The organism is Phytobacter sp. V91, from assembly GCF_965644225.1.
Classification (GTDB): domain Bacteria; phylum Pseudomonadota; class Gammaproteobacteria; order Enterobacterales; family Enterobacteriaceae; genus CBFFRJ01.
This window is the reverse complement of sequence record NZ_CBFFRJ010000026.1, coordinates 1-46,332: the sequence shown is the minus strand read 5'-3', so window position 1 is coordinate 46,332 and position 46,332 is coordinate 1. Positions and strand designations below refer to the sequence as shown.

The following is a 46,332-nucleotide window of genomic DNA, read 5'->3' as shown; positions in this document are numbered from 1 at the left end:
TCGTAGCGAGCCATAGTTCAATATGTTGTGGAAACAGACAGTTACTATAACTCAGGTGATTAAGGGACACAGCCTAGTGTCATTAGCCAGAACAGCAGTTATCGCACGGGTAGAGCAAGCATGAATACTATAATTAAATTATATTTTATAAATTCAATGAATGATTCATGAAATCAAGCGAACAGTTTTTTGCACCGCTAATTGAAATCCAGCCATGGTTATCATGGCAATATATATTTGACGCAATGTCCATCATTAAAGAACAATTCCCTCGGCACATTCAACAAATCCTAAACAGCTTATTTCGCCCTTTGGCACAAAGACAGCATAACCAACTAAAATGAGACGCCGTTTTCAACCTGTTTTTTGCGGCTTTTATTGACCTAAGGGTTGACTTTGAATTCCTTATCCAGTACCACTAAAGGCATATCGCATTCATCTGGAGCATGGTCATGATTCGCAATGTTCGCTTCCTCGGTCTACTACTACTAAACGCATCCCATGTGCGCGGTAGACCGGTGGACGACGCTCAGCGTTAATCATCCTCCAGTTAACACTAAGAACCCGCGCCCTGGCGCGGGTTTTTTTATGCTCGTAGCAAGGCGCCCTGAAAAAGATAAGGACCAATCCATGAGCCAGCAACAACAAGTCATTATTTTCGATACAACCTTACGTGATGGTGAGCAGGCGTTACAGGCAAGCCTGAGCGTCAAAGAGAAATTGCAGATCGCGTTAGCGCTGGAACGTATGGGCGTTGACGTTATGGAGGTCGGTTTTCCGGTATCCTCTCCGGGCGATTTCGAATCCGTGCAGACCATTGCTCGTCAGGTGAAAAACAGCCGTGTTTGCGCACTGGCACGCTGCGTAGAGAAAGATATTGATGTCGCTGCCGAGTCACTGAAAATCGCCGAAGCATTCCGTATTCATACCTTTATTGCCACCTCGCCGATGCATATCGCCACCAAGTTGCGTAGCACCCTGGATGAAGTGATCGAGCGCGCTATCTATATGATTAAGCGCGCACGCAATTACACCGATGACGTTGAGTTTTCCTGTGAGGATGCCGGGCGAACTCCTATTGCTGACCTGGCACGCGTGGTTGAAGCGGCCATCAACGCAGGCGCGAAAACCATCAATATTCCGGATACCGTCGGTTACACCATGCCCTTCGAGTTCGCGAATATTATTTCCGGCTTGTATGAGCGCGTACCCAATATTGATAAAGCGATTATCTCCGTCCACACCCACGATGACTTAGGTCTGGCCGTCGGCAACGCCATTGCCGCAGTGCATGCCGGAGCACGCCAGGTTGAAGGCGCGATGAACGGTATCGGCGAACGTGCCGGTAACTGTTCACTGGAAGAGGTCATCATGGCCATCAAGGTGCGCAAAGACATCATGGACGTGCACACCCGCATTAATCACAACGAAATCTGGCGTACCAGCCAGACGGTCAGCCAGATCTGCAACATGCCGGTACCGGCGAATAAAGCGATTGTCGGCACTGGCGCTTTTGCCCACTCCTCCGGTATTCACCAGGACGGCGTGCTGAAAAACCGCGAAAACTACGAAATCATGACCCCTGAATCTATCGGCCTGAACCAGGTTCAGTTGAATCTGACCTCCCGTTCCGGTCGCGCAGCGGTGAAACACCGTATGGAAGAGATGGGTTATCAGGAAACAGACTACAGCCTGGATAATCTGTACGACGCCTTCCTGAAGCTGGCGGACAAAAAAGGTCAGGTATTCGATTACGACCTGGAAGCGCTGGCATTCATCAATAAACAGCAGGAAGAGCCAGAGCATTTCCGCCTGGATTACTTCAGCGTGCAGTCCGGCTCTAACGATATCGCCACCGCGTCAGTCAAACTGGCTGCCGGTGACGAAGTGAAGGCGGAAGCGGCGAACGGCAACGGTCCGGTTGATGCGATTTATCAGGCAATCAACCGCATCACTGAATACAACATTGAACTGGTCAAATATGACCTGACCGCCAAAGGCCACGGCAAAGATGCGCTGGGCCAGGTGGATATTGTGGTCAACTATAATGGTCGCCGTTTCCATGGCGTCGGGCTGGCAACGGATATCGTTGAATCCTCAGCTAAAGCGATGGTGCACGTCCTGAATAACATCTGGCGCGCCGCGGAAGTCGAAAAAGAATTGCAACGCAAAGCTCAAAATAAAGAAAACAATAAGGAAACCGTGTGATGTCGAAGAACCACCATATTGCCGTTTTGCCGGGGGACGGTATTGGCCCGGAAGTGATGGCGCAAGCACTGAAAGTACTGGAAGCCGTTCGTAACCGTTTCGCCATGCGTATCACCACCAGCCACTATGACGTGGGTGGTATCGCCATCGATCATCATGGCAATCCGCTGCCGCAGGCAACGGTTGAAGGATGTGAGCAGGCCGATGCCATCCTGTTTGGCTCCGTCGGCGGCCCAAAATGGGAAAACCTGCCTCCCGCTCAGCAGCCTGAGCGTGGCGCCCTGCTGCCGCTGCGTAAACATTTTAAACTGTTCAGCAACCTGCGTCCGGCGAAGCTGTACCAGGGGCTGGAAGAGTTCTGCCCATTGCGTGCCGACATCGCCGCAAACGGTTTTGACATTCTCTGTGTGCGTGAGTTGACCGGCGGCATTTACTTTGGTCAACCGAAAGGTCGTGAAGGCAGTGGTCAGCATGAGAAAGCGTTTGATACCGAGGTGTATCAACGTTTTGAGATCGAACGTATTGCCCGTATTGCCTTTGAATCCGCACGTAAGCGCCGTAAAAAAGTGCACTCCATTGATAAAGCTAACGTATTGCAGACCTCCCTGCTGTGGCGTGAAATCGTCAATGAAGTGGCACAGGAATATCCGGATGTTGAACTGGCGCATATGTATATCGACAACGCCACCATGCAGTTGATTAAAGACCCGTCCCAGTTTGACGTGCTGCTCTGCTCCAACCTGTTTGGCGATATTCTCTCTGATGAGTGCGCGATGATTACCGGCTCGATGGGTATGCTGCCGTCTGCCAGCCTGAATGAGCAAGGTTTTGGTCTGTACGAACCAGCAGGCGGCTCAGCACCGGATATCGCAGGTAAAAACATCGCCAACCCGATAGCGCAAATCCTCTCCCTGGCGTTGCTGCTGCGCTACAGCCTCGACGCAGATGACGCGGCAACCGCCATTGAAAGCGCCATTAACCGTGCATTAGAAGAAGGCGTGCGTACCGGCGATTTGTCCCGAGGCGCTGCCGCAGTCAGTACCGATGAGATGGGCGATATCATTGCCCGTTATGTCGCCGAAGGGGTGTGATCATGGCTAAGACCTTGTACGAAAAGTTGTTTGATGCGCACGTAGTCTACGAAGCGGCAAACGAAACCCCGTTGTTGTATATCGACCGCCATCTGGTGCATGAAGTGACATCACCTCAGGCGTTCGATGGCCTGCGTGCGCACAAACGCCCGGTGCGCCAGCCAAGCAAGACCTTTGCCACCATGGATCACAACGTCTCAACCCAGACCAAGGATATCAATGCCTCCGGTGAGATGGCGCGTATCCAGATGCAGGAACTGATTAAAAACTGCAAAGAGTTCGGCGTGGAGCTGTATGACCTGAACCACCCGTATCAGGGCATCGTGCACGTGATGGGACCGGAACAGGGCGTGACCCTGCCTGGCATGACCATCGTCTGTGGCGACTCCCATACTGCGACACACGGCGCATTTGGGGCATTAGCCTTCGGTATCGGCACATCCGAAGTTGAACATGTTCTGGCGACCCAGACCCTGAAGCAGGGCCGCGCCAGGACCATGAAGATTGAAGTCAAAGGCAAAGCTGCGGCGGGCATCACCGCTAAAGACATCGTGCTGGCCATTATCGGCACCACCGGCAGCGCGGGCGGTACCGGCCATGTTGTGGAGTTCTGCGGCGAAGCCATTCAGGCGCTGAGCATGGAGGGTCGTATGACCCTGTGCAATATGGCCATTGAAATGGGGGCTAAAGCGGGTCTGGTCGCACCGGATGAAACCACCTTCAACTACGTTAAAGGTCGTCTGCATGCGCCGAAAGGCAAAGATTTTGACGATGCCGTGGAATACTGGAAAACCCTGAAAACCGACGATGGCGCTCAGTTCGATACCGTCGTGACCTTGCAGGCAGAAGAGATTGCTCCGCAGGTCACCTGGGGCACTAACCCAGGCCAGGTCATTTCCGTGAATGACAATATTCCCGATCCCGCTTCCTTTGCCGATCCCGTTGAACGTGCATCAGCAGAAAAAGCGCTGGCCTATATGGGTCTGCAACCTGGCGTACCGCTGACCTCTGTTGCTATCGATAAAGTCTTTATTGGTTCCTGCACCAACTCACGCATTGAAGATTTGCGCGCGGCGGCTGAAGTCGCTAAAGGGCGTAAAGTGGCTCCGGGCGTACAGGCGCTGGTCGTCCCTGGCTCCGGCCCGGTAAAAGCTCAGGCTGAAGCTGAAGGACTGGATAAAATCTTCATCGAAGCCGGTTTTGAATGGCGCCTGCCAGGCTGCTCAATGTGCCTGGCAATGAACAACGATCGCCTGAACCCGGGTGAGCGCTGCGCATCGACCAGTAACCGTAACTTTGAAGGCCGTCAGGGCCGTGGTGGTCGCACACATTTGGTTAGCCCGGCAATGGCCGCCGCTGCCGCGGTGAGTGGCCATTTCGCTGACGTTCGCAGCCTGTAAGGAGATAATCATGGCAGAGAAATATACCCAACATACTGGCCTGGTTGTCCCGCTGGATGCCGCCAACGTCGATACCGACGCCATTATTCCAAAACAGTTTTTGCAGAAGGTCACGCGCACCGGCTTTGGCGCACATCTGTTTAATGACTGGCGCTTCCTTGATGATAAGGGAGAAGTACCGAACCCGGAGTTTGTGCTGAACTTCCCGGTATATAAAGGCGCTTCCATTTTGCTGGCCCGGGAGAACTTTGGTTGCGGTTCATCACGTGAGCACGCGCCCTGGGCGCTGACAGACTACGGCTTCAAAACCGTGATTGCGCCGAGCTTCGCAGACATCTTCTATGGCAACAGTTTTAACAACCAACTGCTGCCGGTGAAGTTGAGCGATGAAGAGATCGATGAGCTGTTTACCCTGGTCCACGCCAGGCCGGGTATCTCGTTTGAAGTAGATCTGGAAGCCCAGGTGGTGAAAGCCGGAGACAAATCCTACAGCTTTACCATTGATGCCTTCCGTCGCCACTGCATGATCAACGGCCTGGACAGCATCGGACTGACCTTGCAGCATGAAGAGGCCATTGCAGCCTACGAGAACAATCAGCCTGCGTTTATGAACTGATTGCGCGCCTGATAATCTCTGCCCGGCCAAAGCGCCGGGCATTTTTGTTTAATTTTCGCCCGGCATAATAGTGATCTACATCACAATTATCGACATTAATCCATACCATAAGAAAGGATATTTGATTTTCTAAAAATAAGTTATCGCCGTTTTGCCATTCATTCCCGCCTGACCGCTGACATTTTTGTATCAACTCGCCAGCACAAGTAAAAATACGGATTAATTATTTAATATATAAATACCAGCATGTGAAAAAACGGTTAATTGCATAGAAAGACCCTATGGTTTCATGCAAAAAAAAGCATTATTTTTCCCTCTTCCCCCTCGTTATCTTTCCCGCAGAAACATATTAATTTTGGATATATCAGAAGTACCGCATGTCGGCCTTCGGGATATCCTGTGGAGAGGAACAATGAGCCACTATCAACACCTTTTTAGCCCGCTTACCATCAACGGTATGACGCTGAAAAACCGCATCATCATGCCGCCGATGGGCACCAACATGGCGACCCTGAACGGTGAAGTCTCCGGCGAACAGCTTGAGTACTACGAGCTGCGGGCAAAAGGGGGTACTGGCTTAATTACAATTGAGAATATTTGCATCGATTTTCCTTTTGCCTCTAATGGCACCACACAGTTACGTATCGATAACGATCAATATATTCCCGGCTTATTTAAATTAACGGAAACATTACATAAACATGGCGCCTGTGTCTCTATTCAACTTAACCATGCAGGTGCTTCCGCTTATCCTTATCGCCTGAATGGCGAACAGCCGCTCTCTTCCTCAACAACCCCGTCGAAAAAGAACGGTAATATTCCACGGGCAATGACCCGGGAAGAAATTTATCATGCGGTGGATAAATTTGGCGAAGCGGCTGAACGCGTCAAACGAGCCGGTTTTGACTGCGTGGAAATTCATGCCGGTCACTCATATTTAATCAGCCAGTTTTTGTCCCCGCTGTTCAATAAGCGAACCGACGAATTTGGCGGCGACGTCGAAAATCGCGCCAGAATGCTCTGCCTGGTGGTGGACAAAGTGCGCGCCAGCGTCGGCCCCCGCTTCCCCATCAGCCTGCGTTTTAGCGCTGATGATTTCCTCAAAGGCGGGAATACGCTGGATGATACCTTGCGCATGCTTGCGCTCTGCCAGGATAAGGTCGACATCCTCAACGTTTCCGCCGCGCAAAACGACAGCCTCAATCTGCAAATTGACCAGATGTCTCTCGAGGATGGCTGGAAAAGGTACCTCTCCCGCGCCGTGCGCGAGAAGTTTAATAAACCCACCGTGATCGCGGGCAACATCCGCACCCCAAAAGTCGCCGAAGATATTATTGCCAGCGGTGATGCCGACCTTATCGCCATTGGTCGCGGGCTGATTGCCGAGCCGGAATGGGTACAGAAAGTGCAGCAGGGCAACGAGCGTCTGATGCGTAAATGCATCTCCTGCAATATTGGCTGCGCCGATCACCGTATTGCCCGCTCTCGCCCCCTGCGTTGCTCAATCAACCCGGACATTATTCATGGCGATGCCTACAAACAGCGCAAAGTTAACCGTGATACCCGTGTCGTGGTGATTGGAGCCGGAACCGCAGGGATGGAAGCGGCCTGCACCGCTGCGGAAGTGGGTTGCCATACCTGGTTGCTGGAGAAAAGAAACAGCCTTGGCGGCCTGGCCAGCGAAATATCGCTGCTGCCGGAGAAAAAGCGCATCGCTGACTTCCCGCAGTTTATGAAAAACCGTATCTCAGGCCTCAATAACCTGCTCCTTCAGGTAGGCCAGGAAGCCAGTGTTGAAACGATCGCAGAACTGCATCCTGACCTGATCATTAATGCCACCGGTTCCACTCCCCTGTTACCACCGATTAGCGGCCTGCTGGAGTGCATTGATGTCGAAGGCGGCAATGTCTTCTCCATTACCGGCATGATCCATCATCTTGCGCGGTTTGCCGATGCCGAAGGTAAGCGCATCGCCGTGGTGGGCGGCGGCGCAGTAGGCCTGGACGTTATCGAATATTTCTCCGGCCGCGGGGCCCGAACCACCCTGATTGAGATGCAGGATGCCCCGGGACGCGATCTGGATATCATCACCAAAAACGCCATGTTGGCCATGCTGGATGAACACCAGGTGGAACAGCATATGCAAACACAACTCGTCAGCGTCCATCCGGACCATTTCAGCGTCAAAAAAGCCGACCGCGCTTATGACATTCCCTTTGATTACGGCTTTGTATGCCTGGGAATGCGCGCCAACAGAAACGGCCTTGATGAAGTCCAGCACTGGGCCAGCACCCGGCAGATCCCGGTAATGAATATCGGCGATAGCGTGATGGCGCGCCGCATTATCGATGGCGTGCGCGAAGGGCGCAACGTGCTGGAATCCCTGCAGGACATGGGTGTCCTGGGCTGACGGCAACGAAAAATAATTCCATTTCCAATAATTGAGGACTTTATCATGGCAGAACGTATTACTGGTCACACTGAGCTGATTGGACTGATTGCTACTCCGATTCGTCACAGCATGTCGCCGACCATGCACAATGAAGCTTTCGCCCATCTGGGCCTGGATTATGTCTACCTGGCGTTTGAAGTGGACAACCAGGAGCTGAAAGACGTTGTCCAGGGCTTCCGCGCGCTGAAACTACGGGGTTTTAACGTCTCCATGCCGAACAAAACCGCGATTTGCCAGTATCTGGACAAACTGTCCCCGGCGGCGGAACTGGTTGGCGCGGTCAATACCGTTGTTAACGATAACGGCGTGTTAACCGGCCACATTACCGATGGCACCGGCTACATGCGCGCACTTGCTGAAGACGGCATTGATATCATCGGCAAAAAAATGACCGTACTGGGCGCAGGCGGCGCAGCAACAGCCCTTTGTGTGCAGGCTGCGCTGGATGGTGTGAAAGAGATCTCTATCTTCAACCAGAAAGATAAATTCTTCGCTAACGCAGAGCAAACCGTCGCCAAGATCCGCAATAACACGAACTGCGAAATCCACCTGTTTGATATTGCCGACCACGACAAACTGCGCCAGGAAATCGACAGCAGCGTGATCCTCACCAATGCCACCGGTGTCGGCATGAAACCCTTTGAAGGCCAGATGCTGCTGCCGAATGACAGCTTCCTGCGCCCGGACCTGATCGTCTCTGACGTGATTTACAACCCGCGCAAAACCCACCTGCTGCAAGTGGCTGAGAAGAAAGGCTGCCGCACGCTGAACGGCCTGGGAATGATGCTCTGGCAGGGCGCAAAAGCATTCGAAATCTGGACAGGCAAAGAGATGCCGGTGGATTACGTCAAGAATGTCCTTTTTTAAGGGGCGAAATGATGAAAAATAAATATATCCCGACCGCGGCCGGGCTGTATCTCAACTACCTGATCCACGGCATGGGGGTACTGCTGATTACCCTCAATATGGCGAATTTGCAGGAGCAGTGGGGAACGGACAGGGCCGGTGTGTCGATTGTTATTTCGTCTTTGGGTATCGGTAAACTCGCCACCATCGTGACGGGTTTTCTCTCCGATCGTTACGGACGTAAGCCCTTTATCTATCTGGGTATCCTGAGTTATTTGCTCTTTTTCTTCGGTATCCTGCTGACCAAAAATATCTATATCGCCTACTTCTTTGGCATCCTCGGTGGGATGGCGAACAGCTTCCTCGACTCCGGCACCTATCCGGCGTTAATGGAAGCATTCCCCAATTCGGCAAGCCGGGCCAATGTACTTATCAAGGCCTTTGTCTCTGCCGGGCAATTCCTGCTGCCCTTTATCATCGGTCTGTTACTTTGGGCCGATATGTGGTTTGGCTGGTCATTTATTATTGCGGCAATACTGATCGTAATCAGCGCTGTCTATCTGATAAAAATGCCCTTCCCCGATCACCGGGCAGCAAAGCAGAGCGTCGAAAAATCCACCGTCAGCGCCGGGCAGAAGTCTGATGCCAGTAGCCTGGATATGCTGATCTTCACGCTGTATGGTTATATTGGCATGGCGACCTTTTATCTGGTCAGCCAGTGGCTGGCGCAGTACGGTCAGTATGTTGCCGGGATCCCCTACGAATCAGCCATAAAATTGCTGAGTATCTACACCGCGGGTTCACTGACCTGTGTGTTCTTCACTGCAACCTTTGTGAAAAACGTCATCAATTCTGCCGTGGCGATGGTTATCTATACCGGTATTTCAATGGTTTCATTACTGGTGGTTTGCCTGTATCCCACTGCATTTATTGTGACCGGTTTCGCATTTGTCATTGGTTTCTCGGCGGCGGGAGGCGTGCTGCAACTGGGGGCAACCATTATGGCAATGAGCTTCCCGAACGGGAAAGGCAAAGCCACAGGGATCTTCTACACCGCCGGTAGCATTGCCAGCTTCACCATCCCATTGATTACCGCAAAACTGTCGAAAATTAGCATCGCCAGCATCATGTGGTTTGATTTAATTATCGCCATCATCGGCTTTGTGATCGCCCTGTACATCGGGTATCGTCAGTTTCAGGTTTATGCTGCCAGCAAAACTGCGCGCGTCACGGCGACCGTCTGAAAGCTCAGCGAAAAAGAATTATGGATACCAAAATGATAAATACAGTAACGGTTAAAAATATTACCTTCCAGGAGGGGAAAACCCTGATCTGCGTACCGCTGATCGGTAAAACCCTCGACGATTTGCAAACCAATGCCCGTTCGCTGACCAGCGCCGGGGCCGATCTGATTGAGTGGCGCGTTGACCATTTTACTCAGGTGAGAGACGCAGGGCAGGTTCAGCAGGCACTGGCTGCAATTCGCCAGTTGCTGGCAGATATCCCGCTGTTGTTTACCTTCCGCAGCAAACGTGAAGGCGGCGAAACGGAAATCAGTGACGAGGCCTACTTTGCACTCAATCGTCAGGCCGCCCAGAGTGGGCTGGTCGATCTGATTGATATTGAGCTGTTCAACGATGAAGCGCAGATCCGCACGGTGATCGATACAGCTCATGCAAACGGGGTGAAAGTTATCATGAGTAACCATGATTTCTACAAAACCCCTGCCGAGGAAGATATTGTCTATCGCCTTCGCCGTATGCAGGATCTCGGTGCCGATCTGCCGAAAATTGCAGTCATGCCGCAGTCGCCGCGTGATGTGCTGACGCTACTGTCCGCCACTCTGAAAATGAAAGAGCACTATGCAACACGCCCTGTCATCACCATGTCGATGGCAAAACTGGGCGGCGTCAGCCGTGTGACGGGGCGAATTTTTGGTTCAGCCATGACATTCGGTACTGCAGGTCAGGCCTCGGCGCCGGGTCAGATAGCCATTACTCAGTTGCGTGAAATGATGGATATCCTGTCCTGATAACCCGTGAAACAGTTGCCCGGAGCCAGGCTCCGGGCAACTGATTTAACGCTTCTTCTGGCTGTCATCAATGACAAAATTTTTAAACGACTGAATTGCAGGAGAAAGCACCCTGTCTTTCATGGTCGCCAGATAGATAAACCGGGGGGGTATTTTGTTTTTGATCGCCAGGATATGCACATTGTAGTTCGCGAGTGCAGAAATTCGCGGCATGATGGCAATCCCGTAATCAATGCTCACCAGTCCCGCCATCGCCGTATCCTCTTCAACATAGCAGGCAATATCCGGCACCAGCTTCTGCTGAATAAATACGTTATCGATAAAAGGCCGTAAGCCACTATTTTCGGAAAAGTAGATATAGGGGTAATGAATAGTTTCAACAAGGTCGACATCATCTTTGTATAATTTTGCGAGCGGATGTTCCTTCGCCGTGACGACAACCAACTCCTGCTGAATGATGGGGATAAAATCGATATCCGGCTCATCGGCAATATAAGAGCAAATAGCCAGATCGGTACGCCCTGACTTTAACTCCTGTAAAAGCGTCAGTGACGTTCCCTGAGTAAAAGAAAAGGTTACATTATGGCGGGAAGGCGTTACAGAATATTGATGAATTAGCTGCGGAACAACATATTCACCCATGGTATAGATAAAAGCAATGCGAATATTTTCTTTGCTATCCATTCCACTTTTTTGCAACGTCATACGCCCGTTCTCTAACGACGTCAGGGCATCTTCAACATAGGGAAGAAAGCGTTTCCCATTTTGCGTGATCTCGACATTGCGACCCTTTCTGGCAAACAACGATACGCCAAGCTCTTTCTCCAGCTCAGAGATAGCATGACTTAGCGAAGGTTGGGTGATGAAAAGGCTGGAGGCGGCTTCAGTGTAATGCTCGGTTTCTGAGAGTCGCTTAAAATAATAAAGTTGCTTTAGGTTCATTATTTTTGACCGTATAATATAAGATAAAATCGCTGCATTAAATATAGCATAAAGGAAATATCCAACGGTTATAAAAGCGAAAATAACCGTGTAACATCAAAATATTACCGGGCACTGTGATCAGTATGTAACAAAACGGTTCATAATATGAGAAGCAGCGGATCCAGAAAGTATTTTTGCATATACAGATATATGCAAAAATATTTTAAACTTTAAAGGATGTGCACATGAGGACAATTGCGAATCAGGAAAGCACCGTGCCGTTAACCGCGACGAGGAAAAGAAGCCGGGCGAGAATTGTAATTTTATTGTTATTATCTGTTGGCACAATGATTAATTATCTCGACCGCACCATTTTGGGTATTGTCGCGCCAGCATTGACCAGCGAACTGCATATTGATCCGGCAATGATGGGGATCGTCTTCTCTGCTTTTGCCTGGACCTATGCTCTGGCGCAAATCCCCGGAGGCATGTTTTTAGACAGGTTCGGCAACAAAATAACCTATGCCCTTGCCATCTTTTTCTGGTCAACCTTCACCCTTATGCAGAGCTTTGCCCTGGGTTTAAAATCCTTACTGCTCTTTCGCTTAGGGCTGGGCATCAGTGAAGCGCCCTGTTTTCCGGTCAACAGCCGGGTGGTCGGGACATGGTTTCCCCAGCATGAGCGAGCCCGTGCAACCGCCACCTACACCGTTGGGGAATATATCGGCCTTGCTGCATTTTCCCCACTGTTATTTTTAATTCTCGAACATCATGGCTGGAGAACGCTCTTTTTCATTACCGGCGGGTTAGGTATCGCATTCACCTTCGTGTGGTGGAAATATTACCGTGAGCCACATGAATCTACGACCGTAAATAAAGAAGAGCTGGATTACATTGGCATTGGAAATAAAGAGAGCGCGAATCAAAATATTCCCTTTAACTGGTCCGATGCCAAACGTCTGCTCTGTTGTCGGCAGGTCATCGGCGCAAGTTTAGGGCAGTATGCTGGCAATACCACACTGGTTTTCTTTCTGACCTGGTTCCCCACGTATCTGGCTCAGGAGCGCCAGTTACCCTGGCTTCATGTGGGTTTGTTCGCCACCTGGCCGTTTCTCGCCGCCGCGATTGGCATCATTTTCGGCGGCTGGGTATCCGATAAACTGCTGAAAAAAACCGCCTCGGTAAACATCAGCAGAAAACTGCCGATCATTAGCGGATTGCTCCTCTCAAGCTTTATTATAAGCGCTAACTGGGTGTCCAATAATACGCTGGTCATCGTCATTATGTCGGTTGCTTTCTTTGGTCAGGGAATGGTCGGGCTGGGCTGGACATTAATTTCTGACATCGCGCCAAAAAATATGGCGGGGCTGACCGGCGGAATATTTAATTTCTGTGCCAATATGGCGTCGATCATTACACCATTAATTATTGGCTTTATTATTGCCGGAACCGGTAACTTCTTTTACGCGCTCATCTACATAGGCTTAACGGCGTTGATTGGTCTGGTGGCCTACATATTTATCATCGGCGATATCAAGCGGATCGAGCTCAATTGACTGGAGGCTCCCGGCATCTGCCCCGCCGGGAGTTCTATAGATTAGGCGCTTTCTTTGACCCGCACGGTCAGGAGCAACGTCAGCAACGAAAACGCGACTATCACCCAGTATACCGAGGCATGGCCATAGCTTTGCGCCAGCGCGCCCTGAATCACCCCGGCCATAATAACCCCGGTAGAAATACTGTTGGTGAACAGCGTTGTCGCAGAGCCGGCACGCCCCGGCATCAAATCCTGGAACCACAACATGCCGATCCCGGCGATAATGCCAATAAAAATGGCATTGAAAATTTGCAGCCCCAGCAAGGCTTCGCGGCTATGGAACACCAGCAGACCCGCATAGAACAACACGCCAGCCATGACTGCACCAATCATCATCTTACGTTTACCAAAGCGCTTAACGTAGTAGCCCGCAAGGATCATGGCCGGTATTTCCAGCCCTGCCGCTGTCCCCATTAACACGCCAGCCAGACTGTCAGGCAGCCCCAGCACCGAGCTAATCCATAGCGGCATATCAATGATGTACATGGTGTTGCAGGTCCACATCAGCGTGGAGGCGATAAACAACATGCGCACATTGCTGTTATTCCAGCCGCGCACCTGGGTAACGGCAATATCAGCAGGTTGTTCCACCCGTTTCACGGAAGGCAGCCATAAAGCAATCAACACGAGGCTAATCACAAAAATCCCGGCGGCAATCACGTACATGGCGGTGAAGCCATAATTGAGCGCCAGCATAAATGCCAGCGGCGGGCCAATGACCCAGGCAACGGAAATCTGGGCACGCATAATGGAGCTGAACATCACCACTTCCCGCGCCGAACTGTCTGCGTATTCCCGGGCCAGAGCAAAAAGCTGCGGCATCGCGGTACTCGCCAGTGAAGCAAGAAACACACCGCAGGTAATGAGCGTCAGGTAGTGGCGGTTAAAAGCGAAGAGGAGTGCGTTACCCGCCGCCATCAGGCAGCAGAACATGATCAGCTTGCGCCTGTCGCCACGACTATCTGAACGCTTCGCAAGCCCGAGGCTCACCACGATACCGGCCACGGCGTTTACCGTATAAAACAGCCCCACCCAGAAGGGCTCAACACCCACTTCGCGGCTGAGAAAAAGGCTCAGTGTCGGGGCCTGTAGCGCGCCAGCGACGCCGATCATAAACGCGACCATCATAAAAGCGAGGTATATGCCGTTCAGGCGGCGTCCCATCGTCATCAACCAGAGCATAAAAATCCTTTGCATGCGTAGAAGCGAAAAAAGCCAGCAGATAATACCTGCTGGCGTGGTGATTCGCACCAATACTCAGTCACACATGATGGCTGCAATTCAGGGTTTAAACCCGTCATACTTCACGTTGCCTCTTTGTTGGCTTCGCTCACCCACCCCAGTCGCATAGTTGTCTATGCTCATGGGGATGACTTCGCTTGCCGTCGCGATGCAACCCGAATTATTTAGGGTTTAGAGACCGGGGATGTCACATTCCACTGCATTAATTCTTCGAGCATTCTCAGTCGCTGTTCAGCATTCGGGCATTGAAGCCAGGATGCTCTCTGCGACGCGCGAAAATACGCTAAGTAAAATTGCCGGGTAAATGATCTCTTCATACTCCCCTCCTCGCTTTCATCGAAGAGAATTATTGGCTTAATATAGGGATTAATAAATTGATGACTTTTCCTCAGGAGTTCCCCTTTTATGTCTTCTGGCCGCCTGCAACAACAGTTCATCCGCCTGTGGCAATGCTGTGACGGAAAATCACAGGAAACCACGCTCAATGAGCTGGCAGAGTTACTGAGCTGTTCGCGCCGTCATATGCGTACCCTGCTCAATACCATGCAGGCTCGCGGGTGGTTGACCTGGGATGCGGAAGCCGGGCGTGGCAAGCGTTCGCGGCTGACCTTCCTCTATACCGGACTGGCGCTCCAGCAGCAGCGCGCAGAAGACCTGCTGGAGCAGGATCGTATTGATCAACTGGTGCAACTGGTCGGCGATAAGAGCGCCGTCCGCCAGATGCTGGTGTCCCACCTTGGCCGCAGTTTTCGTCAGGGGCGACATATCCTGCGGGTGCTCTACTACCGGCCGCTACGCAATTTACTGCCCGGTACCGCCCTGCGCCGCTCGGAAACCCATATGGCCCGGCAAATCTTCAACGCCCTGACCCGTATAAATGAGGCAAATGGGGAACTGGAAGCGGATATTGCCCACCACTGGAAGCAAATTACCCCCTTGCACTGGCGTTTTTATTTGCGCCCCGGCATTCATTTTCATCATGGTCGCGAGCTGGAAATGAGCGATGTTATCGCCTCTCTCCAGCGAGTAAGCGAGCTGCCGCTCTACTCACATATCACCCAGGTGCTCTCTCCGACGCCCTGGACACTGGATATCCATCTGAATCAAGCGGATAACTGGCTGCCCTGGCTGGTAGGCCATATTCCGGCAATGATCCTGCCGCAGGAATGGAGCACGATGCCCCATTTCTCCAGCCATCCGGTCGGCACCGGTCCCTACGCAGTAACGCGTAACAATAACAACCAGCTTAAAATTCACGCTTTTGACGACTACTTTGGTTTTCGCGCCCTGATTGATGAAGTTAACGTCTGGGTATTACCCGAAATAGGCGATGAACCTAATGGCGGCCTGACGATTGACGGCCCCACCGACAGTGAAAAAGCGGTTGAAAGTCGTCTTGAGGAAGGCTGCTATTACCTGCTTTTCGATGCCCGCTCAAAGCGCGGCGCCAACCAGGCTGTACGCGACTGGATAAGTCAGGTGCTGTCTCCGAGCAATCTGCTGTACCACGCCGACGTTCACTATCAACGCTACTGGTTCCCTGCCTACGGCCTGCTGCCACGCTGGCATCATGCACGCCCTGCCAACGGTGAAAAACCCGCCGGGCTGGAGTCGCTGACCCTGACTTTTTACCGCGACCATAACGAACACCGGGCCATTGCCAGTATTATGAGCGCGCTGCTCGCCAGCCATGGCGTACGCCTTGATATTCAGGAGGTCGAGTACGCGCAGTGGCACGCCGGAGAAATGGTCAGTGATATCTGGCTTAACAGCGCAAACTTTACGCTGCCGCTCGATTTTTCACTCTTCGCGCACCTCTATGAAGTGCCGCTGATTCAGCACTGCGTACCGCTCGACTGGCAGGCCGATGCCGCTCGCTGGCGGGCTGGCGAAATGAATCTTGCGACCTGGTGCCAGCAACTGCTGGCGAGTAAAGCGATGATGCCGCTTATCCATCACTGGCTGATAATCCAGGGCCAGCGAAGCATGCGTGGGCTACGGATGAACACGCTCGGCTGGTTTGACTTTAAATCCGCATGGTTTGCCCCGCCGGATCCATAACGCTTTGTGAAAACGTACAAAATCATTACAATGTTGCGGTGCTCAACGGGGTGCTGCGCGTAAGCGTGTGCTGAGAAAATACCCGTCGAACCTGATCCGGATAACGCCGGCGAAGGGATTTGAGGCTCTCGCTCAAAATCCTTTGCCACCTACATTTTTTGAGGTGCAAAGTGCTTAAAAAAGTTCTGCCCGTCATGCTGCTCGTCGCAGCCCCTGTTTTTGCCAAACCGACGCTCACCGTTTATACCTACGACTCCTTTGCTGCCGACTGGGGTCCGGGTCCGGTGGTAAAAAAAGCCTTCGAAGCTGACTGCAATTGCGAGCTGAAATTCGTGGCGCTGGAAGATGGCGTATCCCTGCTCAATCGTCTGCGTATGGAAGGCAAAAACAGCAAAGCTGACGTGGTGCTGGGGCTGGATAACAACCTGCTTGAAGCCGCATCACAGACCAACCTGTTTGCTAAAAGCGGTGTGGCCGTCGATGCTCTCAGCGTTCCGGGCGGCTGGAAAAACGACACCTTCGTCCCCTTCGATTACGGCTGGTTCGCCTTTGTCTACGACAAAACCAAACTGCAAAACCCGCCGAAAAGCCTGAAAGAGCTGGTCGAAAGCGAACAGAAATGGCGGGTGATTTATGAAGATCCCCGCACCAGCACGCCGGGTCTCGGCCTGCTGCTGTGGATGCAAAAAGTCTATGGCGACAAATCCCCGGAAGCCTGGAAAAAGCTGGCGGCCAAAACCGTCACAGTCACCAAAGGGTGGAGCGAGGCTTACGGTCTGTTCCTCAAAGGTGAAGGCGATCTGGTGCTGAGCTACACCACCTCTCCGGCGTACCACATTATCGAAGAGAAAAAAGAGCAGTATGCGGCGGCTAACTTCAGCGAAGGTCACTATTTACAGGTTGAGGTCGCAGCCCGCACCGCAGCAAGTAAACAACCTGAACTGGCGGAAAAATTCCTCAACTTTATGATTTCTCCTGCATTCCAGAATGCGATCCCGACCGGTAACTGGATGTATCCGGTAACCAGCGTGACGCTGCCGGACGGCTTTAACAGCCTGGTAAAACCGCAGACCTCTCTGGAATACACCCCACAGCAGGTTTCCTCCCAACGCGCCGACTGGATCAGTGCATGGCAACGCGCCGTCAGCCGTTAATTGCCGGCTGGCTTGCTCCCGGTTTGATCGCCGCCACCCTCATGGTGGCGGTGGCCTTAGCCGCGTTTTTTGCCCTCCAGAAACATGCGCCTGCCACCGATCTTCTGGCCCTGACTCAGGACAGCTATCTGTGGTATGTGGTGCGTTTTTCTTTCTGGCAGGCTTTTCTTTCCGCTTTGCTCTCCGTCGTTCCGGCGATATTTCTCGCCCGCGCCTTGTACCGTCGACGTTTCCCCGGGCGCCTCGCTCTACTGCGCTTATGCGCCATGACGCTGATCCTCCCGGTGCTGGTCGCCGTTTTCGGTATCCTCAGTGTCTATGGCCGCCAGGGCTGGCTGGCCTCGGCATCGTCTGCGATAGGTCTGGAGTGGACCTTCTCGCCCTACGGGTTACAGGGCATTCTGCTGGCGCACGTCTTCTTTAACCTTCCCATGGCCTCACGCTTACTGCTCCAGACGCTGGAACAGATCCCCGGTGAGCAGCGCCAGCTGGCGGCCCAGTTAGGCATGCGCGGCTGGTCATTCTTCCGTTACGTCGAATGGCCATGGCTGCGGCGACAGATCCCACCCATTGCGGCCCTGATTTTTATGCTCTGTTTCGCCAGCTTTGCCACCGTACTGTCGCTGGGCGGCGGGCCGCAGGCCACCACCATTGAGCTGGCGATTTACCAGGCGCTTAGTTACGACTTCGACCCAGGCAGAGCAGCATTGCTGGCGCTGATTCAAATGCTCTGCTGTCTCGGCCTGGTGCTGCTCAGCCAACGGTTAAGTAAAGCCTTTGCCGTCGGCAGTCATCAGATTCAGGGCTGGCGCGATCCGCAGGACAGAACGTTCAGCCGCATCTGTGATTACACATTGATTACCCTGGCGCTGATGCTGCTTTTACCGCCGCTGCTGGCGGTGATCCTCGATGGGTTGAATCTTAGTCTGCTGCATGTCCTTGCCCAGCCAGTGCTCTGGCAGGCGCTGTGGACGTCGCTGCGCATTGCGCTCTCGGCAGGCCTGCTGTGCGTCATCCTCACCATGATGTTGCTGTGGAGCAGTCGCGAACTGCGTATCCGCCAATATACCCTTGCCGGGCAGGCGCTGGAGATGAGCGGAATGCTGATTCTGGCGATGCCTGGAATTGTGCTGGCTACCGGTTTTTTCCTGCTGCTCAATGACAGTATTGGTTTGCCCGCCAGCGCCGATGGCATTGTTATCTTCACCAATGCTCTGATGGCGATCCCCTACGCCTTAAAAGTGCTGGAAACACCCATGCGCGATCTGACGGCGCGATACAGCCTGCTCTGTCAGTCGCTGGGAATGTCTGGCTTTAGTCGCCTGCGGGTCGTGGAGCTGCGGGCGCTAAGAGGGCCGCTGGCCCAGGCGCTGGCCTTTGCCTGCGTGCTTTCGATCGGTGATTTTGGCGTCGTTGCGCTGTTTGGTAATGACGACTTTCGCACGCTTCCCTTCTATCTTTATCAGCAGATAGGCTCTTATCGCACCCAGGATGGGGCGGTGACCGCGCTTATTCTGCTGGTGCTGTGTTTCTCACTGTTCACTCTTATCGAAAAACTTCCGGGCCGCCATGCTAAGACTGATTGATGTAACCTGGCTGTACCAGCATTTACCCATGCGCTTCACCCTGTCAGTAAAACAGGGGGAGCTGGTGGCGGTCCTTGGGCCAAGCGGCGCCGGGAAAAGCACCCTGCTGAATCTGGTGGCCGGCTTTCTGACGCCAGCAAGCGGCACCCTGATGATTGAAAATAGCGAGCACACCCATACCGCACCCGCAAAGCGGCCGGTGTCGATGCTGTTTCAGGAAAACAACCTCTTCGCCCATCTGACGGTCCGGCAGAATATCGGCCTGGGGCTGGATCCAGGCCTGAAACTGTCCAGCGCCCAGAGCAGTAAGCTGGACACCATCGCCGCCACCATGGGGCTGGAAACGCTATTGGATCGTCTGCCTGCTGCGCTTTCAGGCGGTCAACGCCAGCGCGTCGCCCTGGCCCGTTGCCTGGTGCGCGAGCAGCCGGTGCTGCTGCTGGATGAGCCGTTCTCGGCTCTCGATCCGGCGTTACGCCAGGAGATGCTGACCCTGGTTCAGGACGTGTGCCGCCGCCAGCAACTCACGCTGCTGATGGTGTCGCATAGTGTCGAAGATGCGGCAAGGATCGCCCCCCGCTCACTGGTGATTGCCGACGGGCGCATTGCCTGGGACGGAAAAACCGATGACCTGCTGAGCGGCAAAGCCCCGGTTTCTGCCCTGCTGGGGATCACATAACGACTTTGGTGAGTATCTCAAAGTAGACTGGCATCAGCGGATGGCGTACCAGCACCGTTACCGCGATAACTGCGGCGCAAATCAACAAAGGCGCCAGCCAGAACAGGCGACGGCGCGGCAGGTATGTGGAGAGCTTATCAAGCCCAGCTTTCTTGCTGCGCCACAGCCGCCAGCACATCCAGCATGCCAGCCAGAGCAATACCGCGGCCAGTACCAACAGCCATTTAAATCCGCCGCTTTGTTCACCCGCCGGAATATCTATCGCCGCCCCCGCCAGGATCCCCGGCAGGAAATAAAACGGCGGCCATAACAAGCAGCCAATGATATTCGGCGTGACAAATTTCGCCACCGGCAGATCAAGCATGCCCGCCACCATCGGGATCAATGGTCGCGTCGGGCCAACAAAGCGCCCGACCAGAATGGTAAACATGCTGTGTTGATGCAGCGCATGTTCGGTTTTATCCAGCAAGGCTTTGTTCTTTTGCAGAAGCGACAACCGGTGCAGCGGCTGCTTAAAACGCCAGCCGAGCCAGAAGGAGATCCAGTCCCCCAAAAGACATCCGACGATCCCCGCAAGCCAGGCATGCCAGAAATTCACCTCGCCACTGCCAATCAGCGCGCCGAGGGCGGCCATCATTACCGTGCCAGGCAAAATTAATCCCACCAGCGCAAGGGATTCGAAAAAGGCGACCAGCGCAATCGCAATCAGCGAGTAAGTGGCTGATTGTGTAATAAAATGTTCCAGCAATGCTTGCATAAACTATCCGGTTGAGTAACGATGGCGGAATTCTCCGGGGACGGAGCGCCAGGGTCAATCTTAAATTATCCGAATAGTTTAGCGATCCCGCGATCCCCTCGCGAAATTCCTTGCGCTTCTTTACCCTTTATTCACATCCTGCACGAAATTCACTGGGGCTGGCGCCGGTGCATTTTTTAAATACCCGCGAGAAGTAGAGCTGATCCTCAAACCCGACGTTGCGTCCGACGCTGGCAATGGGCATCCGGGTGGTGCTCAGCAGCAGCTTGGCCTGGCTGATACGCTGGTCCTCGCGCCAGCTCAGAACACTGACCCCCAGTTGCTGGCGAAACAGGTGTGACAGGCGCGACGGTGACAGGCAGACATGTTGCGCTACTCCCGCAATATCAAAATGGCTGTCCGCCAGATGATCGCTGATGTACTGACAGGCATCGCGTACACGGTTATCCAGCGGAGGATGCAAAGACTCATTGATGGCGTCCATCCGCCTTAGCAGCAACTGCTCCAGCAGGTTGATTGCCAGCAGTTCGGCATAACGCCCGCCGCTCTGTCCGGCATCAATAATTTGCCCGAACAGTTCGCTAAACTGCGCCAGATGCCGATCGTCAGGACGATAAAATCCGGTCTGGGCGAAAATCGTTGGCCAGCTTAACCACTCATGCCAGTACGCCCGGGGACGAAAATAGACCCACTGGTGATACCACTCGCTGGCATCAGGATGGCGGCCATAGTGGTGAATTTCCCCCGGCGGAAACAACAGCATATCCCCTGGACGACAGACGTATTGCTTGCCGTTATTATCGACAACCCCTTCGCCGCGCACAGTAAAGTTCAGAATATAGCCCTTCATGCCGAGAGGTCTGTCGATAAAAAAATCGAGATAACCTTCCGACTCAATGGGCGTCAATCCCGCCACAAGGTGCGCATTAAACGAGTAACCCGGCAGCAGCGGATCGTTTTGAGACTCAGCCATAAACGCAATACTCCGATTGTCATTCAGGAAACCAATTGTCCATATTGATACGCGTTTCATTCTGCACGCATTTTGACCGGGCACAAAGAAATCGCCGTCACTTTCAACCCCGCCAGATAAAAGAATTTATGCCACTTTTACTCAACTGAAAGGGATCAAAAGGGTCAACCAAAGTGTCTATAAAGGTGGCAGAAATGTCCACATCGAATTTTTGCACGGCGTCACACTTTGCACTTACATAGCATTATTGTCCATAAGATTAGCGAATACTGCCTGACGCTTTTTTCAGTCGATCTCTATGTTTCTCCATAAGGTTATTCTTCATGGAGCAACAGGATGGCAATTACAATTGGCCTCGATTTCGGCAGCGATTCAGTACGAGCACTGGCAGTAGACTGTGCCTCTGGCGAAGAGCTCGCCGAAAGCGTCGAGTGGTATCCCCGCTGGCAGGAAGGACGCTATTGCGACGCGGCGCACAACCGGTTCCGTCACCATCCCCGGGACTATATTGAGTCGATGGAAGCGGCGGTCAAAACCGTCCTGGCGGAGCTTACCGACGCCCAGCGTCAGAGCGTGAAAGGGATTGGCGTTGACAGCACGGGCTCAACCCCCGCCCCCATTGATGCCGAAGGACGCGTTCTTGCTTTACGTCCGGAATTCGCCGACAACCCCAACGCCATGTTCGTGTTGTGGAAAGACCATACCGCAGTGGAAGAAGCAGAAGCCATCACTGCGCTGTGCCACAAACCCGGCAGGACCGACTACTCCCGTTATATCGGCGGCATTTACTCCAGCGAATGGTTCTGGGCGAAAATCCTGCATGTGACCCGTGCAGACCGGGACGTCGCCCAGGCTGCGGCGTCATGGATTGAGCTGTGCGACTGGGTACCGGCCCTGCTTTCCGGCACCACCCGCCCGCAGGACATTCGCCGGGGACGTTGCAGCGCCGGGCACAAATCCTTATGGCACGAAAGCTGGGGCGGTCTGCCTCCAGCCAGTTTCTTCGACGAGCTGGATCCGCTGCTTAACAAACACCTTCCGACGCCGCTCTTTACCGAGACCTTTACCGCCGATCTACCGGTCGGCACCTTAACGTCTGAATGGGTGCAGCGCCTGGGCTTGTCCGAATCGGTGGTGATTTCCGGCGGCGCATTTGACTGCCATATGGGGGCCGTCGGCGCCGGGGCGCAGCCCAACACGCTGGTTAAGGTGATTGGCACCTCCACCTGCGACATTCTGATTGCGGATAAGCCGAGCGTAGGCGACCGCGCGGTCAAGGGTATCTGCGGGCAGGTGGATGGCAGCGTGGTGCCGGACTTTATTGGCCTTGAGGCCGGGCAATCCGCTTTCGGCGATATCTACGCCTGGTTTGGCCGCATTCTTGGCTGGCCGCTGGAGCAGCTTTCGCTGGCGCATCCTGAGCTGAAAACCCAGATTAAAGAGAGCCAGAAACAACTGCTGCCGGCCCTGACCGCCGCCTGGGCGAAAAATCCCTCACTTGAACATCTGCCGGTGGTTCTGGACTGGTTTAACGGCCGCCGTACCCCGAACGCCAACCAGCGCCTGAAAGGGGTGATTACCGATCTCAACCTCGCCACCGACGCGCCAGCCCTTTTTGGCGGGCTGATTGCCGCCACCGCCTTTGGCGCACGCGCCATTATGGAATGTTTTACCGAACAGGGTATCGCCGTGGATAACGTGATGGCCCTTGGCGGTATCGCCCGTAAAAACCCGGTCATCATGCAGGCCTGCTGCGATGTGCTCAATCGGCCGCTGCAAATCGTCGCCTCCGATCAGTGCTGTGCGCTCGGCGCGGCCATTTTTGCCGCCGTCGCTGCAGGCGTGCACAGCAACATTCCAGCCGCACAACAGCAGATGGCAAGCCAGATCGAAAATACGCTGCAACCCGTGGCCGCGCAGGCCGAGCGCTTTGAACAACTCTATCGCCGCTACCAGCAATGGGCGAAAAGCGCCGAGCTTCACTATCTCCCCGTAGTCGCGCCGGCAACCCAGGCAGCGCTCACACACTAAGGACACAATAATGACCATTTTTGATAATTATGAAGTTTGGTTTGTGATTGGCAGCCAACACCTGTACGGACCCGAAGCCCTGCGTCAGGTGACGCAGCATGGCGAACAAGTCGTGAACGCCCTGAATGCAGAAGCCAAATTGCCCTGTAAGCTGGTCCTGAAACCACTCGGCACCTCGCCGGATGAAATTACCGCCATCTGCCGCGATGCCAACTACGATGACAAATGCGCCGGTATGGTGGTGTGGCTGCATACCTTCTCACCGGCCAAAATGTGGATTAACGGCCTGACTATCCTCAATAAACCGTTGCTGCAGTTCCATACCCAGTTCAACGCCGCCCTGCCATGGGACAGCATTGATATGGACTTTATGAACCTTAATCAGACTGCCCACGGCGGCCGTGAATTCGGCTTTATCGGCGCCCGTATGCGCCAGCAGCATGGGGTGGTAACCGGCCACTGGCAGGATAAAAAAGCCCACCAGCGCATTGGCGCCTGGATGCGCCAGGCGGTCTCTAAACAGGATACCCGTCACCTGAAAGTGTGCCGTTTTGGCGACAATATGCGTGAAGTAGCGGTGACCGACGGCGATAAAGTGGCGGCGCAAATCAAATTCGGCTTCTCAGTGAATACCTGGCCGGTGGGCGATCTGGTGCAGGTGGTCAACAGCATCAGCGAAGGTGATATCAGTGCGCTGGTTGATGAGTATGAGAGCAGCTATCGTCTGACCGCCGCCGCTCAGGTAAACGGCGACAAACGGCAGAATGTGATTGATGCCGCCCGTATTGAACTGGGGATGAAACGCTTCCTCGAACAGGGTGGCTTCCATGCGTTCACCACCACCTTTGAAGATTTACACGGCCTGAAACAGCTTCCGGGCCTGGCGGTTCAACGCCTGATGCAGCAAGGCTATGGCTTTGCCGGGGAAGGCGACTGGAAAACTGCCGCTCTGCTTCGCATCATGAAGGTGATGTCGACCGGTCTGCAGGGCGGCACCTCCTTTATGGAAGACTATACCTACCACTTCGAAGAGAACAACGATCTGGCGCTCGGCTCTCATATGCTGGAAGTGTGCCCGACCATTGCGCTGGATGAAAAACCGATCCTCGACGTGCAGTATCTCGGCATTGGCGGCAAAGCGGATCCGGCGCGTCTGATCTTCTCCACCAAAACCGGCCCGGTCATTAATGCCAGCCTGATTGATCTTGGCGATCGCTTCCGTCTGCTGGTCAACTGCGTCGATGCCGTTAAAACGCCGCACGCGCTGCCGAAACTGCCGGTTGCCAACGCTCTGTGGAAAGCCCAGCCGGATCTGCAAACCGCATCCGAAGCCTGGATCCTTGCCGGCGGCGCGCACCACACCGTATTTAGCCACTCTCTGACCCTCGACGATATGCGTCAGTTCACTGAACTGCACGGTATCGAACTTGCTGTTATCGACAACGACACCCGCCTGCCCGCCTTTAAAGACGCGCTGCGCTGGAACGAAGTGTATTACGGCTCCAAACGTTAACAGGGGAACATTTGGCCTGCTCCGGCAGGCCGCTTTTTCCTGGAGGAAAGTATGTTAGAGAATCTTAAGCAGCAGGTGCAGGAAGCCAATCTTGCCCTGCCAAAGCACAATCTGGTGACCCTGACCTGGGGTAACGTGAGCGCGGTGGATCGCGAACGCGGCGTGCTGGTGATCAAGCCTTCCGGGGTCGATTACAGCGTGATGACCGCTGAAGATATGGTCGTCGTCAGTCTGGAAACGGGCGAAGTCGTGGAGGGGAAAAAGAAACCCTCTTCGGATACGCCAACCCACCGCCTGCTCTATCAGGCCTTCCCGACCATTGGCGGTATCGTCCACACCCACTCCCGCCACGCCACCATCTGGGCGCAGGCCGGGCAGTCCATCCCTGCAACAGGCACCACCCATGCGGACTATTTCTACGGCCCGGTGCCCTGTACCCGTAAAATGACCGATGCGGAAATTAACGGCGAGTACGAGTGGGAAACCGGCAATGTGATTGTCGAAGCCTTTAAAACCCAGGGCATCGACCCGGCGCAAATGCCCGGCGTGCTGGTTCATTCCCACGGCCCTTTCGCCTGGGGAAAAAACGCGGACGACGCGGTGCATAACGCCATCGTGCTGGAGGAAGTGGCCTATATGGGCATTTTCTGCCGCCAGCTCACCCCGGATCTTCCGCCAATGCAGCAAACCCTGCTCGATAAACACTACCTGCGTAAGCATGGCGCTAAAGCCTATTACGGGCAGTAAGCCTCTTTTGCGCTAAGCGGAGCAGTTGGCTGCTTCGCTTATCCTGCTGCATAAACTGCATATTCTCCTGACAACATCGGCGCTAAAATGGTCATTTTCATGCCGGACATGCGCTGAAGAAGCCGGAGAATAAAGTTGGTGAAAATAAAGAAAGCAGGAAAATGGCTGCTGCTGTGTGCGTTCACCGCATTCATCATCTTCATGTTTAACGCCGTTGCGATTTACCGATTTGCTTTGCACGATGAAACACGCAAAGCGGATTGCGCGATTGTGGCAGGGGCAGGGATCCGTGGGGATCTCCCCGGCCCGGTCTTTGCTGCCCGCCTGGATCATGCCATTGCGCTGTATATGGATGGTAAGGTTAATACGCTAATTCTGACCGGCGGTTATAGCCCTGATGCCAGTCAGTCGGATGCTGCTATCGCCCGCCAGTATGTGTTAAATCACGGTATTCCAGCCTCGCGAATTTTTATCGATGAGCAGTCCCGCGTGACGCGTGAAAATATCCGCAATGCAAAACAAATTATGACGCGCCAGCAGCTGAAAACGGCCCTGTTGGTCAGCGATCCCCTTCATATGCTCCGTATGCGCCTTATCGCCAGAGATAATGACATCGCTGGCTGGTCATCGCCCACCTCCACCAGCAGATACCATTCATGGTCAACGCAATTACCGTTTTTGCTTCGTGAATCCTTCTACTATACGGGCTACCGCCTGTTACGGTTGATGCCGGAGATACCTGTACAAAAAATCAGTACCTGAGCGCAATCCAGGCTATAATCGCGCTGATACTGACTGAATGAGAGAATGGCGTGGCGCAAGCAGGCTTTTTACTGACCCGGCACTGGCGAGACACGCCGCAGGGGACTGAGGTGGTCTTCTGGCTGGCCACGGACAACGGGCCATTACAGGTCGTCTTACCGCCGCAGGAGTCGGTGGCCTTTATCCCATCTACCCAGGTCTCTCAGGCCCGACGACTTCTCGCCGCAGAGCAGCATGTGCGCTTCGAGCCGTTGCAATTGCTGGATTTCCATCGTCAGCCGGTCCACGGCCTATACTGCCAGGCTCACCGCCAGTTGATGCGATGCGAGAAACTGCTGCGCGATGGCGGGGTGACGGTCTATGAAGCCGACGTGCGCCCGCCCGAGCGTTTTTTGATGGAGCGTTTTATCACCGCTCCGGTGTGGGTCGACGGCACACAACAGGGCGAGCGGCTGATCAATGCCCGCCTGAAGCCCAATCCGCACTATCGCCCCTCCCTCAAATGGGTCTCGCTGGATATCGAAACCACCCGCAATGGCGAGCTGTATTGCATTGGGCTTGAAGGTTGCGGCCAGCGCAGGGTCTATATGCTGGGTCCGGCCAATGGCGACGCATCCGGGGTCGATTTTCAGCTGGAGTACGTCAACAGTCGCCCGCAACTGCTGGAGAAGCTCAACGCCTGGTTTGCCGGGCACGATCCGGATGTCATCATCGGCTGGAATCTGGTGCAGTTCGATCTGCGGGTGTTGCAGAAAAGCGCCGAGCGTTATCGTATTCCCCTTCTCCTCGGGCGCGGCAATACCCCGCTGGAGTGGCGCGAGCACGGTTTTAAAAACGGCGTATTTTTCGCCCAAGCCGCTGGCCGGGTCATTATCGATGGCATTGAAGCGCTGAAATCCGCCTTCTGGAGCTTCTCCTCCTTTTCGCTGGAAGCGGTGTCGCAGGAGCTGCTGGGGGAAGGCAAAGCCATGGATAACCCCTGGGATCGGATGGACGAGATCGACCGCCGGTTTGCCGAAGATAAACCGGCCCTCGCCACCTATAACCTTAAAGACTGTGAACTGGTGACGCGCATTTTCCACAAAACGGAAATCATGCCGTTTTTACTCGAACGCGCGACGGTCAACGGCCTGGCCATCGATCGCCATGGTGGTTCGGTCGCAGCCTTTGGTCATCTCTATTTTCCCCGGATGCACCGCGCCGGTTATGTGGCCCCAAATCTCGGCGACGTGCCGCCGCAGGCCAGCCCAGGCGGTTATGTTATGGACTCGCGCCCCGGCCTGTATGACTCGGTGCTGGTGCTTGATTACAAGAGCCTGTACCCGTCGATCATTCGCACCTTCCTGATTGATCCGGTAGGGCTGGTGGAAGGCATGGCGCAGCCCAATGCCGGGCACAGTACCGAAGGTTTTCTCGGGGCCTGGTTCTCCCGCCAGACTCACTGCCTGCCGGAAATTGTCGGGCAGATCTGGCACGGACGCGATGAGGCCAAGCGCACCGGCAATAAGCCGCTCTCCCAGGCGCTGAAGATCATCATGAATGCTTTTTATGGCGTACTCGGCACCAGCGCCTGTCGCTTCTTCGATCCTCGCCTCGCCTCATCGATCACCATGCGGGGCCATGAGATCATGCGTCAGACCAGGGCGCTAATTGAAGAGCAGGGCTATGACGTTATTTATGGCGACACCGACTCAACCTTTGTCTGGCTGAAAAAGGCCCATAGTGAGGACGAGGCGGCGCGCATCGGTCGTGAGCTGATAACCCACGTGAACGCCTGGTGGGCGGCGCATTTGCAGGCGCAAAACCTGACCAGTGCGCTGGAGCTGGAGTTTGAAACCCATTTTTGCCGTTTCCTGATGCCCACCATTCGCGGTACCGAGCAGGGCAGCAAGAAGCGTTACGCTGGCTTAATTCAGGAAGGTGAGAGCCAGCGTATGGTCTTTAAGGGGCTGGAGACGGTGCGTACCGACTGGACGCCGCTGGCCCAGGCGTTTCAGCAAACGCTCTACCTGCGCATCTTCCGCAATGAGCCCTGGCAGGATTATGTCCGCGAGACCATCAATAGCCTGATGGCCGGAGAGCTGGACGATCAGTTGATCTACCGTAAGCGCCTGCGCCGACCGCTGGCCGAATATGAACGCAATATACCGCCTCACGTGCGCGCCGCCCGTCTTGCCGATGAAAAGAATATGAAACGAGGACGTCCGGCGCAGTATCAAAACCGGGGAACGATCAAATACGTCTGGACGACGCAGGGCCCTGAGCCGATCGATTATCAACAGTCGCCGCTGGATTACGATCATTATTTAACCAAACAACTTATGCCGGTTGCCGAAGGAATCTTACCCTTCACCAACGTCGATTTTGCTACACTACTGACAGGGCAACTGGGACTGTTTTGATAGTGACGAAATCATTGTCATCCAGTACCATAGCGCCCTTTCTATTCCAGGCCCCAACATTAGACGCCCGCCCAACCCATGGACGGTGACGAACTATTGCCCGCAATTTGAGATATAGAGTTCATTTTATGCCCTTTAAACTTGGTCAACGCTGGATAAGTGACACGGAAAGCGAACTCGGACTTGGTACCGTCGTTGCGATGGATGCGCGAACAGTCACCCTCCTTTTTCCCGCGACGGGAGAAAACCGTCTTTACGCACGTAGCGACTCCCCCGTCACACGCGTCATGTTTAATCCTGGTGATACGGTAACCAGCCATGAAGGCTGGCAGATGAGCATCGAAGAAGTATTAGAAGAAAACGGCCTGCTCGCCTATATCGGAACCCGTCTGGACACTGAGGAAGCGAACATCATGCTGCGCGAGGTGATGCTCGACAGCAAACTGGTGTTCAGCAAACCGCAGGACCGACTGTTCGCCGGGCAAATCGACCGTATGGATCGTTTCGCGCTGCGCTATCGCGCACGTAAATACCAGAGCGAGCAATACCGCATGCCGTGGAGCGGTCTGCGTGGTCAGCGTACCAGCCTGATCCCCCACCAGTTGCATATCGCCCATGATGTCGGTCGTCGTCACGCGCCGCGCGTCCTGCTGGCAGATGAAGTGGGACTGGGTAAAACCATTGAAGCCGGGATGATCCTGCACCAGCAACTGCTGTCTGGCGCTGCGGAACGCGTGCTGATCGTCCTGCCAGAGACTCTCCAGCATCAGTGGCTGGTGGAGATGCTGCGCCGTTTCAACCTGCGCTTTGCGCTGTTTGATGATGAGCGCTATGCCGAAGCGCAGCACGATGCCGATAACCCCTTCGAAACCGAGCAACTGGTCATTTGCTCCCTGGATTTCGTGCGCCGCAGCAAGCAGCGTCTTGAGCATTTATGCGATGCAGAGTGGGATCTGATGGTGGTGGATGAAGCCCATCACCTCGTCTGGAGCGAAGAAGCCCCGAGCCGCGAATATATGGCGATTGAACAGCTGGCCGAACGCGTGCCGGGTATTTTGTTGCTGACCGCAACGCCGGAACAGCTGGGACTGGAGAGTCACTTCGCCCGTCTGCGTCTGTTGGATCCAAACCGTTTCCACGACTTTGCCCAGTTTGTCGATGAGCAACAGAACTACCGCCCGGTCGCCGATGCCGTCTCACTGCTGCTCGAAGGCGAGCGCCTGAGCGATGCCGACCTGAATATGCTGAGCGACCTGATTGGCGAGCAGGACATTGAACCCCTGCTGCAAACCGCCAACAGCGACAGAGAAGGCGCTGAGGCCGCGCGTCAGGAACTGATCGCCATGCTGATGGACAGGCACGGCACCAGCCGCGTGCTGTTCCGCAACACCCGTAACGGCGTGAAAGGCTTCCCGAAACGCGAGCTGCACACCATCAAGCTGCCGCTGCCAACCCAATACCAGACCGCCATCAAAGTCTCCGGCATTATGGGCGCGCGTAAGAGCCAGGAAGACCGCGCCCGCGACATGCTCTACCCGGAGCAGATTTACCAGGAGTTTGAAGGTGACACCGGTACCTGGTGGAACTTTGATCCGCGCGTGGAATGGTTAATGGGCTATCTCACCAGCCATCGCTCGCAGAAAGTGCTGGTTATTTGTGCCAAAGCCGCCACCGCGCTGCAACTGGAGCAGGTACTGCGCGAACGCGAAGGTATCCGTGCGGCCGTCTTCCACGAAGGGATGTCGATCATTGAGCGTGACCGTGCTGCGGCCTGGTTCGGTGAAGAAGACAGCGGCGCCCAGGTGCTGCTGTGCTCTGAAATCGGCTCTGAAGGGCGTAACTTCCAGTTCGCCAGCCATCTGGTGATGTTCGATCTGCCGTTTAACCCGGACCTGCTGGAGCAGCGTATTGGTCGTCTGGATCGTATCGGCCAGGCGCACGACATTCAGATCCATGTGCCGTATCTCGAAAAAACCGCCCAATCCGTGCTGGTATGCTGGTATCACGAAGGTCTGGACGCGTTTGAACATACCTGTCCGACTGGCCGCGCCATCTACGATAAAGTGCATACCAGCCTTATCAGTTACCTGGCGTCGCCGGAAGAGACCGAAGGCTTCGACGACCTGATCAAGAGCTGTCGTGAGCAGCACGATGCCCTGAAAGCGCAGCTTGAACAAGGCCGCGACCGTCTGCTGGAGATCCACTCTAACGGCGGCGAAAAGGCACAGGCGCTGGCAGAAAGCATTGAAGAACAGGACGACGACACCGGTCTTATCAGTTTCGCCATGAACCTGTTTGATATCGTCGGGATCAACCAGGACGATCGCGGGGAGAACATGATTGTTCTGACCCCATCGGATCATATGCTGGTGCCTGATTTCCCGGGTCTGCCGGAAGATGGCTGCACCATCACCTTTGAGCGTGATGTGGCCCTGTCCCGCGAAGATGCGCAGTTTATTACCTGGGAACATCCGCTGATCCGCAACGGTCTGGATCTGATCCTCTCCGGCGACACCGGTAGCAGCACCATTTCACTGCTGAAAAACAAAGCCCTGCCGGTGGGCACCCTGTTGCTGGAGCTGATTTACGTCGTTGAAGCCCAGGCGCCAAAACAGCTGCAACTGACGCGTTTCCTGCCGCCTACGCCGATCCGTCTGCTGGTCGATAAAAACGGAACCAACCTTGCAGGTCAGGTGGAGTTCGAGAGCTTTAACCGCCAGTTGAGCGCCGTCAACCGCCATACCGGCAGCAAACTGGTGAATGCAGTGCATCAGGATGTGCATACCATTTTGCAAAAAGGCGAAGCGCAGGTTGAACAAGCTGCCCTGGCGCTGATCGACGCGGCGAAAACGGAAGCGGATGAGAAGCTGTCCGCGGAACTCTCCCGCCTCGAGGCACTGCGTGCGGTGAACCCGAACATTCGTGATGACGAACTGAGTGCTATTGAAAGCAACCGTCAGCAGGTGCTGGAAAGCCTGTCGCAGGCGGGCTGGCGTCTTGATGCGTTGCGTCTTATCGTTGTAACCCATCAGTAACGGAGCGGGTATGGTACTGGAGTCCTACAATCCGCCACAGGATCCCTGGCTGGTCATTCTCTATCAGGATGAGCACATTTTGGTGGTCAACAAGCCCAGCGGCTTGTTGTCCGTGCCGGGACGCCTTGAGGAGCACAAAGACAGCGTAATGACGCGGGTGCAGCGCGATTTCCCTCTGTCTGAGTCGGTGCACCGTCTGGATATGGCGACCAGCGGCGTGATTGTAGTGGCACTGACCAAAGCCGCCGAGCGTGAGCTTAAGCGGCAGTTCCGTGAACGCGAACCGAAGAAGCAGTACGTGGCGCGCGTCTGGGGCCATCTGGAAAAAGAGACCGGGCTGGTGGATTTGCCGTTGATTTGCGACTGGCCGAATCGACCGAAGCAAAAGGTGTGCTTTGAAACCGGTAAGTCCGCGCAAACGGAGTATGAGGTGCTGGAGTTAGCGGCGGATAACAGCACCCGGGTACGGCTCAAACCCATCACCGGGCGCTCCCACCAGCTGCGCGTACATATGCAGGCGCTGGGGCATCCGATCCTCGGTGACCGGTTTTACGCAACGCCAGAAGCCTTAGCCATGGCGCCGCGTCTGTTACTGCATGCCGAAACGCTGACCATCACCCACCCGGCGTTTGGCAACAGTATGACCTTTAAAGCGCCGGTGGATTTTTAGTCCCGATCCCTTTTCCCCTCACCCTCTCCTCAATGAGGCGAGAGGATGGTTTTCTCCCTCTCCCTGAGGGAGAGGGTCGGGGTGAGGGTGAAAAACGGCGACTTATTTAAAGCCTTTTTGCTCTTTGATTAACTCGTAAGCCTTTTGAATTTCCTGCGCTTTCTGCTTCGCCATCTCCATCATCTCCGGCGGCAACCCTTTCGCCACCAGTTTATCCGGATGGTGTTCACTCATCTGCTTACGGTATGCGCGCTTGATAGTGGTCGCATCGTCCGTCGACTTCACTCCCAGCACATTGCAGGCATCTTCAAGCGTAGGGCCTCGTTGCGCCTGCTGCCAGCCGCCGCCCGATTGTTGCTGATAACCGCCACCAAACTGCGCGCCCCCCTGCATCATGCGCAGGAACTGGTCAAACTGGGTGCGTGAAATGCCCAGCTCTTCGGCAATGACATACAGCACTTCGCGTTCGTTCGGATGCAGAGAACCATCGGCAAAAGCCGCCTGGATCTGAATCTCCAGAAACATCCGAATTAAGTCAAAGCGCCCAAAACAGATACTACGGAACTGACGCATTTTCTCGCGTAACGGATAGTTATCCGCCTTACCTACGCGAAACGCCTGCTGCGCTGCGCTGCGAGAGTCACCATGCAGATTCATTCTGTCCATAAACAGGCTGGCGACCTGGATATCAGCTTCAGTAACGTGCCCTTTTGATTTGGTCAGATGCCCCATCACCTCAAAGGTGGTGGCGAAAAAGAGCGACTGGCGTTCCTGCTGATTGGCAAACCACGCCATTTTGCGGCTGCGCGCTTTATCAAACATATGCCCGATTAACAGGCCAAGGACTGCGCCCCAAAAGCCTCCGCCCATAATCAAAGCGATGACCAAACCCGCCACTTTTCCCCAATACTGCATATACTCCCCAAATCGTCATGCCGTCGGCTAAAATTTGCTTTATCATACCCGTCATTCTATGCCGTGCACAGGTACAGTCTTCGCTGACCTGGCTCGAATACGGGCAGGATTAAAACTAGCGCTGCGAAGATGAGTACGTTAGTCTCTGACCGTTTGCTAGCGTAAAGCCACAGATGACGGAACAACAAATACAACGTATGAAAAAACGTATTCCCACCCTCCTGGCTACCATGATTGGTACCGCCCTTTATAGCCAACAAGGGATGACTGCCTCTCTCGCCACGCAATGTATGCTTGGCGTGCCCAGCTATAACCGTCCCCTGGTTGAAGGCGATACCAATAATCTGCCGGTGACCATCAATGCCGATCACGCTAAAGGGAACTACCCTGACGATGCCGTTTTCACCGGCAATGTCGATATTAATCAGGGTAACAGCCGCCTGCGCTCCGATGAGGTTCAACTGCATCAGCAACAGGCTGCGGGTCAGGCCGTTCCGGTAAGAACAGTGGATGCACTGGGTAATGTGCACTATGACGATAATCAGGTCATCCTGAAAGGTCCGAAAGCCTGGGCGAACCTCAACACCAAAGACACTAACGTCTGGGAAGGGGATTACCAGATGGTTGGGCGCCAGGGGCGCGGGAAAGCGGACCTGATGAAGCAGCGTGGCGACAATCGCTACACCATTCTGGAAAACGGTACCTTTACCTCCTGTCTGCCAGGTTCCGATACCTGGAGCGTGGTCGGCAGCGAAGTGATCCATGACCGCGAAGAACAAGTGGCTGAAATCTGGAACGCGCGCTTTAAACTCGGCCCGGTACCGATCTTCTACAGCCCGTATCTCCAGTTGCCGGTAGGCGATAAACGCCGTTCAGGTTTCCTGATCCCGAATGCGAAATACAGCACCAATAACTCCCTTGAGTTTTCGCTGCCGTACTACTGGAACATTGCTCCTAACTTTGATGCCACCATCACCCCGCATTACATTCAAAAACGCGGCAACGTGCAGTGGCAAAACGAATTCCGCTATCTGACCCAGGCGGGTACTGGCCTTGTCGGATTCGACTACTTACCTTCTGATAACGTTTATCAGGATGATCATCCGACGGAAGGCGATCGCCATCGCTGGTTATTCTACTGGAACCACTTCGGGGTGATGGATCAGGTGTGGCGTTTTAACGTCGACTACACCAAAGTCAGCGACTCGAACTATTTTAACGATTTCTCATCCAAATACGGTTCCAGTACTGACGGTTACGCCACGCAAAAATTCAGCGTTGGTTATGGGCTGGAAAACTTTAACGCGACGGTTTCAACCAGGCAGTTCCAGGTGTTCGATCGCACCAACAGTAATTCATACTCTGCTCTGCCGCAGCTGGATGTGAACTACTATAAAAACGATCTCGGCCCGTTTGACGCTCATCTTTATGCTCAGGCCGTACACTTTGTGAATTCCAACTCCAGCCGTCCGGAAGCGACCCGCGTTCACCTTGAACCGACGTTAGATTTGCCGCTCTCCAATGCCTGGAGCAGTCTCAATACCGAAGTCAAAATGCTGGCGACCCACTATCAGCAAACCAATGTTGATGAATATAACGCCACGAACGGCACTGATTACCAGGAATCAGTTAACCGCGTTATGCCGCAGTTCAAGGTCGATGGCAAACTGATCTTCGAGCGCGATATGAATGTCGCCGAGGGATACACCCAGACGCTGGAACCGCGCGCGATGTACCTCTACGTGCCGTACCGTGACCAGAGCGGCATCAATAACTACGACTCCTCTATGCTGCAATCAGACTTCAGCGGCCTGTTCCGCGACCGTATCTATGGCGGCCTGGATCGCATCGCCTCAGCAAACCAGGTCACTACCGGCGTCACATCGCGTATTTATGATAACGCTGCCGTTGAACGTTTTAACGTTTCTGTTGGTCAAATCTACTATTTCACTGAGTCACGCACCGGCGATGACAATATCAACTGGGAGAAAGACAGCAAAACGGGTTCACTGGTGTGGGCAGGAGATACCTACTGGCGTATTGCCGATCGCTGGGGCATGCGGGGTGGTGTGCAGTACGACACGCGCCTGAATAACATTGCCAACAGCACCGCATCCTTTGAGTATCGCCAGGATGATGACCGTCTGGCACAGCTGAGCTATCGCTATGCCAGCCCGGAATATATTCAGGCCACACTGCCGAACTACGCAACCACGGAACAGTATAAAGAGGGTATTTCGCAGGTTGGGATCGTGGCAAGCTGGCCGGTCGTGGACCGCTGGTCTGTTGTCGGGGCTTATTACTACGACACTAACACACGCAAACCTGCCGACCAGATGCTTGGTCTGCAATATAACTCCTGCTGTTATGCCCTTCGCGTTGGTTATGAACGCAAGATCAACGGCTGGGAAAACAACCAAAGCAAGTATGACAACGTCATCGGTTTCAACATTGAGTTGCGCGGTTTGAGCTCGAATTACGGTTTGGGCACACAGCAGATGCTGCGTTCGAACATTCTGCCGTACCGCAGCTCTTTATGATGTAGTTGATTTGCAACGTAATCCGCATTGCGGTTAATTGAAATGGAAAAGGTATGAAGAACTGGAAAACGCTGCTTCTCGGTATCGCTATGGTTGCGAATACCAGTTTCGCTGCACCACAGGTTGTTGATAAAGTAGCCGCCGTCGTCAATAACGGCGTGGTGCTCGAAAGCGACGTTGATGGTTTGATGCAGTCAGTGAAGCTCAATGCGGGTCAGGCTGGTCAGCAGTTACCTGACGATGCGACACTGCGCCATCAGATTCTGGAACGTTTGATTTCGGATCAAATCATTTTGCAGATGGCAACCAAGATGGGGGTCAAAGTAACTGACCAGCAGCTTGATGAAGCTATCGCCAATATCGCCAAACAGAACAATATATCATTGGATCAAATGCGCAGCCGTCTGGCCTACGACGGGGTGAATTACAATAGCTACCGCGCGCAGATCCGCAAAGAGATGACCATTTCAGAAGTGCGTAACAATGAAGTGCGTCGTCGTATTACCGTGCTTCCGCAGGAAGTAGACGCGCTGGCCCAGCAGGTGGGTAACCAGAACGATGCCAGTACGGAACTTAACCTCAGCCACATTCTGATCCCACTGCCGGAAAACCCAAGCTCTGAGCAGATTAATGAAGCAGGACGTCAGGCGACGTCGATTGTTGAAGAAGCGCGTAACGGCGGTGACTTTGGCAAACTGGCGATCACCTACTCTGCCGACCAGCAAGCGCTGAAAGGCGGCCAGATGGGCTGGGGTCGTATTCAGGAACTGCCGTCTATTTTCGCCCAGGCACTGAGCACCGCGAAAAAAGGCGATGTTATTGGCCCTATCCGTTCCGGCGTTGGCTTCCATATTCTGAAAGTGAACGATCTGCGTGGCCAGAGCCAGAGCATTTCAGTCACCGAAGTTCACGCCCGCCATATCCTGCTGAAGCCTTCGCCGATCATGAGCGATGACCAGGCACGCGCAAAACTGGAACAAATTGCCGCAGATATTAAGAGCGGTAAAACCACCTTTGCGGCGGCAGCAAAAGAGTTTTCTCAGGATCCAGGTTCAGCGAATCAGGGCGGCGATCTGGGCTGGGCGGCAACGGATATTTATGATCCTGCCTTCCGCGATGCGCTGACGAAACTGAGCCGTGGTCAAACAAGTGCCCCGGTTCACTCCTCTTTCGGCTGGCATTTGATTGAGCTGCTGGATACCCGCAACGTCGACAAAACCGACGCCGCGCAGAAAGACAGGGCTTACCGCATGCTGATGAACCGTAAGTTCTCCGAAGAAGCAGCGACCTGGATGCAGGAACAACGCGCCAGCGCTTACGTCAAAGTGTTGAGTAATTAATGCAGACAGCTCGTGTCGTTATCACTCCCGGCGAACCCGCCGGGATTGGCCCCGATTTAGTCGTCCAGCTCGCCCAGCGCGACTGGCCGGTTGAACTGGTGGTGTGCGCGGATGCAGGACTGTTGACCGAGCGAGCCGCCTTGCTTGGTCTTCCGCTCAGGCTTCGCGAATATACCCCTTCTCTGCCCGCCACTGCCCAGCAAGCGGGCAGTTTAACCATACTGCCTGTTGCCCTGAAAACCCTGGCCGTACCCGGTGAACTGAACGCGCAAAATGGCCCTTACGTCGTTGAGACTCTGGCCCGCGCCTGCGACGGCTGCCTGAATGGCGAGTTTGCCGCCCTGATAACCGGCCCGGTGCATAAAGGGGTCATTAACGATGCGGGCACGCCCTTTACCGGGCATACCGAATTTTTCGAAGAGCGATCGCAGGTCAGCAAGGTCGTCATGATGCTGGCCACGGAAGAGTTACGCGTCGCGCTGGCGACAACCCATCTGCCGCTCAAAGCCGTCGCAGAGGCGATCACGCCCGACTTGCTGCGCGAAGTGATAACCATTCTGCATGCTGATTTACAGCAAAAATTTGGCCTGGACCAGCCGCATATCCTGGTGTGTGGTCTTAACCCACACGCTGGCGAAGGTGGGCACATGGGCACGGAAGAGATAGACACTATCATTCCGGTGCTCAATGAAATGCGGGCAAAAGGCATGCATCTTAGCGGCCCACTGCCGGCAGACACCCTTTTCCAGCCCAAATATCTGGACAATGCCGACGCGGTACTCGCGATGTACCACGATCAGGGCTTGCCCGTGCTAAAATACCAGGGCTTTGGCCGCGGCGTGAATATCACCCTCGGTTTACCCTTTATTCGTACCTCTGTGGATCATGGCACCGCGCTCGAACTGGCGGGTCAGGGTAAAGCAGATGTCGGCAGTTTTATTACGGCGCTTAATCTCGCCATCACCATGATTGTTAATACTCAATGAATAATAGAGTCCACCAGGGCCATTTAGCCCGTAAACGCTTCGGGCAAAACTTCCTCAACGATCAGTTTGTGATCGACAGTATCGTTTCGGCGATCAATCCACGAAAAGGCCAGGCGATGGTCGAAATCGGTCCGGGCCTTGCGGCACTGACTGAGCCGGTTGGCGAACGCCTCGACGAAATGACGGTTATCGAGCTGGACAGGGATCTGGCTGAGCGTCTGAAAACGCACCCGTTCCTCGGACCAAAGCTGACGATTTATCAGCAAGATGCGATGACCATGAATTTCGGCGAACTGTCGCAGACCCTTGGTCAGCCGCTGCGCGTTTTCGGCAACCTGCCCTATAACATCTCCACGCCGTTGATGTTCCATCTGTTTAGCTATACTGATGCCATTGCCGACATGCATTTTATGTTGCAAAAAGAGGTCGTCAATCGCCTGGTTGCAGGACCAGACAGTAAAGCGTATGGTCGATTGAGTGTGATGGCGCAGTACTACTGCCAGGTTATTCCGGTGCTTGAAGTCCCGCCAACGGCCTTTACACCGGCGCCGAAAGTAGATTCTGCCGTTGTGCGTCTGGTTCCGCACGCCACAATGCCGTATCCGGTGAAAGACATCCGGATACTCAGCCGAATCACCACTGAAGCCTTTAACCAGCGGCGTAAAACTATCCGCAACAGCCTCGGCAATCTCTTCTCTGTTGAGGTGCTGACTGAGCTGGGTATCGATCCGGCAAAACGTGCGGAAAATATCTCTGTTGCGCAGTATTGCAAGCTGGCGAATTACCTGTCTGAAAATGCGCCACCAAAGGAGAGTTAATTCATGATCAATTCGCCCCGAATCAGTGTTCAGGTGCAAAGTGTTTACATTGAATCTCAGTCTTCACCCGATGAAGAACGTTATGTATTCGCCTACACCGTCACCCTTCGGAATTTGGGGCGTACCCCTGTCCAGTTGTTGAAGCGTTATTGGCTTATAACCAACGGGAATGGCCGTGAGACTGAGGTTCAGGGCGAAGGTGTTGTTGGCGTCCAGCCACACATTGAGCCAGGCGGAGAGTATCAGTACACCAGTGGCGCCGTCATTGAAACACCGATGGGCACCATGCAAGGCCATTACGAGATGATCGATGAGCAAGGGAAGGCGTTCCGCGTCGCTATACCTGTCTTCCGACTTGCCGTCCAGACACTGATCCATTAATCCATGTCTACCTATCTTATTGGCGACGTTCACGGTTGCTATGATGAACTGGCAGCACTGTTACATCAGGTACAGTTTGTACCAGGTTCTGACACTCTGTGGCTGACAGGGGATTTAGTCGCGCGCGGCCCCGGCTCGCTGGACGTGCTACGCTATGTTAAATCTCTCGGTGACAGCGTGCGTATGGTGCTGGGTAATCATGACCTGCATCTGCTGGCCGTGTATGCCGGAATCAGCCGTAATAAGCCCAAAGACAGGCTCAATACGCTGCTGGAGGCGACGGACGCTGACGAGCTTATCAACTGGCTACGCCGCCAGCCGCTGCTGCAAGTCGATGAAGAGAAAAAACTGGTGATGGCCCATGCCGGGATCACGCCACAATGGGATCTGGAAACGACGCAGGCATGCGCGCGGGATGTTGAAGCCATTCTTGCCAGCGACTCTTATCCCTTCTTCCTTGATGGCATGTACGGCGACTACCCTAACAGCTGGTCCACGGAATTGAGCGGCATGGCGCGTCTGCGTTTTATCAGTAACGCGTTCACCCGTATGCGCTACTGCTTCCCCCACGGGGAACTGGATATGTACTGCAAAGACGTTCCGCAAAATGCGCCAGCGCCGTTAAAACCCTGGTTCACTCTGGAGGGTCCGGTTTCCCGGGAGTACAGCATTGTGTTCGGGCACTGGGCTTCTCTTGAAGGACAAGGGACGCCAGAGGGTATTTATGCGCTGGACACCGGTTGCTGCTGGGGAGGAACCCTGACCTGCCTGCGTTGGGAAGATAAAAGCTGGTTTACCCAGCCCTCGAATCGCCAGATTGAGCCCGGTGAAGGGGAAGCCATCGCCTCGTAGCAGGAGGCGATTCGTTCTCAGCTAAAAGATTTGCCATCTTGCTACAGGTCATCAAATTCAGCGCGGGTATTATTCACCGCGCTGAATTTATTAAGATTATTCAATCATCGGTAAAGCGCGATCCCGTGACCAACGGGAATACATGGCTAGCAGCATGTTTACGGCGTTAAGATCACAGTGGAATACAAAGCTCTGAACGTCACTTACCGAAATGTCATCCAGCCCCAGGTGTTCCAGGAAATCTTCATAGTCTTCTTCATTGTTTTGCGGATCGAAAACTGCACGGAGAATGCACATATAGGATGATGCGCCACCACAATCCTCCGGCGGACAGGCCATCATTCCTTCTAAACACGCGATCTCTGGCAGCATCTCACCCGAGGAGTAATCTTTATCCTCAAGAACAATCTGGTGCTCCCAGTCGTCTCCAAAATCATAGAGATAGGTTAATTTATTGCCACGGCGTTTAAGTAACTCATTCAAACGGATCGTTGATTCATCTTCATCCTGATTCGATTCAGGAGCTTCAGTGAAGATCTGCTTTTTGAACATGAAATGATGCAGATGGCAATCTTGCCAGCCCATAACAATCTGGACGACATCATGCAAACGATCGAGCGTAATGTTGGCGGGAACAACAAACCGACGCCATATGGCCGGCTCGGTGCCTTCAAGAGTAATTTTTAGCTGATAAAATGTATTCATTCCATTTTCCCTCTGTCCTGCTTACATTTCCCCGGCGAGCAAACGCCACCGGGTTGCTCAACGCTTAGCGTCGCTCGAGGATCTCAAAGCAGTAGCTGTGTGAGTTCTGTTCATCAGCATCATTAAACTCGCTGAATACTGACTCCCAGTCGTCCGGATCGTAATCCGGAAAATGAGTATCACCTTCCACTTCAGCATCAATATGCGTCAGATAGAGCTTTTGCGCTTTCGGCAGGAACTGCTCGTACACGCGCCCACCGCCAATCACCATAATCTCTTCGACATCACCAGCGGCAGCAATCGCCTCTTCGACGGAAGAAACCCACTGTACGCGATCGTCGGTGCCGGGTTTACTGCTAATGACGATGTTCTTGCGCCCAGGCAACGGGCGTCCAATTGATTCCCATGTCAGGCGGCCCATGATGACCGGCTTGTTTAATGTATTGCGCTTAAACCAGGCGAGATCGGCCGGTAAGTTCCATGGCATGGCATTTTCCATACCGATCACGCGATCCACCGCTAACGCCGCAATCAGACTGATCATTGTAGTTTCCTGGATACAAAAAAATTGTCGCCACTATACGGAAAGCACATTCTTTCGTCGACTGGCGCTGGAGTAAAGAATGCGAAAATTTTCGCATTCTGCAAGCAACTCCACGCCTCGTCAGCGGACACCTTGCTTTCCACAACCTGGTTAATCAAAACCTTAGCCGTCAACCCCAGGCAACAGTCTGTCGCTTCTACGTCTGAGGTTTAACATCGGGATCGTCAGCAGGATCGCCCGTATGTCGCCCCTCTTCCGTTCCCTGCCAGCCATGGCGCTGGATAACCGATAAATGCGCCCGATCTTCAGTGATGATTTCGGTCAACATCGCGCTGGTACGTTTATAGACGTCGGCTCTGGACTGAGGATCGTTGTCGACCCCGGCCATCTCCTCCACCATCTGCGTATTAAACTGGCGGAATAAGTCCGCACGCTCACGCGCCTCATAGCGCCCAAGGCCCAGCCCTTCCAGCGCCATACGCCCGACTTTCAGCGCCGCCTCGAAGGTTTCACGTTCCGGGCTCTCCACGCCAGCCTTGCGCAAACGAATGTAATGATCGATATCACGGGCGCGGGCGATGATGAGCAGTTCCGGGAAGTGGGTCTGTGCAAGTTCCGTTAACTGCAGGCTGGCCTGTGGATCGTCAATGGCATTGATCAGCACTTCCGCTTTGCCCGCTCCGGCAGACTCCAGCAGATCCACGCGGGTCGCATCCCCGTAAAAGACCTTCATGCCGAACTTACGCAGGGTCTCAATATGGTCAGGATCGTGATCGAGGATAACCATTTTAACGCCGCTGGTGAGCAGCAGACGCCCGGCAATCTGACCGAAACGGCCAAAGCCCGCGATAATAACCCGCGGTTCATCCTCATCGATCGTATCGGCCTCACGCGCCTGGGTAGCGCCCGCACTATCAAGACGGGTAAGCAGCACCAGCAGTAGCGGAGTTGCCGCCATGGAGAGCGCTACGGTCAGGGTCAGCGCTTTCACCCATTCAGGATCCAGCACGCCTGCCATCTGCGCGGCGCCAAAGACCACAAAGGCAAACTCACTGCCCTGCCCCAGCAAGGCCGCAAACCAGCGCCGCTGTTTCGCGGGCACGTGTAGCGGGCGGCCAATCAACCACAGCACGGCCGCTTTGATAATCAGGAAACCGGCCAGTAAAATAAGGATCCGCAGCGGCTGGGTGACCAGGGTACCAAAATCAATCGACATACCGACGCCGATGAAAAACAGCCCCAGCAGCAACCCCTTAAAGGGCTCAATATCGCTTTCCAGCGCATGGCGATACTCGGAACTCGCCAGCAGCACACCGGCAAGAAATGCCCCCATCGCCATCGACAATCCGGCTTCCTCCAGCAACAGACCGAAGCCAAATACCAGAAACAGGGCCACTGCACTGAAGACTTCCCGCAGTCCGGAACGGGCGACAAAACGCAGCGCCGGGCGAGCCACATAGCGCCCGATCAGCACCACCAGTGTGAGTGCGCCAATGACTTTTATGGCCGACAGCGCGAAGGCTCCGAAGGTTGTCGATGCGCCACTGCTTGCCAGCAGAGGGATCATCGCCACCAGCGGAATGGCCGCAATATCCTGGAACAGAAGCACCGAAAAAGCGCTGCGTCCCATTTGTGTGACGGTTAAATTGCGTTCGTTCATCGCCTGCATCGCGATAGCGGTTGAAGAGAGCCCGAGGGTCAGGCCAATCAACAGCGCCACCGGCCACGAAAGCCCCAGCGTAATGCAGAAGCCGCCGAGCAACAGCCCGCAGGCGGCCATTTGCAATGCGCCGCCCCCGAATACAGACGCGCGCAGCTTCCATAAACGTCGGGGATCCAGCTCAAGGCCAATGACAAACAGCATCAGCACCACGCCGATTTCCGCAAAATGCAAAATGGATTCGGCGTCCGTCACCAGGCGCAATCCCCAGGGGCCGATAATGCAACCCGCAATGAGATAGCCCAGCACCGATCCCAGCCCAAGCCGGACGGCGATTGGCACGATCAGCGCCGCGGCCCCAAGGTAGATAAGCGCCTGAATTAAGCTGTGGCTATCCATGTGACGCCTCCTGCCAGTCGACAAGACGTTGTCTGTAATGCCGCGCCTGGGCCTGTAAGGTCTCGTCATCGCAGATAAAGGTGCAGTGCATAGCAAACGGCGGTAGCCATTTCATGCCGCAATAGAGCGCTGTCGCCTGTAAAGGTTGAGCCAGCACGTCGAAACCAGGGTGTGAGCCAATAGCAAAATGGCGATCGCCTCCGCCGGTGGTTACCGCCCACAGCAGGCTTTTACCTTGCAGGGCGCGCGCGCCATGACCGTAGGCCCAGCCATGGGAGAACACTTTGTCGATCCACAGTTTTAACAACGGCGGGGTGCTGTACCACTGCATGGGATGCTGCCAGACAACCAGGTCAGCGCGCGTAAGCGCAGCCTGCTCGGCGGCAATGTCGATATTGAAATCGGGATAGAGCTCGTACAAAGAGCGGACTTCAATCCCCTCCAGCGTCCCTACGTGCTCCAGTATCCGCTTATTCGCATGGGAATGCTGCGGATAGGGATGGGCATAAATAATGAGAATCATCGATTAACCTGTTTTCACTGCACACTTTTTTGTTTGAGTGTAGCCAGTTAATCACCCTGCAAACAGACATAATCTCCAGGGATTTGCAGGTGCAGCCTTCACACCTGCAATAATCGCTATCAAACGACATCCGTCACCAGGGTAAACGCGCCGGGCGCAATCCCCAACATCTCACGCAATGTCTCGAGCACCAGATTGTGATCGTCACGCTGCGGCGCGCCGGAAACGGTCACCGAGCCTATCTGACAGCCGCTGGTCAGATAGAGCGGATAACTACCGCCAAAAGCGGCATAGTCACGCAGGGAAAGACCATAACGTAGCGCAAGCGTGGTCTGTCGGGACTGTAACATTAAACCGGCAGCCCAGGAGCTGATGCCAAGAAAGGCCACCATATTACGTTTACGCCGTACCCAGTCGATATTCTCCGCCGTAGCACCTGGCATTAACGCACTGAACATGCAGAGGTGATTAACATTGACCTCTATTGCCAGGGCAAACCCCTTGCGCTCAGCGTTACGGTACAACGCATTGCCCAGCGCCCAGGCGTCGTCGGCATCAAAAGAGACAAAACGTAACTGTTCCCGGTGCTGCTCGCATAAGGCTATCTGTTGATCCAGACTCATAAGCATTTCCCTCTTATGCGCGGTGTGGCTTTTCAGCGCCGCCAGGCACAGCGGTTTCGTCCGGCACACGGTCACATTTTTTCGGCAGCAGGAAGGTCATGGTGCCGGCGATAATCAGGGAGCCCGCCAGCGCGCAGACCGCCACGTTCTGCCCGTACAGGTAGATCATCACCCCGACCAGATAAGGCCCGCAGAAACCTCCCAGGTTACCAAGACCGTTAATGACCCCACGCGCGCTTCCCGCCACTTCCGGGGAGGCAATGTGACCCGGAATTGACCAGAACTGGCTGGTTGCCGCTTTGAGGAAGAAACCGCAAAGCACCAGGGCAATATAGGCCGCCACGATATGCTCTTTGAGCACCACTGAGGCCAGCAGACAGGCGGCAAAACAGTAGAGGGAAATTCGCACCAGCGCACGACGTTTACCCGTGCGATCGCTGAGCAGAGAAATCACGTAGATCCCGGCAAGCGTGGCGACAAAGGGTAAAATGGCCAGCACGCCCACACCTGCCATATTGGCGCCGGTCAGATTTTTAAGGATCGTCGGCAGCCAGAGCGTATAACCGTAATCGCCGGTCTGATAAAAGAAGTTGAGGATCACCAGCTTCATCAGGCCAGGGTTGCGGAACACATCTTTCACCGGCGCATTACTGACCGGCTCCTCTGCCATCCGCGCCTGACGCTCGCGACCGAGAGTCGTTACCAGATATTCACGTTCGCTGTCCGGCAGCCATTTCGCCTCTTCCGGGCGATCGCTTATCAGGAACCACCACAGCATCAGCACCACAAAGGAGAGCAACCCTTCGATGATAAACAACCAGCGCCAGTCGAATGCCGCAATGATTGCGCCGGAAACAGGCGCCGTCAGCATACCGCCGAGCGGAGCAAACATCATGACAAAGGCGTTCGCCCGTCCGACTTCCTTTTCCGGGAACCAGTTGCTGACCATGGTCAAAACCACCGGCAGCATCCCGCCTTCGGAGACGCCCAGAATAAAACGTAGCACCAGCAGCTGATATTCATGAGTCACAAAACCGGTCGCCACCGACACAATCGCCCATGCCACCAGGGACCAGGCGATAAAACGTTTGCCGCTGCCGTAAACCGCAATTCGACCGCCGGGGATTTGCAAAAAAAGATAACCGATAAAAAATATCCCACTGGCCACACCGGCCATCTGGCTGGTAATACCTAAGGAAGGTGCGATTTAATCGGTGGGGTTCAGTGGAGTCCTTATCTGTATTAGCCTTACCTTAGCTGAGCTGTAT

38 protein-coding genes, 1 pseudogene and 1 riboswitch are annotated in these 46,332 nt (G+C 54.3%); of the genes and pseudogenes, 27 read left to right on the top strand and 12 right to left on the bottom strand.

All coding sequences use genetic code 11. The features are described 5' to 3' along the window. The first annotated feature begins 446 nt into the window (after window positions 1-446). From leuL to aroD, 9 genes are all read left to right on the top strand, one after another. Window positions 447-539, top strand: a complete 93-nt coding sequence (gene leuL / locus ACSZO4_RS07630) for a leu operon leader peptide (RefSeq protein ID WP_350029007.1) — start codon at window positions 447-449, stop codon at window positions 537-539. A gap of 91 nt (window positions 540-630) precedes the next feature. Then, window positions 631-2,208 (top strand): 2-isopropylmalate synthase, encoded by a 1,578-nt coding sequence (gene leuA / locus ACSZO4_RS07625; protein WP_437888283.1) that lies wholly within the window; start codon window positions 631-633, stop codon window positions 2,206-2,208. Further along, window positions 2,208-3,299: a 3-isopropylmalate dehydrogenase gene (gene leuB, locus ACSZO4_RS07620; RefSeq protein WP_437888282.1), complete on the top strand. Its 1,092-nt coding sequence runs from the start codon at window positions 2,208-2,210 to the stop codon at window positions 3,297-3,299. The genes leuA and leuB overlap by 1 nt, the downstream gene beginning before the upstream one ends. A 2-nt stretch (window positions 3,300-3,301) precedes the next feature. After that, window positions 3,302-4,699, top strand: a complete 1,398-nt coding sequence (gene leuC / locus ACSZO4_RS07615; RefSeq protein ID WP_437888281.1) for a 3-isopropylmalate dehydratase large subunit — start codon at window positions 3,302-3,304, stop codon at window positions 4,697-4,699. A gap of 10 nt (window positions 4,700-4,709) precedes the next feature. Further along, window positions 4,710-5,315, top strand: coding sequence for a 3-isopropylmalate dehydratase small subunit (leuD, locus tag ACSZO4_RS07610; RefSeq protein ID WP_437888280.1), 606 nt, complete (start codon window positions 4,710-4,712; stop codon window positions 5,313-5,315). A 412-nt stretch (window positions 5,316-5,727) separates the two neighbouring features. Next, window positions 5,728-7,725, top strand: a complete 1,998-nt coding sequence (locus ACSZO4_RS07605; protein ID WP_437888279.1) for an FAD-dependent oxidoreductase — start codon at window positions 5,728-5,730, stop codon at window positions 7,723-7,725. Window positions 7,726-7,770: 45 nt separating this feature from the next. Then, on the top strand, window positions 7,771-8,634 hold the full coding sequence (locus tag ACSZO4_RS07600) for a shikimate dehydrogenase (RefSeq protein WP_437888278.1): 864 nt from the start codon (window positions 7,771-7,773) through the stop codon (window positions 8,632-8,634). A gap of 11 nt (window positions 8,635-8,645) precedes the next feature. Beyond that, window positions 8,646-9,857: an MFS transporter gene (locus ACSZO4_RS07595; protein WP_437888284.1), complete on the top strand. Its 1,212-nt coding sequence runs from the start codon at window positions 8,646-8,648 to the stop codon at window positions 9,855-9,857. Between the two features lie 32 nt (window positions 9,858-9,889). Beyond that, window positions 9,890-10,645, top strand: a complete 756-nt coding sequence (aroD, locus tag ACSZO4_RS07590) for a type I 3-dehydroquinate dehydratase (RefSeq protein ID WP_437888277.1) — start codon at window positions 9,890-9,892, stop codon at window positions 10,643-10,645. A gap of 45 nt (window positions 10,646-10,690) precedes the next feature. On the opposite strand, the gene ACSZO4_RS07585 is transcribed toward aroD, so the two are convergent. Further along, on the bottom strand, window positions 10,691-11,587 hold the full coding sequence (locus ACSZO4_RS07585) for a LysR family transcriptional regulator (RefSeq protein WP_437888276.1): 897 nt from the start codon (window positions 11,585-11,587) through the stop codon (window positions 10,691-10,693). A gap of 227 nt (window positions 11,588-11,814) precedes the next feature. Between ACSZO4_RS07585 and ACSZO4_RS07580 the strand changes: the two genes are divergently transcribed. Then, entirely contained in the window at window positions 11,815-13,125 is a 1,311-nt protein-coding gene (locus ACSZO4_RS07580) for an MFS transporter (protein WP_437888275.1), read from the top strand. 41 nt (window positions 13,126-13,166) lie between these two features. Here ACSZO4_RS07580 and ACSZO4_RS07575 read toward each other — a convergent pair whose 3' ends face one another. Further along, window positions 13,167-14,348 (bottom strand): sugar efflux transporter, encoded by a 1,182-nt coding sequence (locus ACSZO4_RS07575; RefSeq protein ID WP_437888274.1) that lies wholly within the window; start codon window positions 14,346-14,348, stop codon window positions 13,167-13,169. Window positions 14,349-14,572: 224 nt separating this feature from the next. Then, window positions 14,573-14,725: a glucose uptake inhibitor SgrT gene (gene sgrT, locus ACSZO4_RS07570; RefSeq protein ID WP_437888273.1), complete on the bottom strand. Its 153-nt coding sequence runs from the start codon at window positions 14,723-14,725 to the stop codon at window positions 14,573-14,575. 88 nt (window positions 14,726-14,813) lie between these two features. On the opposite strand from sgrT, the gene sgrR reads away from it, so the two are divergent. The 4 genes from sgrR to thiQ all read left to right on the top strand — a co-directional run bounded on the left by sgrR (window position 14,814) and on the right by thiQ (window position 19,888). Continuing rightward, complete coding sequence (sgrR, locus tag ACSZO4_RS07565; protein ID WP_437888272.1) at window positions 14,814-16,469, top strand: HTH-type transcriptional regulator SgrR; 1,656 nt, start codon at window positions 14,814-14,816, stop codon at window positions 16,467-16,469. Window positions 16,470-16,505: 36 nt separating this feature from the next. Next, a riboswitch (TPP riboswitch) is annotated at window positions 16,506-16,605 on the top strand. A gap of 34 nt (window positions 16,606-16,639) precedes the next feature. Further along, the gene (gene thiB / locus ACSZO4_RS07560) at window positions 16,640-17,623 is read left to right on the top strand and encodes a thiamine ABC transporter substrate binding subunit (protein ID WP_437888271.1); all 984 of its coding nucleotides are present in this window, start codon (window positions 16,640-16,642) and stop codon (window positions 17,621-17,623) included. Further along, the gene (gene thiP / locus ACSZO4_RS07555; RefSeq protein WP_437888270.1) at window positions 17,599-19,209 is read left to right on the top strand and encodes a thiamine/thiamine pyrophosphate ABC transporter permease ThiP; all 1,611 of its coding nucleotides are present in this window, start codon (window positions 17,599-17,601) and stop codon (window positions 19,207-19,209) included. The genes thiB and thiP overlap by 25 nt, the downstream gene beginning before the upstream one ends. Beyond that, complete coding sequence (gene thiQ / locus ACSZO4_RS07550) at window positions 19,193-19,888, top strand: thiamine ABC transporter ATP-binding protein ThiQ (protein ID WP_437888269.1); 696 nt, start codon at window positions 19,193-19,195, stop codon at window positions 19,886-19,888. The genes thiP and thiQ overlap by 17 nt, the downstream gene beginning before the upstream one ends. On the opposite strand, the gene ACSZO4_RS07545 is transcribed toward thiQ, so the two are convergent. Both ACSZO4_RS07545 and araC read right to left on the bottom strand, forming a co-directional pair. Continuing rightward, entirely contained in the window at window positions 19,881-20,645 is a 765-nt protein-coding gene (locus tag ACSZO4_RS07545; protein ID WP_437888268.1) for a DedA family protein, read from the bottom strand. The genes thiQ and ACSZO4_RS07545 overlap by 8 nt on opposite strands. Before the next feature lie 127 nt (window positions 20,646-20,772). After that, window positions 20,773-21,618 carry an arabinose operon transcriptional regulator AraC gene (araC, locus tag ACSZO4_RS07540; protein ID WP_437888267.1) on the bottom strand — a complete coding sequence of 282 codons (846 nt, stop codon included), beginning with the start codon at window positions 21,616-21,618 and terminating at the stop codon, window positions 20,773-20,775. A gap of 336 nt (window positions 21,619-21,954) precedes the next feature. On the opposite strand from araC, the gene araB reads away from it, so the two are divergent. The 7 genes from araB (at window position 21,955) to rluA (ending at window position 32,778) form a co-directional block, all read left to right on the top strand. After that, window positions 21,955-23,649 carry a ribulokinase gene (araB, locus tag ACSZO4_RS07535; protein WP_437888266.1) on the top strand — a complete coding sequence of 565 codons (1,695 nt, stop codon included), beginning with the start codon at window positions 21,955-21,957 and terminating at the stop codon, window positions 23,647-23,649. A gap of 10 nt (window positions 23,650-23,659) precedes the next feature. After that, entirely contained in the window at window positions 23,660-25,162 is a 1,503-nt protein-coding gene (gene araA / locus ACSZO4_RS07530; protein WP_437888265.1) for an L-arabinose isomerase, read from the top strand. 51 nt (window positions 25,163-25,213) lie between these two features. After that, window positions 25,214-25,909: an L-ribulose-5-phosphate 4-epimerase gene (araD, locus tag ACSZO4_RS07525; protein ID WP_437888264.1), complete on the top strand. Its 696-nt coding sequence runs from the start codon at window positions 25,214-25,216 to the stop codon at window positions 25,907-25,909. A gap of 138 nt (window positions 25,910-26,047) precedes the next feature. Further along, on the top strand, window positions 26,048-26,671 hold the full coding sequence (locus ACSZO4_RS07520; RefSeq protein WP_437888263.1) for a YdcF family protein: 624 nt from the start codon (window positions 26,048-26,050) through the stop codon (window positions 26,669-26,671). A gap of 50 nt (window positions 26,672-26,721) precedes the next feature. Further along, the gene (gene polB, locus ACSZO4_RS07515; protein WP_437888262.1) at window positions 26,722-29,073 is read left to right on the top strand and encodes a DNA polymerase II; all 2,352 of its coding nucleotides are present in this window, start codon (window positions 26,722-26,724) and stop codon (window positions 29,071-29,073) included. A 128-nt stretch (window positions 29,074-29,201) separates the two neighbouring features. Then, on the top strand, window positions 29,202-32,108 hold the full coding sequence (gene rapA, locus ACSZO4_RS07510; RefSeq protein WP_437888261.1) for an RNA polymerase-associated protein RapA: 2,907 nt from the start codon (window positions 29,202-29,204) through the stop codon (window positions 32,106-32,108). Between the two features lie 10 nt (window positions 32,109-32,118). After that, entirely contained in the window at window positions 32,119-32,778 is a 660-nt protein-coding gene (gene rluA, locus ACSZO4_RS07505; protein WP_437888260.1) for a bifunctional tRNA pseudouridine(32) synthase/23S rRNA pseudouridine(746) synthase RluA, read from the top strand. 102 nt (window positions 32,779-32,880) lie between these two features. Here the strand turns inward: rluA and djlA are convergent, their stop codons facing one another. Then, a complete protein-coding gene (gene djlA / locus ACSZO4_RS07500) occupies window positions 32,881-33,693 on the bottom strand; it encodes a co-chaperone DjlA (RefSeq protein WP_437888259.1) in 813 nt (270 codons plus the stop codon). A gap of 197 nt (window positions 33,694-33,890) precedes the next feature. On the opposite strand from djlA, the gene lptD reads away from it, so the two are divergent. Genes lptD through apaH form a run of 6 tightly spaced genes read left to right on the top strand, consistent with a single transcriptional unit; the run spans window position 33,891 to window position 40,610 of the window. After that, on the top strand, window positions 33,891-36,233 hold the full coding sequence (gene lptD / locus ACSZO4_RS07495) for an LPS assembly protein LptD (RefSeq protein ID WP_437888258.1): 2,343 nt from the start codon (window positions 33,891-33,893) through the stop codon (window positions 36,231-36,233). Between the two features lie 53 nt (window positions 36,234-36,286). Continuing rightward, window positions 36,287-37,573: a peptidylprolyl isomerase SurA gene (gene surA, locus ACSZO4_RS07490; RefSeq protein WP_437888257.1), complete on the top strand. Its 1,287-nt coding sequence runs from the start codon at window positions 36,287-36,289 to the stop codon at window positions 37,571-37,573. Then, the gene (gene pdxA, locus ACSZO4_RS07485; RefSeq protein WP_437888256.1) at window positions 37,573-38,559 is read left to right on the top strand and encodes a 4-hydroxythreonine-4-phosphate dehydrogenase PdxA; all 987 of its coding nucleotides are present in this window, start codon (window positions 37,573-37,575) and stop codon (window positions 38,557-38,559) included. The genes surA and pdxA overlap by 1 nt, the downstream gene beginning before the upstream one ends. Next, window positions 38,556-39,377 carry a 16S rRNA (adenine(1518)-N(6)/adenine(1519)-N(6))-dimethyltransferase RsmA gene (gene rsmA, locus ACSZO4_RS07480; protein ID WP_437888255.1) on the top strand — a complete coding sequence of 274 codons (822 nt, stop codon included), beginning with the start codon at window positions 38,556-38,558 and terminating at the stop codon, window positions 39,375-39,377. The genes pdxA and rsmA overlap by 4 nt, the downstream gene beginning before the upstream one ends. Before the next feature lie 3 nt (window positions 39,378-39,380). Next, window positions 39,381-39,758 carry a Co2+/Mg2+ efflux protein ApaG gene (gene apaG / locus ACSZO4_RS07475; RefSeq protein ID WP_437888254.1) on the top strand — a complete coding sequence of 126 codons (378 nt, stop codon included), beginning with the start codon at window positions 39,381-39,383 and terminating at the stop codon, window positions 39,756-39,758. Window positions 39,759-39,761: 3 nt separating this feature from the next. After that, window positions 39,762-40,610 (top strand): bis(5'-nucleosyl)-tetraphosphatase (symmetrical) ApaH, encoded by an 849-nt coding sequence (gene apaH, locus ACSZO4_RS07470; protein ID WP_437888253.1) that lies wholly within the window; start codon window positions 39,762-39,764, stop codon window positions 40,608-40,610. Between the two features lie 96 nt (window positions 40,611-40,706). On the opposite strand, the gene ACSZO4_RS07465 is transcribed toward apaH, so the two are convergent. The 6 genes and pseudogenes from ACSZO4_RS07465 to ACSZO4_RS07440 form a co-directional block, all read right to left on the bottom strand. Further along, window positions 40,707-41,315: a plasmid pRiA4b ORF-3 family protein gene (locus ACSZO4_RS07465; RefSeq protein ID WP_437888252.1), complete on the bottom strand. Its 609-nt coding sequence runs from the start codon at window positions 41,313-41,315 to the stop codon at window positions 40,707-40,709. Window positions 41,316-41,379: 64 nt separating this feature from the next. Beyond that, window positions 41,380-41,859 carry a type 3 dihydrofolate reductase gene (gene folA, locus ACSZO4_RS07460; RefSeq protein WP_437888251.1) on the bottom strand — a complete coding sequence of 160 codons (480 nt, stop codon included), beginning with the start codon at window positions 41,857-41,859 and terminating at the stop codon, window positions 41,380-41,382. A 196-nt stretch (window positions 41,860-42,055) separates the two neighbouring features. Further along, on the bottom strand, window positions 42,056-43,918 hold the full coding sequence (gene kefC / locus ACSZO4_RS07455; protein WP_437888250.1) for a glutathione-regulated potassium-efflux system protein KefC: 1,863 nt from the start codon (window positions 43,916-43,918) through the stop codon (window positions 42,056-42,058). Beyond that, window positions 43,911-44,441, bottom strand: coding sequence for a glutathione-regulated potassium-efflux system oxidoreductase KefF (gene kefF / locus ACSZO4_RS07450; protein ID WP_437888249.1), 531 nt, complete (start codon window positions 44,439-44,441; stop codon window positions 43,911-43,913). Before kefF ends, kefC begins: the two co-directional genes overlap by 8 nt. A gap of 119 nt (window positions 44,442-44,560) precedes the next feature. Then, the gene (locus tag ACSZO4_RS07445; protein ID WP_437888248.1) at window positions 44,561-45,064 is read right to left on the bottom strand and encodes a heme-degrading domain-containing protein; all 504 of its coding nucleotides are present in this window, start codon (window positions 45,062-45,064) and stop codon (window positions 44,561-44,563) included. Window positions 45,065-45,077: 13 nt separating this feature from the next. Continuing rightward, a pseudogene (locus ACSZO4_RS07440) lies at window positions 45,078-46,259 on the bottom strand (MFS transporter); the annotation flags it as partial. Between the last annotated feature and the right edge of the window lie 73 nt (window positions 46,260-46,332).

What these genes read in the sequence shown, in the direction of transcription:
- apaH (WP_437888253.1), top strand. Translation starts at nt 39,762, where the DNA reads ATGTCTACCTATCTTATTGGCGACGTTCACGGTTGCTATGATGAACTG.
- rapA (WP_437888261.1), top strand. Translation starts at nt 29,202, where the DNA reads ATGCCCTTTAAACTTGGTCAACGCTGGATAAGTGACACGGAAAGCGAA.
- folA (WP_437888251.1), bottom strand. Translation starts at nt 41,859, where the DNA reads ATGATCAGTCTGATTGCGGCGTTAGCGGTGGATCGCGTGATCGGTATG.
- ACSZO4_RS07580 (WP_437888275.1), top strand. Translation starts at nt 11,815, where the DNA reads ATGAGGACAATTGCGAATCAGGAAAGCACCGTGCCGTTAACCGCGACG.
- leuD (WP_437888280.1), top strand. Translation starts at nt 4,710, where the DNA reads ATGGCAGAGAAATATACCCAACATACTGGCCTGGTTGTCCCGCTGGAT.
- ACSZO4_RS07545 (WP_437888268.1), bottom strand. Translation starts at nt 20,645, where the DNA reads ATGCAAGCATTGCTGGAACATTTTATTACACAATCAGCCACTTACTCG.
- ACSZO4_RS07600 (WP_437888278.1), top strand. Translation starts at nt 7,771, where the DNA reads ATGGCAGAACGTATTACTGGTCACACTGAGCTGATTGGACTGATTGCT.
- djlA (WP_437888259.1), bottom strand. Translation starts at nt 33,693, where the DNA reads ATGCAGTATTGGGGAAAAGTGGCGGGTTTGGTCATCGCTTTGATTATG.
- ACSZO4_RS07575 (WP_437888274.1), bottom strand. Translation starts at nt 14,348, where the DNA reads ATGCTCTGGTTGATGACGATGGGACGCCGCCTGAACGGCATATACCTC.
- pdxA (WP_437888256.1), top strand. Translation starts at nt 37,573, where the DNA reads ATGCAGACAGCTCGTGTCGTTATCACTCCCGGCGAACCCGCCGGGATT.
- ACSZO4_RS07445 (WP_437888248.1), bottom strand. Translation starts at nt 45,064, where the DNA reads ATGAGTCTGGATCAACAGATAGCCTTATGCGAGCAGCACCGGGAACAG.
- araA (WP_437888265.1), top strand. Translation starts at nt 23,660, where the DNA reads ATGACCATTTTTGATAATTATGAAGTTTGGTTTGTGATTGGCAGCCAA.
- leuL (WP_350029007.1), top strand. Translation starts at nt 447, where the DNA reads ATGGTCATGATTCGCAATGTTCGCTTCCTCGGTCTACTACTACTAAAC.
- aroD (WP_437888277.1), top strand. Translation starts at nt 9,890, where the DNA reads ATGATAAATACAGTAACGGTTAAAAATATTACCTTCCAGGAGGGGAAA.
- araC (WP_437888267.1), bottom strand. Translation starts at nt 21,618, where the DNA reads ATGGCTGAGTCTCAAAACGATCCGCTGCTGCCGGGTTACTCGTTTAAT.
- araD (WP_437888264.1), top strand. Translation starts at nt 25,214, where the DNA reads ATGTTAGAGAATCTTAAGCAGCAGGTGCAGGAAGCCAATCTTGCCCTG.
- ACSZO4_RS07585 (WP_437888276.1), bottom strand. Translation starts at nt 11,587, where the DNA reads ATGAACCTAAAGCAACTTTATTATTTTAAGCGACTCTCAGAAACCGAG.
- leuC (WP_437888281.1), top strand. Translation starts at nt 3,302, where the DNA reads ATGGCTAAGACCTTGTACGAAAAGTTGTTTGATGCGCACGTAGTCTAC.
- leuA (WP_437888283.1), top strand. Translation starts at nt 631, where the DNA reads ATGAGCCAGCAACAACAAGTCATTATTTTCGATACAACCTTACGTGAT.
- lptD (WP_437888258.1), top strand. Translation starts at nt 33,891, where the DNA reads ATGAAAAAACGTATTCCCACCCTCCTGGCTACCATGATTGGTACCGCC.
- araB (WP_437888266.1), top strand. Translation starts at nt 21,955, where the DNA reads ATGGCAATTACAATTGGCCTCGATTTCGGCAGCGATTCAGTACGAGCA.
- surA (WP_437888257.1), top strand. Translation starts at nt 36,287, where the DNA reads ATGAAGAACTGGAAAACGCTGCTTCTCGGTATCGCTATGGTTGCGAAT.
- thiQ (WP_437888269.1), top strand. Translation starts at nt 19,193, where the DNA reads ATGCTAAGACTGATTGATGTAACCTGGCTGTACCAGCATTTACCCATG.
- kefF (WP_437888249.1), bottom strand. Translation starts at nt 44,441, where the DNA reads ATGATTCTCATTATTTATGCCCATCCCTATCCGCAGCATTCCCATGCG.
- kefC (WP_437888250.1), bottom strand. Translation starts at nt 43,918, where the DNA reads ATGGATAGCCACAGCTTAATTCAGGCGCTTATCTACCTTGGGGCCGCG.
- leuB (WP_437888282.1), top strand. Translation starts at nt 2,208, where the DNA reads ATGTCGAAGAACCACCATATTGCCGTTTTGCCGGGGGACGGTATTGGC.
- rluA (WP_437888260.1), top strand. Translation starts at nt 32,119, where the DNA reads ATGGTACTGGAGTCCTACAATCCGCCACAGGATCCCTGGCTGGTCATT.
- sgrR (WP_437888272.1), top strand. Translation starts at nt 14,814, where the DNA reads ATGTCTTCTGGCCGCCTGCAACAACAGTTCATCCGCCTGTGGCAATGC.
- rsmA (WP_437888255.1), top strand. Translation starts at nt 38,556, where the DNA reads ATGAATAATAGAGTCCACCAGGGCCATTTAGCCCGTAAACGCTTCGGG.
- sgrT (WP_437888273.1), bottom strand. Translation starts at nt 14,725, where the DNA reads ATGAAGAGATCATTTACCCGGCAATTTTACTTAGCGTATTTTCGCGCG.
- apaG (WP_437888254.1), top strand. Translation starts at nt 39,381, where the DNA reads ATGATCAATTCGCCCCGAATCAGTGTTCAGGTGCAAAGTGTTTACATT.
- ACSZO4_RS07595 (WP_437888284.1), top strand. Translation starts at nt 8,646, where the DNA reads ATGAAAAATAAATATATCCCGACCGCGGCCGGGCTGTATCTCAACTAC.
- ACSZO4_RS07605 (WP_437888279.1), top strand. Translation starts at nt 5,728, where the DNA reads ATGAGCCACTATCAACACCTTTTTAGCCCGCTTACCATCAACGGTATG.
- thiP (WP_437888270.1), top strand. Translation starts at nt 17,599, where the DNA reads ATGGCAACGCGCCGTCAGCCGTTAATTGCCGGCTGGCTTGCTCCCGGT.
- ACSZO4_RS07465 (WP_437888252.1), bottom strand. Translation starts at nt 41,315, where the DNA reads ATGAATACATTTTATCAGCTAAAAATTACTCTTGAAGGCACCGAGCCG.